The 54,373-nt window shown below is 62.8% G+C and carries 57 protein-coding genes, 1 tRNA gene and 1 other RNA gene (1 of these 59 cut by a window edge); 32 read left to right on the forward strand and 27 right to left on the reverse strand.

Features of this window, described 5'->3' with window-relative positions; genetic code table 11:
* Positions 1–153 precede the first annotated feature (153 nt).
* From recR to ffs, 3 genes are all read right to left on the reverse strand, one after another.
* Positions 154–753 carry a recombination mediator RecR gene (recR, locus tag ACP7B9_RS00005; protein WP_425859624.1) on the reverse strand — a complete coding sequence of 200 codons (600 nt, stop codon included), beginning with the start codon at positions 751–753 and terminating at the stop codon, positions 154–156.
* A 51-nt stretch (positions 754–804) separates the two neighbouring features.
* Positions 805–4,017: a DNA polymerase III subunit gamma and tau gene (locus tag ACP7B9_RS00010; RefSeq protein WP_425859626.1), complete on the reverse strand. Its 3,213-nt coding sequence runs from the start codon at positions 4,015–4,017 to the stop codon at positions 805–807.
* Between the two features lie 71 nt (positions 4,018–4,088).
* Positions 4,089–4,184, reverse strand: an RNA gene (gene ffs / locus ACP7B9_RS00015) — signal recognition particle sRNA small type.
* Positions 4,185–4,370: 186 nt separating this feature from the next.
* Between ffs and ACP7B9_RS00020 the strand changes: the two genes are divergently transcribed.
* From ACP7B9_RS00020 to ACP7B9_RS00030, 3 genes are all read left to right on the forward strand, one after another.
* Positions 4,371–4,583 carry a hypothetical protein gene (locus tag ACP7B9_RS00020; RefSeq protein WP_425859628.1) on the forward strand — a complete coding sequence of 71 codons (213 nt, stop codon included), beginning with the start codon at positions 4,371–4,373 and terminating at the stop codon, positions 4,581–4,583.
* Positions 4,584–4,676: 93 nt separating this feature from the next.
* Positions 4,677–4,764 (forward strand) — tRNA-Ser (locus tag ACP7B9_RS00025).
* A 97-nt stretch (positions 4,765–4,861) separates the two neighbouring features.
* Positions 4,862–5,341, forward strand: a complete 480-nt coding sequence (locus ACP7B9_RS00030; protein WP_425859630.1) for a glutathione peroxidase — start codon at positions 4,862–4,864, stop codon at positions 5,339–5,341.
* Positions 5,342–5,351: 10 nt separating this feature from the next.
* Here ACP7B9_RS00030 and ACP7B9_RS00035 read toward each other — a convergent pair whose 3' ends face one another.
* Complete coding sequence (locus ACP7B9_RS00035) at positions 5,352–6,239, reverse strand: hypothetical protein (protein WP_425859632.1); 888 nt, start codon at positions 6,237–6,239, stop codon at positions 5,352–5,354.
* Between the two features lie 120 nt (positions 6,240–6,359).
* Here ACP7B9_RS00035 and ACP7B9_RS00040 point away from each other — a divergent pair, with 120 nt between their 5' ends.
* Positions 6,360–6,659 carry a type II toxin-antitoxin system VapB family antitoxin gene (locus ACP7B9_RS00040; RefSeq protein WP_425859633.1) on the forward strand — a complete coding sequence of 100 codons (300 nt, stop codon included), beginning with the start codon at positions 6,360–6,362 and terminating at the stop codon, positions 6,657–6,659.
* Entirely contained in the window at positions 6,652–7,479 is an 828-nt protein-coding gene (locus ACP7B9_RS00045) for a LytR C-terminal domain-containing protein (protein WP_425859635.1), read from the forward strand. Before ACP7B9_RS00040 ends, ACP7B9_RS00045 begins: the two co-directional genes overlap by 8 nt.
* Positions 7,480–7,505: 26 nt before the next feature.
* On the opposite strand, the gene ACP7B9_RS00050 is transcribed toward ACP7B9_RS00045, so the two are convergent.
* The 3 genes from ACP7B9_RS00050 to ACP7B9_RS00060 are packed head-to-tail and all read right to left on the reverse strand — an operon-like array spanning position 7,506 to position 9,646.
* Positions 7,506–8,132, reverse strand: coding sequence for a TetR/AcrR family transcriptional regulator (locus ACP7B9_RS00050; RefSeq protein WP_425859636.1), 627 nt, complete (start codon positions 8,130–8,132; stop codon positions 7,506–7,508).
* 48 nt (positions 8,133–8,180) lie between these two features.
* Complete coding sequence (locus tag ACP7B9_RS00055) at positions 8,181–9,443, reverse strand: type II toxin-antitoxin system HipA family toxin (protein ID WP_425859638.1); 1,263 nt, start codon at positions 9,441–9,443, stop codon at positions 8,181–8,183.
* Entirely contained in the window at positions 9,440–9,646 is a 207-nt protein-coding gene (locus ACP7B9_RS00060; RefSeq protein WP_425859640.1) for a helix-turn-helix domain-containing protein, read from the reverse strand. The genes ACP7B9_RS00055 and ACP7B9_RS00060 overlap by 4 nt, the downstream gene beginning before the upstream one ends.
* A 148-nt stretch (positions 9,647–9,794) precedes the next feature.
* On the opposite strand from ACP7B9_RS00060, the gene ACP7B9_RS00065 reads away from it, so the two are divergent.
* Positions 9,795–11,033, forward strand: a complete 1,239-nt coding sequence (locus ACP7B9_RS00065; protein WP_425859642.1) for a CynX/NimT family MFS transporter — start codon at positions 9,795–9,797, stop codon at positions 11,031–11,033.
* A gap of 95 nt (positions 11,034–11,128) precedes the next feature.
* On the opposite strand, the gene ACP7B9_RS00070 is transcribed toward ACP7B9_RS00065, so the two are convergent.
* Entirely contained in the window at positions 11,129–12,571 is a 1,443-nt protein-coding gene (locus ACP7B9_RS00070) for a DUF5129 domain-containing protein (RefSeq protein ID WP_425859644.1), read from the reverse strand.
* A 123-nt stretch (positions 12,572–12,694) separates the two neighbouring features.
* Between ACP7B9_RS00070 and ACP7B9_RS00075 the strand changes: the two genes are divergently transcribed.
* Positions 12,695–13,354, forward strand: coding sequence for a hypothetical protein (locus tag ACP7B9_RS00075; protein WP_425859646.1), 660 nt, complete (start codon positions 12,695–12,697; stop codon positions 13,352–13,354).
* 53 nt (positions 13,355–13,407) lie between these two features.
* On the opposite strand, the gene ACP7B9_RS00080 is transcribed toward ACP7B9_RS00075, so the two are convergent.
* Positions 13,408–13,893: a cupin domain-containing protein gene (locus ACP7B9_RS00080; protein ID WP_425859648.1), complete on the reverse strand. Its 486-nt coding sequence runs from the start codon at positions 13,891–13,893 to the stop codon at positions 13,408–13,410.
* A 76-nt stretch (positions 13,894–13,969) separates the two neighbouring features.
* On the opposite strand from ACP7B9_RS00080, the gene ACP7B9_RS00085 reads away from it, so the two are divergent.
* A complete protein-coding gene (locus ACP7B9_RS00085) occupies positions 13,970–14,578 on the forward strand; it encodes a TetR/AcrR family transcriptional regulator (protein ID WP_425859650.1) in 609 nt (202 codons plus the stop codon).
* Between the two features lie 19 nt (positions 14,579–14,597).
* On the opposite strand, the gene ACP7B9_RS00090 is transcribed toward ACP7B9_RS00085, so the two are convergent.
* The gene (locus tag ACP7B9_RS00090) at positions 14,598–15,005 is read right to left on the reverse strand and encodes a PLD nuclease N-terminal domain-containing protein (RefSeq protein WP_425859651.1); all 408 of its coding nucleotides are present in this window, start codon (positions 15,003–15,005) and stop codon (positions 14,598–14,600) included.
* An 83-nt stretch (positions 15,006–15,088) separates the two neighbouring features.
* On the opposite strand from ACP7B9_RS00090, the gene ACP7B9_RS00095 reads away from it, so the two are divergent.
* On the forward strand, positions 15,089–15,454 hold the full coding sequence (locus ACP7B9_RS00095) for a DUF4229 domain-containing protein (RefSeq protein WP_425859653.1): 366 nt from the start codon (positions 15,089–15,091) through the stop codon (positions 15,452–15,454).
* Positions 15,455–15,457: 3 nt separating this feature from the next.
* Here the strand turns inward: ACP7B9_RS00095 and ACP7B9_RS00100 are convergent, their stop codons facing one another.
* The 5 genes from ACP7B9_RS00100 to ACP7B9_RS00120 form a co-directional block, all read right to left on the reverse strand.
* The gene (locus tag ACP7B9_RS00100; RefSeq protein ID WP_425859654.1) at positions 15,458–16,336 is read right to left on the reverse strand and encodes a 1,4-dihydroxy-2-naphthoate polyprenyltransferase; all 879 of its coding nucleotides are present in this window, start codon (positions 16,334–16,336) and stop codon (positions 15,458–15,460) included.
* Positions 16,337–16,433: 97 nt separating this feature from the next.
* Complete coding sequence (locus ACP7B9_RS00105) at positions 16,434–17,576, reverse strand: AMP-binding protein (RefSeq protein WP_425859656.1); 1,143 nt, start codon at positions 17,574–17,576, stop codon at positions 16,434–16,436.
* Positions 17,577–17,597: 21 nt separating this feature from the next.
* Entirely contained in the window at positions 17,598–18,551 is a 954-nt protein-coding gene (locus tag ACP7B9_RS00110) for a 1,4-dihydroxy-2-naphthoyl-CoA synthase (RefSeq protein ID WP_425859658.1), read from the reverse strand.
* A gap of 46 nt (positions 18,552–18,597) precedes the next feature.
* On the reverse strand, positions 18,598–19,032 hold the full coding sequence (locus ACP7B9_RS00115) for a VOC family protein (protein ID WP_425859660.1): 435 nt from the start codon (positions 19,030–19,032) through the stop codon (positions 18,598–18,600).
* Positions 19,033–19,171: 139 nt separating this feature from the next.
* Positions 19,172–19,606: a DoxX family protein gene (locus ACP7B9_RS00120; RefSeq protein WP_425859662.1), complete on the reverse strand. Its 435-nt coding sequence runs from the start codon at positions 19,604–19,606 to the stop codon at positions 19,172–19,174.
* A gap of 182 nt (positions 19,607–19,788) precedes the next feature.
* On the opposite strand from ACP7B9_RS00120, the gene ACP7B9_RS00125 reads away from it, so the two are divergent.
* From ACP7B9_RS00125 to ACP7B9_RS00135, 3 genes are read left to right on the forward strand one after another with little or no spacing between them, the layout of a single operon-like run.
* Positions 19,789–20,397, forward strand: a complete 609-nt coding sequence (locus tag ACP7B9_RS00125) for a GNAT family N-acetyltransferase (RefSeq protein ID WP_425859664.1) — start codon at positions 19,789–19,791, stop codon at positions 20,395–20,397.
* Positions 20,398–20,399: 2 nt separating this feature from the next.
* Entirely contained in the window at positions 20,400–21,152 is a 753-nt protein-coding gene (locus ACP7B9_RS00130) for a tyrosine-protein phosphatase (RefSeq protein ID WP_425859665.1), read from the forward strand.
* 18 nt (positions 21,153–21,170) lie between these two features.
* On the forward strand, positions 21,171–21,740 hold the full coding sequence (locus ACP7B9_RS00135) for a dihydrofolate reductase family protein (RefSeq protein ID WP_425859667.1): 570 nt from the start codon (positions 21,171–21,173) through the stop codon (positions 21,738–21,740).
* Between the two features lie 15 nt (positions 21,741–21,755).
* Here ACP7B9_RS00135 and ACP7B9_RS00140 read toward each other — a convergent pair whose 3' ends face one another.
* On the reverse strand, positions 21,756–22,514 hold the full coding sequence (locus tag ACP7B9_RS00140) for a M50 family metallopeptidase (RefSeq protein ID WP_425859669.1): 759 nt from the start codon (positions 22,512–22,514) through the stop codon (positions 21,756–21,758).
* Positions 22,515–22,608: 94 nt separating this feature from the next.
* Between ACP7B9_RS00140 and ACP7B9_RS00145 the strand changes: the two genes are divergently transcribed.
* The 4 genes from ACP7B9_RS00145 to ACP7B9_RS00160 all read left to right on the forward strand — a co-directional run bounded on the left by ACP7B9_RS00145 (position 22,609) and on the right by ACP7B9_RS00160 (position 26,411).
* Positions 22,609–23,607 carry an NAD-dependent epimerase/dehydratase family protein gene (locus tag ACP7B9_RS00145; RefSeq protein ID WP_425859671.1) on the forward strand — a complete coding sequence of 333 codons (999 nt, stop codon included), beginning with the start codon at positions 22,609–22,611 and terminating at the stop codon, positions 23,605–23,607.
* 133 nt (positions 23,608–23,740) lie between these two features.
* The gene (locus tag ACP7B9_RS00150; RefSeq protein WP_425859673.1) at positions 23,741–25,402 is read left to right on the forward strand and encodes an ABC-F family ATP-binding cassette domain-containing protein; all 1,662 of its coding nucleotides are present in this window, start codon (positions 23,741–23,743) and stop codon (positions 25,400–25,402) included.
* A 17-nt stretch (positions 25,403–25,419) separates the two neighbouring features.
* Positions 25,420–25,716 carry a hypothetical protein gene (locus ACP7B9_RS00155; RefSeq protein WP_425859675.1) on the forward strand — a complete coding sequence of 99 codons (297 nt, stop codon included), beginning with the start codon at positions 25,420–25,422 and terminating at the stop codon, positions 25,714–25,716.
* Positions 25,713–26,411 carry a GDSL-type esterase/lipase family protein gene (locus tag ACP7B9_RS00160; protein ID WP_425859677.1) on the forward strand — a complete coding sequence of 233 codons (699 nt, stop codon included), beginning with the start codon at positions 25,713–25,715 and terminating at the stop codon, positions 26,409–26,411. The genes ACP7B9_RS00155 and ACP7B9_RS00160 overlap by 4 nt, the downstream gene beginning before the upstream one ends.
* On the opposite strand, the gene ACP7B9_RS00165 is transcribed toward ACP7B9_RS00160, so the two are convergent.
* The gene (locus ACP7B9_RS00165; protein WP_425859678.1) at positions 26,307–27,161 is read right to left on the reverse strand and encodes a serine protein kinase RIO; all 855 of its coding nucleotides are present in this window, start codon (positions 27,159–27,161) and stop codon (positions 26,307–26,309) included. The two genes, ACP7B9_RS00160 and ACP7B9_RS00165, sit on opposite strands and share 105 nt — an antisense overlap.
* Positions 27,162–27,292: 131 nt before the next feature.
* Positions 27,293–28,039 (reverse strand): hypothetical protein, encoded by a 747-nt coding sequence (locus ACP7B9_RS00170; protein WP_425859680.1) that lies wholly within the window; start codon positions 28,037–28,039, stop codon positions 27,293–27,295.
* 60 nt (positions 28,040–28,099) lie between these two features.
* On the opposite strand from ACP7B9_RS00170, the gene ACP7B9_RS00175 reads away from it, so the two are divergent.
* Positions 28,100–28,663, forward strand: coding sequence for a GNAT family N-acetyltransferase (locus tag ACP7B9_RS00175; protein WP_425859682.1), 564 nt, complete (start codon positions 28,100–28,102; stop codon positions 28,661–28,663).
* A 71-nt stretch (positions 28,664–28,734) separates the two neighbouring features.
* Here the strand turns inward: ACP7B9_RS00175 and ACP7B9_RS00180 are convergent, their stop codons facing one another.
* Positions 28,735–30,936 carry a S9 family peptidase gene (locus tag ACP7B9_RS00180; protein WP_425859684.1) on the reverse strand — a complete coding sequence of 734 codons (2,202 nt, stop codon included), beginning with the start codon at positions 30,934–30,936 and terminating at the stop codon, positions 28,735–28,737.
* Positions 30,937–31,094: 158 nt separating this feature from the next.
* Between ACP7B9_RS00180 and ACP7B9_RS00185 the strand changes: the two genes are divergently transcribed.
* Genes ACP7B9_RS00185 through paaZ form a run of 3 tightly spaced genes read left to right on the forward strand, consistent with a single transcriptional unit; the run spans position 31,095 to position 34,989 of the window.
* Complete coding sequence (locus ACP7B9_RS00185; RefSeq protein WP_425859686.1) at positions 31,095–31,895, forward strand: enoyl-CoA hydratase/isomerase family protein; 801 nt, start codon at positions 31,095–31,097, stop codon at positions 31,893–31,895.
* Positions 31,892–32,773, forward strand: coding sequence for a 3-hydroxyacyl-CoA dehydrogenase family protein (locus tag ACP7B9_RS00190; protein ID WP_425859688.1), 882 nt, complete (start codon positions 31,892–31,894; stop codon positions 32,771–32,773). The genes ACP7B9_RS00185 and ACP7B9_RS00190 overlap by 4 nt, the downstream gene beginning before the upstream one ends.
* A gap of 56 nt (positions 32,774–32,829) precedes the next feature.
* Positions 32,830–34,989, forward strand: a complete 2,160-nt coding sequence (paaZ, locus tag ACP7B9_RS00195; protein ID WP_425859690.1) for a phenylacetic acid degradation bifunctional protein PaaZ — start codon at positions 32,830–32,832, stop codon at positions 34,987–34,989.
* 9 nt (positions 34,990–34,998) lie between these two features.
* Here paaZ and ACP7B9_RS00200 read toward each other — a convergent pair whose 3' ends face one another.
* Positions 34,999–37,020 (reverse strand): DUF222 domain-containing protein, encoded by a 2,022-nt coding sequence (locus ACP7B9_RS00200; RefSeq protein ID WP_425859691.1) that lies wholly within the window; start codon positions 37,018–37,020, stop codon positions 34,999–35,001.
* Positions 37,021–37,131: 111 nt separating this feature from the next.
* Positions 37,132–37,737, reverse strand: coding sequence for a TetR/AcrR family transcriptional regulator (locus tag ACP7B9_RS00205; protein WP_425859692.1), 606 nt, complete (start codon positions 37,735–37,737; stop codon positions 37,132–37,134).
* A 128-nt stretch (positions 37,738–37,865) separates the two neighbouring features.
* Between ACP7B9_RS00205 and paaA the strand changes: the two genes are divergently transcribed.
* From paaA to ACP7B9_RS00235, 6 genes are read left to right on the forward strand one after another with little or no spacing between them, the layout of a single operon-like run.
* Positions 37,866–38,846, forward strand: coding sequence for a 1,2-phenylacetyl-CoA epoxidase subunit PaaA (paaA, locus tag ACP7B9_RS00210; RefSeq protein WP_425860704.1), 981 nt, complete (start codon positions 37,866–37,868; stop codon positions 38,844–38,846).
* A gap of 2 nt (positions 38,847–38,848) precedes the next feature.
* Positions 38,849–39,202 (forward strand): 1,2-phenylacetyl-CoA epoxidase subunit PaaB, encoded by a 354-nt coding sequence (gene paaB / locus ACP7B9_RS00215; RefSeq protein ID WP_425859694.1) that lies wholly within the window; start codon positions 38,849–38,851, stop codon positions 39,200–39,202.
* Positions 39,199–40,062, forward strand: a complete 864-nt coding sequence (paaC, locus tag ACP7B9_RS00220; RefSeq protein WP_425859695.1) for a 1,2-phenylacetyl-CoA epoxidase subunit PaaC — start codon at positions 39,199–39,201, stop codon at positions 40,060–40,062. Before paaB ends, paaC begins: the two co-directional genes overlap by 4 nt.
* Positions 40,063–40,082: 20 nt before the next feature.
* Entirely contained in the window at positions 40,083–40,589 is a 507-nt protein-coding gene (gene paaD / locus ACP7B9_RS00225) for a 1,2-phenylacetyl-CoA epoxidase subunit PaaD (RefSeq protein WP_425859697.1), read from the forward strand.
* Entirely contained in the window at positions 40,589–41,779 is a 1,191-nt protein-coding gene (gene paaE, locus ACP7B9_RS00230; RefSeq protein ID WP_425859699.1) for a 1,2-phenylacetyl-CoA epoxidase subunit PaaE, read from the forward strand. The genes paaD and paaE overlap by 1 nt, the downstream gene beginning before the upstream one ends.
* A gap of 9 nt (positions 41,780–41,788) precedes the next feature.
* On the forward strand, positions 41,789–42,583 hold the full coding sequence (locus tag ACP7B9_RS00235; RefSeq protein ID WP_425859701.1) for an enoyl-CoA hydratase/isomerase family protein: 795 nt from the start codon (positions 41,789–41,791) through the stop codon (positions 42,581–42,583).
* Here the strand turns inward: ACP7B9_RS00235 and ACP7B9_RS00240 are convergent.
* Genes ACP7B9_RS00240 through ACP7B9_RS00250 form a run of 3 tightly spaced genes read right to left on the reverse strand, consistent with a single transcriptional unit; the run spans position 42,580 to position 45,797 of the window.
* Positions 42,580–43,227, reverse strand: coding sequence for a maleylpyruvate isomerase family mycothiol-dependent enzyme (locus ACP7B9_RS00240; protein WP_425859702.1), 648 nt, complete (start codon positions 43,225–43,227; stop codon positions 42,580–42,582). The two genes, ACP7B9_RS00235 and ACP7B9_RS00240, sit on opposite strands and share 4 nt — an antisense overlap.
* 30 nt (positions 43,228–43,257) lie before the next feature.
* Positions 43,258–44,094 (reverse strand): SDR family oxidoreductase, encoded by an 837-nt coding sequence (locus ACP7B9_RS00245; protein ID WP_425859703.1) that lies wholly within the window; start codon positions 44,092–44,094, stop codon positions 43,258–43,260.
* An 11-nt stretch (positions 44,095–44,105) separates the two neighbouring features.
* Positions 44,106–45,797, reverse strand: coding sequence for an FAD-binding oxidoreductase (locus ACP7B9_RS00250; protein WP_425859705.1), 1,692 nt, complete (start codon positions 45,795–45,797; stop codon positions 44,106–44,108).
* 17 nt (positions 45,798–45,814) lie between these two features.
* Here ACP7B9_RS00250 and ACP7B9_RS00255 point away from each other — a divergent pair, with 17 nt between their 5' ends.
* The 3 genes from ACP7B9_RS00255 to ACP7B9_RS00265 are packed head-to-tail and all read left to right on the forward strand — an operon-like array spanning position 45,815 to position 48,881.
* Entirely contained in the window at positions 45,815–46,411 is a 597-nt protein-coding gene (locus tag ACP7B9_RS00255) for a TetR/AcrR family transcriptional regulator (protein ID WP_425859707.1), read from the forward strand.
* The gene (locus ACP7B9_RS00260) at positions 46,408–47,970 is read left to right on the forward strand and encodes a glycerol-3-phosphate dehydrogenase/oxidase (protein WP_425859709.1); all 1,563 of its coding nucleotides are present in this window, start codon (positions 46,408–46,410) and stop codon (positions 47,968–47,970) included. Before ACP7B9_RS00255 ends, ACP7B9_RS00260 begins: the two co-directional genes overlap by 4 nt.
* Positions 47,967–48,881: a diacylglycerol/lipid kinase family protein gene (locus tag ACP7B9_RS00265; RefSeq protein WP_425859711.1), complete on the forward strand. Its 915-nt coding sequence runs from the start codon at positions 47,967–47,969 to the stop codon at positions 48,879–48,881. The genes ACP7B9_RS00260 and ACP7B9_RS00265 overlap by 4 nt, the downstream gene beginning before the upstream one ends.
* On the opposite strand, the gene ACP7B9_RS00270 is transcribed toward ACP7B9_RS00265, so the two are convergent.
* Genes ACP7B9_RS00270 through ACP7B9_RS00280 form a run of 3 tightly spaced genes read right to left on the reverse strand, consistent with a single transcriptional unit; the run spans position 48,878 to position 50,734 of the window.
* Positions 48,878–49,426, reverse strand: a complete 549-nt coding sequence (locus ACP7B9_RS00270) for a hypothetical protein (RefSeq protein WP_425859713.1) — start codon at positions 49,424–49,426, stop codon at positions 48,878–48,880. The genes ACP7B9_RS00265 and ACP7B9_RS00270 overlap by 4 nt on opposite strands.
* A gap of 35 nt (positions 49,427–49,461) precedes the next feature.
* Complete coding sequence (locus tag ACP7B9_RS00275; RefSeq protein WP_425859714.1) at positions 49,462–50,250, reverse strand: isocitrate lyase/PEP mutase family protein; 789 nt, start codon at positions 50,248–50,250, stop codon at positions 49,462–49,464.
* Positions 50,251–50,281: 31 nt separating this feature from the next.
* Positions 50,282–50,734, reverse strand: coding sequence for an Lrp/AsnC family transcriptional regulator (locus ACP7B9_RS00280; protein WP_425859716.1), 453 nt, complete (start codon positions 50,732–50,734; stop codon positions 50,282–50,284).
* 171 nt (positions 50,735–50,905) lie between these two features.
* On the opposite strand from ACP7B9_RS00280, the gene ACP7B9_RS00285 reads away from it, so the two are divergent.
* The 3 genes in view from ACP7B9_RS00285 to ACP7B9_RS00295 are tightly spaced (each overlapping or abutting the next) and all read left to right on the forward strand, a layout consistent with a single transcriptional unit that may run on beyond the window.
* Positions 50,906–52,057, forward strand: a complete 1,152-nt coding sequence (locus ACP7B9_RS00285; protein ID WP_425860706.1) for a thiamine pyrophosphate-dependent enzyme — start codon at positions 50,906–50,908, stop codon at positions 52,055–52,057.
* Positions 52,054–53,124, forward strand: a complete 1,071-nt coding sequence (locus tag ACP7B9_RS00290) for an alpha-ketoacid dehydrogenase subunit beta (RefSeq protein ID WP_425859718.1) — start codon at positions 52,054–52,056, stop codon at positions 53,122–53,124. The genes ACP7B9_RS00285 and ACP7B9_RS00290 overlap by 4 nt, the downstream gene beginning before the upstream one ends.
* Positions 53,121–54,373, forward strand: the 5' portion of a protein-coding gene (locus tag ACP7B9_RS00295) for a dihydrolipoamide acetyltransferase family protein (RefSeq protein ID WP_425859720.1). 4 nt of this gene lie beyond the right edge of the window; 1,253 of the gene's 1,257 nt are visible here — the first part of the coding sequence; its start codon is at positions 53,121–53,123; the stop codon falls past the right edge of the window. The genes ACP7B9_RS00290 and ACP7B9_RS00295 overlap by 4 nt, the downstream gene beginning before the upstream one ends.

The raw sequence follows: 54,373 nt of genomic DNA on the forward strand, positions 1-54,373 counted from the left end.
AACAATCGACACCCCACCACACACCAGATCAACAAACTCCGTGCGGGTGTTCGGGGCAAACAACTTGACCATGAAACGCTCCATCTATCAGAGCGTTGCAACCACCATATGAATTTGCCCGCGGCACATCCGCATCAACTGTACTTTCGGTGGTTAAGTCAGCGCGTTGCGGCGGCCCTCGAAGGCGCGGCCAAGGGTGACCTCGTCGGCGTACTCCAAGTCGCCACCCACAGGCAGGCCCGAGGCCAGTCGAGTCACGGCAATCCCGAGGGTTTTCAGCATGCGCGAGAGGTACGTGGCCGTGGCCTCGCCCTCGAGGTTGGGGTCGGTGGCGATGATGATTTCCTGGATCTGGGCATCGTTCAGGCGCGTGAGCAGCTCGCGAATGCGCAGCTGATCGGGGCCGATCCCGGCGATGGGATTGATGGAGCCACCCAGCACGTGGTACCTGCCGCGGAAGGCGCGCGTGCGCTCAACGGCCAGGACATCCTTGGATTCTTCAACCACGCAAATGACGGTGGGGTCCCGGCGCGTATCGCGGCAAATGTTGCACAGCTCGGCCTCCGTGACGTTGAAGCACACGGTGCAAAACTTCACGCGTTCCTTGACAGTGACGATCGCGCGGACCAGGCGTTGCATGTCCTCGGTGTCCGCCTCCAAGATGTGGAAGGCGAGCCGCTGGGCCGATTTCGGGCCAATCCCCGGCAGGCGTCCCAGCTCATCAATGAGCTCCTGAACTGCTCCCTCGTACACAATGCCTCTTGTCTGTTACTGGTTGATACAACTATTGGTGGTCAAGCTGGCTCAGCTCGCGTTGTTGAGTGGGCGTTCCTCGATGAGCACTCCGCCAAGAATACGCTCGACGGCGGCCTGGCCCACCACTCCGGATTCCTCGATGGTGACATCGTCAGGACTCGGCACATCCTCAACATAGGGCGTGTTGGCCATTGCTACCGGGGTGGCCGCGCGGGCGGCCTGAGCCGCGGGGCTGTTGGCCAGGCGTTGGTACATGCTCAGCTTTTCGCCGGCAGGGCCGCCCTGGTTGTCGGTCTGGACGTCCGACGCCGGAGCCTCCTGCTGCTGTTCCGGCGCCTGCACTGCCGCTTGCCCCAGGGGAACCGAAACAGTGCGAACCGTTGGATAGGTGCTGGAGGCGCCCAGAGGGGAACCGGCTACAGGCAAGGCAGCGTTGAACTTTGCCTCTGGCGCGGATTCAGCAGCTTCCGTTGCCGGGGCGGTCTCAGCCTCGGCCGCGGGATTAGTCTCAGCCACAGTTGCACCGGCGTCCTGCGCCCAGTCCGGAGCGTTGGAGGGGGCTCCCCACCCGGGATCGGCAACCTTCTCCCGGCTTACCTGACCGAGCGAAACGCCCCAATCCTGCACGGGGGCCTGCCCTGATTGCTGTGCAATCTGTTCAGCCAACATGGCGCTGCGCCGCGGTGCTTCCGATTCAACCGGGGCAGCGACGGGTGCTTCCACTACCGGGGCGTCCCAACCAGTGGTCCACGCGGAAATGGGAGAAACCTTCGGCGGCGAATACGCCGGAGTGGGTTCCGTTGCAGCTTGGGGTGCCGACTGGGTTTCCTGGGCTCGCTGCGTTCGCGGGGCAGCGGCGGAATCCGCCGCTGACGACTGGTAGGGGTCACCCTGATAGGGATCCGACGGGGCGTAATCGGCCGGCGGGTACGCCTCAGGTTCATCCCAAGGATCGCTCGGCTCGGTGGGGCCATCCCACGGCGCCTGTTCCAGGACGGGCGGTTGTGCCGTTGCGGTGGCCTCAGTTGCGGGAGCCGGGGTTGCGGGAGCCTGGGCAGCAGGTGCTGCGGCCGCGGGTTCCTGAACCGGTTCATTAACTGGAACGGCCGGTTTGACAGCTGGTTCTACAGTTTCTGCAGCTTTGGGAGCTGCTACGGGCGCAGCGGTTGGCAGCCCCCAAGAATCCGTCGGGGCCGGAACTGATTGCTGGGCAGAACTGCCGTTCCCTCCACGCTGTGGTGAAGGGTTACCGGTTTGGACTTTTGGGTTTGGCTCAGCGCTCGCCCTCGGGGATGGTGCTTCGCCGTCGACGGGCAAGATCTGCACCGACATGCCGAGGACCTCATTGATGGCCTGCTGCAAATTCGCAAGGTGCCCACCATTGCTGAAAGCGCTGATGAGTCCCGTTGAGGGAAGCCCCACACGGAGTTCTTTGCCGTCGAAGGTCTGCGGGACCACGTTTTGGTTGACGATCACCCACGAAGCCATGCGTATGTTCCGCAGCGATCCAAGGATTTCCGGCCAGGCCCGGCGAATGACCTCGATGCCGGTGGAACCGGTGCTCGAGGTTCCGGAGTTGCTCGGCGCAGCATTCGCGGCAGCGGGTGTGGGAGCAGGAACCTGCTGTGTCGGTTCCGGTTCCGGTTCCGGTACTGGTGCCGGTGCCTGGGCTTGAGGTGCCTGAGCTGCTGGCTGTTGACCCTGCTCGTGTGCGGCCGGGGAATCGAAACTAGGCATGCCCTCGGGTGTGGGCAGATCATCCCAGGTACGGACCGGGGCGGGAGCTGCGGGGGCAGCCGCAACGGGAGCGACCGGTGCCTGCGTTGCGGTCGCGGGGGATGGGGCATTTGAACCCCCGGTGGTGTGCCGAGCCGCAACTTCAGCGCCGGCTGCTTCCTTGGCGCGGGCCAGCTGGGCGCGAACTGCGGCCAAGCCGCCGCCGCTCGAGTCCGCCGGAGCCGAGGCTACGGGCGCGAAGGAGGTGGGTGCCGGCGTCGAACTTTGAGCGGTGAAGTCCTGGCTGGGAGCTGCCGGTGCGGCCTGCACGGATTGAGCTGCCGGGGCGTTGCCGGCCGGCGCTGCTGGGGCACCGCCGTAGTTCAAGCGCCGTTCAAGCTGATCGAGCCGGGTGGCCATGCCGCGCACCGAGGAGTCGGCGCCAGGAAGGAGCAGGCGTGCGCCCAGCAATTCCAGATGCAGACGGGGTGAGGATGCACCCGTCATTTCATTGAATGCGGCGTTCGTGACATCTGCTGCGCGGGAGAGTTCGGCGGCGCCAAGCTGGGCGGCCTGTGTCTGCATGCGGGCGATGAGTTCATCCGGTGTGCCGCGGAGGATCGCGTGGGCACTTTCCGGCATGGCCTGGACAATGATGAGATCGCGGAAACGCTCCAGCAGGTCCTCGACGAAGCGGCGGGGATCGTGTCCGGTCTGGATCACACGGTCTACGGACTTGAAGACGGTGGCGGAGTCACTGGCAGCCAGCGCCTCGACAACATCGTCCAAGAGGGAGGAGTGGGTGTAGCCGAGCAGGTCAACGGCAAGATCGTAATCCAGGCCAGATGTGCCGGCACCGGCCATGAGCTGGTCAAGGACGGACAGCGAATCACGGACGGATCCGCCACCGGCCCGCACCACGAGGGAGAGTACACCGGGTGCGACCGCAACGTTCTCGGCCTCGCACAGATGTGCCAAATAGGCCATGAGCGGCTCCGGCGGCACCAGCCTAAACGGGTAGTGGTGGGTACGTGAGCGGATGGTCCCAATGACTTTGTCCGGCTCGGTGGTGGCGAAGATGAACTTGATGTGCTCCGGCGGCTCTTCGACGATTTTCAGCAGGGCATTAAAGCCGGCGGACGTGACCATGTGGGCCTCGTCGATGATGAAGATCTTGTAGCGGTCACGGATGGGGGCAAAAGTGGCGCGTTCGCGGAGATCGCGGGCGTCATCAACGCCACCGTGGCTGGCAGCATCGATTTCAATGACATCGAGGGAGCCGGCGCCGCCGCGGGCCAGCTCAACGCAGCTGTCGCACTCGCCGCATGGGTGAGAGGTGGGGCCCTTGGCGCAGTTCAGGCAGCGGGCCAGAATTCGGGCCGAGGTGGTTTTTCCGCAACCGCGGGGGCCGGAGAAGAGGTAGGCGTGATTTACGCGGTTCTTGTCGAGGGCAGCCATGAGAGGCGCCGTGACATGTTCTTGGCCAATGACGGTGGCAAATGAGTCCGGGCGGTACCGGCGATACAGGGCTGTTGGTGCGCTCACAGTTGAAACCCTATCTAATCCGCCTGACAAAATGCCGCGTGGTGCTGCAAATCCGGCATATCTGGGGATAAATAAAAGACCCCTCATGCACCCGCCAGAGCCCGCTTACCCTTGCTACCTTCCGGTCCTGGGGGAGTTCACAGGGTGACGCCACATGAGGGGCCGGGAATCAGCTTACCCGACTGTGGCAGTGCGGGCGAATCCGATTGGCCAGAAGTTGGCCAGAAGGTGGGCATTTCAATATTCGCGCCCCGGTGGTACGTTCGCCAGAGGGGCTTGGACGAGAAGATTAAGCTGGCCCAGCACCATGGGTGCCCCGGTGCATTATTGGCCATCGCAAGGAGTGAATCGCCATGCTAGGTTACGGGTTCTTCGAATGGGTCTTCTGGGTATTGGCCTTCGGTGCAGGAGCGCTTGCCCTGACCCGTGGTGAAGTTTTTTCCAGCCACTCCTCGCAACGGGTTCGTGGACATGCGGGCCAGCAAATTTTCCTGTGGATGGCAACAGCGGCTTTCGCATTGGCCGGGTTCGTCACGGCCGTCCTAGCCTTGCGTGCCGGTCACTGATTTACGACGGCGGCGGACCACCCCTGCGCTCGATTCGTGAGTTTGGCACTTTGTCAGGTACTCTTGAACCTGCCGTGTTCTGCACGGCAAGCTGGAGGATTCGCCTAGCGGCCTATGGCGCACGCCTGGAACGCGTGTTGGGTTAACGCCCTCGGGGGTTCAAATCCCCCATCCTCCGCCAGCTAGAAGGTCCGGAATCATTGCGATTCCGGGCCTTCTGTCGTTAAAGCAGTCGTTAGTCAGCGGACTCTCACAACTACAGTGGCTAGACTCTGGCTGTGAGCACTCAAACTTTAGACACCATTGCCCTGATCCTCAACGATGGATCCGAAACGTCACTTCCGGAGTTGGCCGAGAGGGCCGTCCTGCTGGTCAACGTGGCCTCCAAATGCGGCTTCACCAAGCAATACGACGCCCTTGAAGCCCTCCACGAAAAGTACCGTGGACAGGGCCTGAGCGTTGTCGGCATCCCCTGCAACCAATTCGGCGCCCAGGAACCGGGTACTGAAGAGGAAATTGCGGAATTCTGCCGCAAGAACTTTGGCGTGACGTTCCCGCTCGCGGCCAAGACCGATGTCAACGGGCCCGAGGCCCATCCGCTCTACGCCGCGCTGACCAAGGACGGCACCGAGCCGGTGAAATGGAACTTTGAGAAATTCCTCATCACCAACGACGGCGACGTCCTAGGCCGCTTCGCCTCTGACGTCACGCCGGACGCACCCGAGCTCGTGGCGGCCGTCGAAGCAGCGCTCAGCTAGGCCGCCAGCCCTAGCGCGCCAGGCCGTCCAGCCAGAACTGCAGGAAGGCTGCGCCTGCGAAGTCGTTGACAACCTCGTCGCCCAGTTGCAGGTCAGCAGCCGTCTTCACGGGGTACGGCTTGGCGGGGACGCCCTCGGCAGGCCGCACATCCACGTGCTTGACCAGGTGGTCCTGGTGGTGCAGCCAATCGGCCATGGCGTAGTCCGTGCGGGAATCACCCACGGTGCGCCAGGCCTGGGGCACAATGCCCTGGGCGGCGAGCAGTTCCACGGCGCGGCTGGCACCTAGGTCCTTGCCAAGGCGCACCGACTCAATGTCTGTGGAGATGATGGACGGGTCAACGCGGTAGTCGATGCTGCCCGCCGAACCCGGCGCCCGGTGCTCGAGCCGGGTGGCACCCAAGTCATGCACGGCCAGCAAAGCCAGCGCGTCGGCGTCGAACTTTGCTTGTTGGGCGAGGTAAACGCTGCTCTCGACTTCCACATGCTGCTCCACCGACACCATGGCGCGCTTGGTCTCATCGAAGAACATGTAATCGGCGTAGGAGCGGGCTACGAGGTCGCGGATGTCGTCACCGTAGGCCTTGGGCATGGCCAGCTCCTTGTCCACGTGGATGGGACCGGGGCCATCGGGGGTGAAGCTGAACCAGACGGCGCCCTTCTCGCAGATAGCGTGGACGGTGGAACCCTCGGGCAGACCGGCCGCCAGCATCGGTGCCATGAGCTGTTCGGCGATGAAGTCATCCGAACGGCCGGTATTGAACACCACGGGAATGCCCTGGCGGACCAGTTCGATCAGGCTCGTGATGATGTCGGGGGACACGCGGCGGGTCACGGGGCTGGCGAGCGGGCCATCCACGTCAAGGAGCAAAGCAAGAGTGGGCTGCAAAAGAGTCATGGCCCCATGTTCCCAGCACGGCCGGTTGAAGTGCTACTTTATGTAACCTTTTGGCGACACACCCCGCGGCGCGACGGCGAGGCAGTTCCTTTAGGGCCGTGTTGTCCCTAGTCTGAAGGGGTGATCTTCAAAGCTGTTGGCGACAAACGCCCTTACCCTGACCATGGCCACGTGACGCCCAAAGACTGGGCCGGCGTTGCGCCGCGGCAGGTCAGGCTTGCCGAACTGGTCACGACCAAGTCGAAGCTGGACCTGGAAGCGCTGCTGGCCGAGGATTCAACGTTTTTTGGTGACTTGTTCCCCCACGTTGTGCAGTGGCGGGACACCCTCTACCTTGAGGACGGCCTGCACCGAGCCGTCCGCACAGCCCTGCACCAGCGCACCATCCTGCATGCCCGCGTTTTGGTCATAGATGACTAGCTCTCCTGCGGGGCCGCCCTCGGGCACTCCCGCGGAGAAGAACGACGGCGCCACTGACGACATAGTCCTGCTCACTGCAACGCAGAAGCGCCGGGCCGCTCGCGAGGAGCGCCGGCAGGCCAAGGATGCGCTCTATGAACTGCGGCAGGAACGCAAGAAAGCCAAGGATGGCACCTCTTTGCGTGGCCATCACATTGTCAATGCCAGAGGGCTGGCAGAAGCGTTCCCGCCGCCAGAGACAACTGAAATCGAGCCCGTCGCGGTGCGCCGGCGTATATTCCACGGTGCAATCTTGGTGATCCTGGTGGCGATGCTTGTGGCTGGCTTGGTCCTGGCCACCATGGTGCAGCGAGGCGAAATCGAGCTGAAAATTGGGGACTGGAAGCCCATCGCCGCACCTGTCACCTGCCCCGCCGAGACACTTGAGTATGCGCCCAATAAGACCGTGACCGTCAACGTGTACAACGGCGGAAGCACGGAGGGGCGGGCCGGGCAAGTGGCCGAGGATTTGAAGAAGCGTGGCTTCTTGGTCAAGGACATTGCAAATAAGGATTCGGACTATGCCGCACCGACGGTAGTGGTGTCCGGGGCTAATGGTCATTCGGCAGCCCTCACCCTGCAGAAGAACTTCCCCGACTCTGACTACGTGCAAGACGATCGCCAAGATGCCACGGTGGATGTCATCGTCACCGCCAACTACGTCGCCCTGGTCGCGGAACCAAAAGTGGACACGAAACCCGGCGTCCTCTCCTGCCCGCGCCTGAGCCCGGCACCCAGCGCACCGGCAAGCGTTCCGGCGGGTGCGGCGGCGAAACTCTAGTCCAGAACTTATTGGGCCAGAACTTATTAATCCAGCGTGACGGGATGGCCCTGGGCGTCAAAGGCCGCGCCAACGCCGGCCTGGATGAAGCGCACAGCGGCCGCAATGCGGTCCTCGTCGGGTGTGTCCGAATTGCGGCGGGATGCGCTCGCGGTCAAGGATCCGTGGATCAGTTGCACGAGGCCCTCGATGTCGGCCGGCGGCAGGAATTTTTGGTCCATGCCGTCCTGAAGAATATCGATGAGGATCGTATTCAGCTCGCCAACATGGACGCCAAGTTTCGAGAACGATTCACTGGAAAGTACCGATCGCATGGCCGGGCCCGGAGGCAGGTGGCGGCGGGTGAGGTCTTCCAGTTGCGCGCGGACATAGAGGGCAAGGCGGTCCACCGGATTCTCAAGCCCCTGCAGGCTCGACTTGAGATCGGCGACAAACTTGCCGGTTTCATCCAGTGCGTAGGCAACCAGGAGCTGTTCCAGATCGGCAAAGTAGTTGTAAACGGCGGTGCGTCCCACGCCAGCGGTCCTGGCAACATCGGTCATGGTCAGACCGGGCAAACCGTGGGTAAACAACAGTTCACCAAAAGCGTTGAGGATCTTGCGCTGCGTTTGCTCGCGCTGCGCCGCGTTCGTGGGGGCGGCTATTCGAGGCATAGTGACAGTTTAGCGGCAATTCGTCAGCAAAAGTATTTTCTGGATCTGCTACCGCTGGATGGCCGTCCGCCGAATCGCAAGAACACGCAGCACGGCGGCGCTCACATCCCGCTCAAAAGGCAGTTCGGCCATGGTCAAATGTGAGGCCACCAGTGCCTTGTCGATGCACTTGGCCACGAGCCGTTCGGGAATATGCAGGGTGCGGCCAAAACGCAGCCAGTCATTGCGGTTCAAACCAGTCCGGGCGCCAGCGCTGCCGCCAACTGGCAGCGCCATGCCCGGATCGCGTGACGGATCGCCGTCGAGGAGATCCGTGAGAATTCCGCCAGGCACGCCGGCCGCAAATCCCTGTTCAATCTCTGCAGCAAGGGTGCACTGCAGATCGTAAGCAGGAGCTACAAGCCATTCGCCGCTGGGTTGCTGCACCACGGAAATGTTCTTGGCGTGCAGGTTGCCGTTGCCCGTGAGCCAGGCAAAGAGGAACTGCAGAAAAATGTTCCGGGCGGCCAGCGCTTGGGACGCGCACATTTTCACGGCGGAGGCCGCAACCGCCTCACTCGGCACAGAGTACTTGCGTCCCGGCAGCAGGCCCATGAGCTGACCGCAGTCCTCAACCGCCAGCGACCCACTGGGGGACCGATCAAAACGGGAGACGAGCAGCGCGGCTTGGCCAACGCCGTCGTACACCAGGCGGGCATCCGCAACCGGGATGGACAGCGCCTTCGCCTTGTTCAGCAGCAGGAATTCCGTTTCAACTTGGCGTTCGTGGCTGCCATCGTTGAACTTGAGGATGTAGGCGCGCGTGGGGTCCTTGTCGTGACGGTAGGAGGCCGTTACCTTGTCCTGCATGCCGGGCAGCGAGGACAGATCCACGGGGCCGGGGACGGCAGCAAAATCGGCAAAGTTGATGTCATCCATGGTCTTGGTGACCATCAGGAGTGCTGGAATGGGTCGCGGTTTCTCGCCGGCAGCCACGATTTGCACGTCGCCCACAGGGTTCTCGCCCGCGGCAAGGAGGAGCGAGAATTCATCCGAGATGGTGGTCTTGACGGCCCACCGGAGCTTGGCAAGCCGTTCGCCTTCCGGCAGGAGCCCGGCAAAGAATGCCGGGACATTGCCGTGGCCAAGGGTGACGGGGACATCCAGTGCGGGCAGGGTGGAAGCGATCGCCGGACCGCCAGCGTGGAGGTAGCCGCTGAGGTAGGAAAACACCACGCCAAGGCCGGGGCTGCGGGTTAGCGTCGCTGCTGCCCGGCCCTTCTTGTAAATCACGGCCTGGGTGACGGTTTTGGCGTATTCCAGGTTTTTCACGTCCCGGTGACCTGCAGACTCAGGGTCATGCCCAACGCGGACGCCACGGCGGTCAGTATGTCCAGCCGAATGGTTTCGCGGCCATTCTCCAAATCGCTCAGCACTCTCGTTGAGATGTCGGCAAGGTCCGCCGTTTCGCTTTGGGTCAAGTGCAAGGTCCTGCGCCGTGCGCGCAACGCGGCGCCAAGCTCGGCAACGTCCATGGTGACTCGTCCTTTCCTTGACTGCTCTGTTGCCATCATCCTATGCTCTGAGGTGCCATTTTCTGCACGATCATGCCGAATATTAAGTGGCAGTGTGGCCGCATGAAGCTGGTCCTGGTGGCGTCCTGGCGTTGGCTAGGGTTGTGCGGTGACCAATTTTCTTGTGAAGCGACCCTGGACCGGCCGGATCGGCGCCCTTTTGGGCATCATGATCATGGCCCTGAGCCTGCGAACAGCCGTCTCCGTGGTGCCACCACTTCTCGGGGAGCTCACAGGTGAGCTGGGGTTCACGGCCGGAACCACGGGTCTGCTGGCCATGTTGCCACCCCTGCTGTTTGCCATCTTCGGTCTCCTGACTCCCGTCCTGATCCGCCGGTTTGGCCTGGAAAAGGCGCTGCTCGCCGCAGTCGTACTGGCCGTGCTGGGGCAGCTGGGGCGCGCTACGACGGAGGCGGTCTGGCCGTTCCTGGGCCTGACAGCTGTGGTCATGGCCGGATATGGCATTGGCAACGTGGTGCTGCCGCCGCTGGTCAAGAAGTACTTCCCGGACCGGGTGGGCCTCGTGACGGCCGGCTACGTAACGATGCTGGCGGTTGGAACAGCGATCAGCCCGCAGCTGGCCGTGCCGGTTGCCGGGGCCGCGAATTGGCGCGTCTCCATTGGCATGTGGGCCTCGGTCAGTTTCCTGGTGCTGCTGCCGTGGATCACCCAATTTGTGCGTGATCGCAAGGACAAGCACGACGACGCCAACCCCCTAGGCGCGCCCGCTCACCTGCGTGCCGGGGTGGCAAGCGCCGTGCCTCATCTGCGGCCGTGGCGCTCACCGGTGGCGTGGGGGCTGGCCATCTTCTTGGCCGGTAACTCGGCTCAAACGTATGTGTATTTCACCTGGCTGCCGCCGTATCTTTCCGGGCAGGGTGTGGACGCGGCTACGGCCGGCAGTGCGCTGGCCTACTTCGCCATTCTTGGGCTGCCGGTGAGTTTGCTGGTGCCCTTGTGGGTGCCGCGAATGAAGAATCCCATCATTGCCATCGGCCTCTTCGCGTTGTGCTGGGCCACCGGTCACCTGGGCCTGTATCTCTCGCCGCTGGATGGAACGTGGCTGTGGGTGACGTTTGCCGGCCTGGGTCAGGGCACCTTCGCTACGGCACTGCTCATGGTCAATCTGCGTTCGCGGACAACGCATGGTTCGTCGGTGCTGTCCGGATTCAGCCAAGGCTTGGGGTACGCGGGGGCCGGGCTTGTGCCCCTGATGTTCGGCACCATTCACGACGCCACTGGCACCTGGACGGCCTCCTTCGCCATGCTCGGCGGGTGCCTTGCAGTCATGATGACGGGCGCCGTGATGATCAATGCGAAGCGCTACATTGAGGACTCGGCCGAATAAGTACGCACCTTCTCCGCATAACCGTACTTTCCCCGCTTACCCGGGGGTTAAAACCCTCGGGTAAGCGGGGAAAGTACGGTTATGCGCCATGGTGTCTAGAAGCTGGAGGAGCTGCCGGAGCCGGAGAAGCTTCCACCGCTGGAACCGTAGCCGGAGCTGCTGCCGCTCGAGCTGGCTTGAGTGCGGGCGGTGTCCACCTTGTCCTGCCCCATCAGATAGCCCGCGCTGAAGGAATGCACCGGATAGAACATGTAGCCATCGAAAACCGAGCCGAGGATGGTGGTCCGGCGGCCGCGCACAGCATTCATGCGGCTGCTTTCCATGGCCTTCTCCATAGAGGCTTTCTCGGATTTCGTCTTGGTGTACTTGCCAATCATGGCCTCTGAATGTTGCTGCAGCAGGGCCGTCAATTCCTGGCTCATTCCTCGAAGTTCATCCAAGGCAGCGTCAGGGGTGATGCGTCCGGATTGAAAATCGGCGGCGAGTTGCTCAAGACCTTGGGACCTTTGCCCATGAAGGGATGCCAAGGCGGCGGTGCTCGCCAACCCCTGCGCTTCCGGTTGGCTGATCAGCGCCGGCAGCTGTGCAAGATCCTCGCGCAAGGGACGGACCTGCCGATCCCAGGCACCTTCCCAACCGGCATACCTGTTCAGCAGGGCGTTGGTATCCCCGATGACATCGTCCAAGGTGTCCAGATCCTCGGCCATATCGGCGTAGCGGGCAACGGTTGCGACGCTGCCGGCCTTGCCAAGATCCTTCTTTGTGAAAGCGTGGGACTGCTCGTTCAGGGTCCTGGTTTCAAGGTATTTGGTACTGAAATTGCGGTACTTTTCCAGCAACAACGTGCCGTAGCTGGACGCTTCGGGGATGGTTTTGGCGTTAAGTTCGGTGACGTCCAGGGCAAGGCTCACGCTGGAGTAGCCGGCATCGCCGCGCTGCAGATGTCCGGCGGCCTTGGTGCGGTTGTTGGCACGCACGCCTGCCCGGATGCCGAAGCCCAGCAAGGCCAATCCGCCGGTGATGCCGGCGGTAATGATGAAGCCTGCCGAAAGGTACCAGGGCTGGTTGATCAGTGCTGCACCCTTCTTGACGCCAGCGATCGCGCCGTCGGTCCACTGGGCCTCGCGGAAGAGATCCTTGGTGGATTCCTGGATGGCTTCCTGCTTTGAGAGCGACACCTTGCGGTCTTCACCCATGTACGTGCCGACCTTGCGACCGGCCGGGTCAAAGGCAAGGATGAAAAGTCCGTCGGCCCATTTCTGGCCATCGGCGCTGATCCATTCGGGGTGATTGGCGCGCGCGTAACGGAGAACTTCTTCGTTAAAGTTGTCGCTGGAGGAGCCGTTTCGCGTGTAAATAACGACCGTAGTGGGACTGTGGAAGTTGATCTTCTCCACAGCGGGGAGCAACTGGGGTTGATACAAGACACCCGCCGTGTCCTCGACAATGACGTCTGTTGGCGGTGCGGCAATGGCTGCCGGTGCGGCACCAAGAATTGCCATGAGCGTCAGTGCAAGAATCCCCAGAATCTTCTTCATGGGTACAGCCCACCATTTTCTTGGTGGTGGGTGCAAGCTTGGATGTCAGACCCTCCTGCCAGACTACGGCTACAGCGCTTGAATCATCACTCAAGCGATAGCCGTTAGCCTTCAGGAGTCGTCATGAAAATCCCTCCATCGGACGTAACATCCAGCTCTTCGACGTCGTCCGCTATCCCGCCGGTGCCCCCTGCTCCACGAGAGGCGCCGAAGCAACTCGTCAAGCCCAAGCGCCGTGGTTCAAAAGTAGTAGGAGTGGCTCTCGCCGCCGTCGTACTTTTTGGTGGTGGATTTCTTACTGCCGCCATGACCGCCGATCCCACGACCAGCGAGGAATACGCCGTGTTGGATGCCACCGGTCAGCGCGCTGCCTCGAATCGCGACGCCTACAAAGGCCAGCGGGATGCCCTGCAGGACAAGATGGCCGCACTGGAAACGGAAGCGCAGAAAAAGGACGACGCCGTCCTGCTCCGTGAGGCTGCGGTAAAAAAGTCCGAAGAAGAAGTCAAGAAGCGTGAGTCTGCCGTGACCACTGTGGAAAAGAAGCAGGCAGCGAACACCGTTGTCGATGGCACCTGGGTTGTTGGGGTGGACATTGAAGCCGGGACCTACAAGGCGAAAAGCAGTGTCGGCTCGTCCTGCTATTGGGCAATCCTTACGAGCGGCACCAACGGTGACGACATCATCAACAACGACATTCCCGGCGGCGGACTTCCGTCAGTGACCCTGTTGGCAGGACAAGATTTCAAGTCCTCACGCTGTGGATCCTGGAGTAAGCAGTAACCATCTAGCTCGAGGGCTGGCAAAAAACTCTTGCCAGCCCGGCTCTGAGATCGTCAGTCAAATGGCGGCGGGCCCACAATCACGATCCCGCCGTTGACCCTCCCGGACTCCATAATTCGATCGAAATCGACCACACCGCTGCCCTCGCCATCTAGGGGTACGCTGGCGCCCATGTAGAAACCCTGAGCGTTGCCGGGCGTCTGGAAACACAGCAGGCTGGTGTTCTCGGCCGTGACCTTGAATGCGTGGGGTTGGCCGCGCAGAGCCATGGCCAAACCCCCTGCGCCGACGCGGTGCTCAACGCCGTCGAGGTTCATGAGGATCTCCCCGGAGAGGATGTACAGGGCCTCGTCAGTGTCCGGATGGATGTGCATGGGCGTCACCTTGCCGGATTCCATCTCGTCACGGTAGATCAGCGAAGCGCCGTCGGTCTCTTCGGCCTTGGCCAGCCAAGTATGGACACCGCCCCCATGGAACCACCGCCGCTCACCGTCCCCGGCTTGGCGGATGAATGACTTGGCCTGCTTCTTCGTGTCCATGGGACTCGCCTCTTTGGTGGGCTTATGAGTTTATGGGACTTATGTCTCATAACAAGACTGAGGTATCATAAGCTTCATGTCAAGCCCTTATTTGGAACTCGGACGCAGCGGCCAGAAGCGGCGAACACTCAACGCCCTTGTCGAGGCTGCGCGGAAGATGGTCGCCGCCGGAAAGTCGCCAACGGTCGATGAGGCTGCCGCTGCTGCCGGCGTGGCAAGGAGTACGGCCTACCGCTATTTCCCGGGGCAGCGTGAGCTGTTGGCTGCAGCCCATCCGGAGACGGCGTTGGCGTCCATGCTGCCTGAAAACCCGGGTGAGGATCCTGCTGAGCGGCTCGACGCCGTCGTACACCGATTCACGGGCATGATCGTTGAAACCGAGGACCAGCAACGGACCATGCTCAAGTTATCGCTTGATCCGGTACAGCCCGGAGAGGGTCTTCCGCTGCGTCAGGGTCGGGCCATTCCTTGGATCGCGGAGGCGCTGGAGCCGCTGCGTGGCAGGCTGTCCGACGTCGAAATTCACCGCTTGGTCTTGGCCATCCGTAGCGCCACCGGCATCGAATCCCTCGTCTGGTTGGTGGACATCGGCGGGTTGTCCCGCGAAGAAGCCGTGGCGTCAATGCGCTGGAGTGCCCAAGGCTTGCTTCGCCAAGCGCTGGAAGCCGGCCCGCCACCCTACTGAGGCTGAGGCCTGGAGTGGGCTACTTCTTAGTTTCGTCGTTAGGGTGGTCTTCGCGAAGCTTGGCTTCACGGGCATCGAGCTCGGCCTTGAGCTTGCGGAGCCTTTCGGCTTCAAGTTTCTGGGCCCGGTTGACGGCAAGGTTGCGCAGGAACTCGGGATCGTCGTCGGGCGCGGAGGAACGGCTGCCGGACGATGGGACGTGCCGGGTGGGAGCCTGGCCGGAGCGCTGGACCGATGCTGACACGGCGTATTGCGGGCGGCCAAAGAGGAACCATAGGATCACGCCGATGACATTGAGCAGCACAATGATCAACACCCAGGCCGCCTTCGGGAAGGTCCGGACGTCGCTTGCGTTGCTACGGAGGCAATCGATGAGCCCATAGACAAACAGAACAACAACCAAGGTCACAGGAATGATATAACGCATACCTCAGTCTACCGTTGATGAACAAAACGGAGTCGGGTCCAGCTGCTGGGGAGACACCCAGCTTGAGCGGCTAAACTTAGCCCGTGGCTTTCTTCAAATACTCCCTGATCCGTGGCGTGCTGTTCCTGGCGTTCTTCCTCATCGCCTACTTGGCATTGGATTTCCAGCCGTTCACGGCGGCCGTCATTGCTGCCCTGTGCGCCTTTGTGATCAGCTTCCTTTTCCTGCGCAAGCAGCGCGACGGCGCAACCGCGGTGGTTGCCGACCGCTTCGCGCCGAACGCCACCACCACCCAGTCCGCAGCTGCCATGGATGACGCCGACGCCGAAGACGCTCTCATCGACGATAACCCGGACATCTGGATCGACGCAGACCGCAAGTCGGGCACGCCGCAGCTCGGCACTCCCCAGCCCTCTGCCGCACAGCCCAGCACCGAGAAGTCCGAATAACCCCTACAGCGCGGTCAGCACCATGGCCGCCGCAAAGATCACGCTGAACCCGAGGTTGAGCAGGCCGGTCTGTTTCAGTACGGGGATCAAGCTCTTGCGCTGCTTACCCTGGAGCATGAGCCAGCTGGGCATCAGCATGAACGGGATCAGCAGCAGCACCAGCAGAATCCACGGTTTCGCCGGAGCGATGAACAGCATGAGCGCCACGGACAACGCCAGCATCAGCACGTAGCTCAGGCGCGCATTCTTATCGCCCAGCCGCACGGCGAGGGTCCGCTTGCCCACCTCGGTATCGGTGGGAATGTCACGGACGTTGTTGGCCATGAGAAGTGCGACGGCGATGAGTCCCGTTGAGAACGAACCCAACACTGCCGCCGTGCTTAGCTCGCCAGCCTGGGTGAACGTGGTGCCCAGCGTCGCCACGGGGCCGAAGAATACAAAGACGAACACATCGCCTAGGCCCATGTATCCGTAGGGGTTCTTCCCGCCCGTGTAGCCCCACGCTGCAAGAACCGCGCCGGCACCAACCAGCAGGAACCACCAGACCTGCGAGGTGAGCACCAAGCCCAGGCCAGCCAGCATGGCCAGACCAAACATGGTGAACGCCGCCATCTTTACATGGGAGGGTTTGGCCACGCCGCTGCCCACTAAGCGCAACGGGCCAACCCTGACCTCGTCGGTGCCGCGAATGCCATCGGAATAGTCATTGGCGTAATTCACGCCAATCTGCAGCAGCAAGGCAACAAGTGCCGCCAAAATCGCCCGGTCCCAGTGCAGAGCACCAAGGTCGTAGGCTGCGGCGGTACCAATAATCACGGGAGCCACTGCCATGGGCAGGGTCCTCAGACGCGCCCCGGATATCCATTGCCCCACAGTGGCCACAGCGTTACTCCTTTTTATGCAAATAGTTATGCAAATAAAAAAACTGAATGCGGACCCGTAACCGGACCCACAGGGTTAATTGTGCCGCGTCGTGACGCTAGGCCGATTGAGCGGCGCCGGCCAAGGCGGCCAAAATGGCCGTCCTGTCGGGCTTTCCGTTCGCCAGCAGCGGCAGCTCGGAGACGAACACCACAGTCTTGGGCACCAGATGCGGCTCCAAAATGGCTCCGGCACCGGCCAGCAGCTCGGGCAGGCTGCAGGAAGCAACCACCATCGCGGCAACCTGCTGGCCCCATTCCTCGGACGGAACCGGAGCAACAAATGCCTCGCGGACGCCCTGAACCTTGTGCAGACCATCGATCACGGCGGCGGGAGAAACCTTCAGCCCGCCGGTGATGATGACATCGTCCGCCCGGCCCAGCACGCGCAGCCGTCCCTCACTGTCCAACTCACCCAAGTCTCCGGTGGCATAGAAACGTACGGTTTCGCCGTCGTGCTCCTCCTCGAAGAAGGACGTGGCCGTCAGCTCGGCGTTGCCCAGGTATCCGGCAGCAACAACCTCGCCGCCGAGGACGACCTGGCCGTCGCGGATGGCAAGCTGCACGCCGTCGAGCGGGACGCCGTCGTACACGCAACCGCCACAGGTTTCGCTCATGCCGTAAGTGGTGACCACGTTTAGCCCGGCACCGCGCGCGGCCTCAAGCAGCACGGGGTTGATGGGGCCGCCGCCGAGCAGGATCGCGTTGAAGCGGCGCAGGACGGTGAGCGTTTCCGCGCTGGGATTGGTGAGGAGTCGGCTGAGCTGCGTGGGTACCAGCGAGGTGAAGCGCATCTTGTCGGTGAGTTCCAGCGCGGCCTCGGTGAACGCCTCGGGGGTGAATCCGCCGCTCAGGTCCATGGCCCAGGGTCGGGTTCCGGCGAACAAACTGCGCACCAAAACCTGCAACCCTGCCACGTAATTCAGTGGCAGCGCCAAAAGCCATTGCCCCTCGCCACGCAGCGCCATGGCCGTGCCCACCGACGACGCCGCCAGCGCCTCAACGCTCAGCAGTGTGCGCTTGGGTGTGCCGGTGCTCCCGGAGGTAAGCACGACGGCGGCAATCTCGGTTTCGCTTCCGGCCGGCAGCCCCAGCTCGGTCTGCGGGATGAGTTCGAAGCTGCCATCGGGTGCGATTTGGACCGCGGGGCCCTCGCCATGGATCGCGTCGGAGAGTGCCTTGAGCAGGGGTTCAATAGTCATGGGTGCCTATATATAGGGGGATTAGAAGTAGTACGGGAAGGAAGACCAGTCGGGATCGCGCTTTTCCAAGAACGCTTCCTTGCCCTCCACAGCCTCGTCGGTCATGTAGGCCAGACGGGTGGCCTCGCCGGCAAAGACCTGCTGGCCGGCTAGTCCGTCGTCGGCCAGGTTGAAGGCGAACTTGAGCATGCGGATGGCCTGCGGGGACTGGCGGGCAATGTCGGCCGCGTATTCCAGCGCCGTGTTTTCCAGGTCCTCATGGGCCACGGCCTCGTTGACGGCGCCCATGCGGACCATGTCATCGGCCGAGTATTCGCGGGCCAGGAAGAAGATTGCGCGGGCCGATTTCTGGCCGATCTGGCGGGCCAGCAGGGCGGAACCATATCCGGCGTCGAAGCTTCCAACCGTGGCGTCTGTCTGCTTGAACTTGCCGTGCTCGCGCGAGGCGATGGTCAGATCCGATACGACGTGCAGCGAATGTCCACCACCGGCAGCCCAACCATTGACGACGGCGATGACCACCTTGGGCATCGTGCGCATGAGGCGCTGGACTTCAAGAATGTGGAGGCGGCCAGCGCGGGCCGGGTCAATGGTTTCCTTCGTCTCGCCCTCTGCGTAGCGGTAGCCGTCGCGGCCGCGGATGCGCTGATCGCCACCCGAACAGAAGGAGTGGCCACCGTCCTTGGGGGAGGGGCCGTTGCCAGTCAACAGAACGGTAGCGACATCCGGAGTCATCCGGGCGTGGTCCATGGCGCGGTACAGCTCATCGACGGTGCCGGGGCGGAACGCATTGCGAACCTCCGGGCGGTCGAAGGCGATACGGACCGTGGGGAGATCCCTGACGATTTCACCATTGGCATCGCGTTCCACCTGGCGGTGGTACGTCATGTCGGTGAAGTCGAAGCCCTCCACCACGCGCCAGCGGGTGGGGTCGAAGATGTCTGATACCTGCTCGGGAAGATTCGTTGCGCTCACGCTAACGATCTTAGCTGGCGGGCGTGCGGCCCGCGTGCTGTGGGTCTCAGCTGATACAGAATTCGTTGCCTTCGGGATCTGCCATAGTGAACCACGCGTGGGGTCCCTGGCTCGCTTCCCACAGGAAAGTGGCGCCACGTGCTTCCAACTTTTCCCGGACGGTAGCCTTGTCATCACCGCCGAGGCGTACATCCCAGTGGATCCGGTTCTTGCCCGCCTTATTGTCCTCGCTGCGCTGGAACAGGATTCTGGGCTGATCCTGTGTGGCATCTGCTCCGGCCGTGATGGCCTGGCCGTCTTTCCAAACCAAGACGCCGTTATGGACCAGGGTTTGGTCTTCCGTGGCGAAACCCTTGGTAACCATGGAACGGATAAAGTCTTCGTCCGATGGTTCCGGCGACCAACCCATGGTCTCCGCCCACCAATCGGCAAGAACGTGCGGGTTGTGGCAGTCAACAACAATTTGTAATGAATAGGCCATGGATAGAGTCTGCCGCTGATGGTTCGGGGCGTCCAGCACTTATTCATATGCGCCCAGCTCGAGACGAGTTCGGCGTAGAAACACGTATGCGCACAACTCGAGACGAGTCGTGCGCATACGTTCAGGCAGGGTTTATGAGTTACGCCAGGACGCGCAGCTTGGAGCTGCTGCGCCCGAACAATGCGTTGTCCAGGGAGAATTTTCCGGGGCCAGCAAGCGCCAGGGCGAGTGCGGCGGCACCCATGAGGAGAACGAGTTCGTAGCCGCCGGTCTCAACGAAGACACCAGCCGAGGCGTGGACGAGGACGATCGCACCGAGCATGTCCAGCACCAGAAGCGCGGCAACGGGACGGGTGGCAATGCCCAGGATCAGGGCGATGCCGCCGACCAGTTCCAGGGTTGCAACAAGGGGAGCGGTGATTTCCGCGGCCGGGACGCCCATCTGGGCAAAGGCGCCCTGCGTTCCTGCGATGGTCCATTCATTGAACTTCTGCCAGCCGTGGGAGGCGATCAGGAAGCCAAGGACTACGCGGAGAATGGTTCGGGCGGCGGTGTTCAGGGAAAGATTATTCATTGGAATCTCAACGTTTCGTGGGGGTCATGGAAAGGCCTTCAGGAAGAAGCGCCGAGCATCAATTGATTGAAGCTTCAATCAAAGTATCTCAGATATTAAGTTGATGCGTCAACTATTGAATGGTGCATGACGCTTTTGGACGCACTTACAAGCGCCGCGGGGCCGTCAGCTAGTGTTTTTCCATGACTGCAATTGCACCCGTGACCTTGCGTGGAAAGTACGTAACGCTTGAACCCCTGAGCCTTGACCATCATGACGGCTTAGTGGCGGCGGCCTCGGACGGTGAACTGTGGAACCTTTGGTACACGTCGGTTCCCAAGCCTGAAGCGATGCGAGAGGATATTGAGCGTCGGCTAGACGCGCAGGAGGCGGGGACCGAGCTGTCCTTCACGGCGCGACTCAACGATCCCGCGACGGGGGAGCCCGGCCGCGTGATTGGTTTGACCAGTTATTACGCCATCGACATGGAGGTTCCGCGGCTTGCCATCGGCGCCACCTGGAATGCCGCCAGCGCGCACGGCACAGGAACCAACCCGGACAGCAAGAAGCTTCTGCTGGAGTATGCCTTTGATGTGGTGGGTTGTGAAGTAGTGGAATTCCATACGCATTGGATGAACGCTCAGTCACGGGAAGCGATTGCCCGCCTCGGCGCCAAACAGGATGGTGTTCTTCGGGCCCACCGCCGCCTAGCCAATGGCACCCTGCGGGACACCGTGGTGATTTCGATCTTGGCCACCGAATGGCCGCAGGTTCGCAGCGGGCTTGAATACAGGCTGTCGAAGCAACGCTGACCATGCACGCTTCAAATGGAGAAGTTCCGCACTGGGAAGGTGCCGTCAACGCACGCCTGCTCGCGGGGGACATCTACCGGATGGGCCGCAGTGAATGGCTCACCGAGCGCGGCTGGGGCCAGGTCTATGACGACGGCGTTCGGACTGTCATCGATCTACGGAACCCTGCGGAGCGCAAGCGCAGGCCAAGCGACCCGGTGGTGGGCGACGGCGCGTTGGCGAGGTTCGCCGTCGTGCATTCACCGACGGAAGATCCGGGCGATCCCCGTTACCAGGAACTCTTCCAGCCGTACATGAACCATCCGCGGCTATATGCGGACATGGTTGAGCTGTTTCCGGGGCGGGTTGCCGGGGTATTCAAGGAGCTGGCGGCGGCTCGGGGCAAGGTGGTCGTCCACTGTTCGGCCGGGCGTGACCGGACCGGGTTGATCGCCACGTTGCTGCTGTCGCTGCTGGGGCAGGCCGAGCGGGCCGCGGCGGAGGACGCGTTGGCTGCGCGCGGCATCAATGACTGGCACCTGGTGGCGCCCGTGAAGCATCCCTATGAACGCCACCTGGACCGGGCCGAGTTGGCTGACATTCTTCAGGGCAGGGGCGACGCTGTGGAGGAATTTGTGGGCGGGATGGATGTCAGGGCATTCCTGCTGGCCAACGGTGTGAGTGATGTGGAGATTGATGCTGTTATTGCGAGAAGTCGAACTTTAGGAAGTCACCGCACAACTGATGGGGAGCATACTGGGAGAGGGGTCACTTAGGCGCAGGAGGCGGCGGTCATGGCCAAGCTCATCTACACAGCAATCACCTCATTGGACGGCTACATCGAGGACAGCCAGGGGAACTTCGATTGGAGCATGCCAGACGATGAGGTCCACAGTTGCATCAACAATCTTGAACGCGGCATCGGGACCTATCTTCTGGGCCGCAAGCTCTATGACGTCATGAAGGTCTGGGATGAGCTGTATGACCAGCCCGATCATGCCCACGTTGTGCGCGAGTACGCCACGATCTGGCACGCGGTGGACAAGGTGGTGTTTTCGCGTTCCCTGGAGCGGCCCAGCACCAGCAAGACCCGGATCGAGCGGACCTTTGACCCTGACGTCATCCGCAAACTGAAGGCCGAGTCCCGCGAAGATCTCTCGATTGGCGGCGCCAATCTGGCGGCTCAGGCGTTGAAAGCCGGTTTGGTTGAGGAGATCAACTTGTTTGTTTCACCCATCATTGTTGGCGGCGGGAAACGGGCCCTTCCCGACGACTTCTCCACCACGCTGGAACTGGCGGGGGAGCGGCACTTCGACAACGGCGTCGTGTATCTGCGATACGTCGTGAAAAACCCGGCACCATGAATGCCGCCTCAACGCCTAAAGCGCCAGGAGGCCCCACGCAAAATATGCGGAGCACGCGGCGGATCCGGCAATGACCACGGCGAATCCGCTCAGCCACAGCCACGACGGCGCACCCGTTGACCTGGCGAGAATGTACGCATCGGAGCTGGCCAACTGATTGCGGCGGCGTGTGTGGACGGCGGCAACCTTGAAGAAGTCGCGAATAGAGCCGACGCCCAAGGCGATGCCCAAGGCCAGCACCACGTAGCCGACGGTCTCGGCAGTTGCGAACATGACCAGGCATTGGGCGATGGCCGCGCTCACCAGGGCCACCATGATTCCGGTGAAATTGCGCAGGAAAATCAAGGCAAACAGCAGTACCAATGCGCCTACGGAGGCTGCGGCTCCGGCCCACCCCGCGGAGACCGACCATACGAGTGCCAGCCCAACCACGGCCGGTGCCGGGTAGCCCCAGAACCCGGACCAGGTTGCGCTGAAACCACGCCGGCCGCTGCTGACCAGCTGGCCTGAATGGTCCAGCCCGATCTTCAGACCGTGAATGAACCTTCCCGTCATAAGTGCGGCGAACGCATGGCCGAGTTCGTGCACAAACGTCACGTAGAGCCCGAACCAGCGCCACGAAGCGCGTGGAATGCTTAGGGCAACGGCTACCGCCATGATGGCGAGCAAAAAGAGTGGGGAAACGCTCGGTACCTCGGCACGCGTGAAGCCGTTGAGGACAGCCGTCCACCAGTTGGCTGCGGCATTTCCGAGTTCTTCAGCGGCATTGTTCATACCTTGCAGGGTAAACGATGAAACTGGACGGCCGCGTATCCGCTGAGCGTGAAACACGCTGTCCTCGGCCATCGAAACAGGGTTGGCTGGTGACATGGCTAACATCTTGATTCTTGGCGGCACCGCGTGGCTTGGCCGGACGTTGGCTCAGGCAGCGACCGCGGCGGGGCACACCGTGACCTGTCTGGCCCGCGGTGAATCCGGCGATTTCCCGGTGGCGGCATCCGACGTCGTGGTTGACCGTGACCTGCCAAATGCCTATGCCGCGGTGGCCGGGCAGGAATGGGATCTCGTGGTGGAGCTGACCCGAATTCCCGGGCACGCCCATGGTGCCGTCGCCGCTTTGTCGGCGCGGGCCAGGAGCTGGGTTCTGGTGTCTTCCTGCTCCGTTTATGCGGATCATTCAACCCCGGAGGCCGACGAGGATGCCCCGCTGCTTGATCCCATCGGGCTTGACGAGGGGTACACGCCGGAGGTGTACGGCGAGGCGAAATCTGCCTGTGAGTTGGTCGCTTTGGCAGCCCGCGATGGTGCGGCGCTGCTGGTTCGAGCAGGTTTGATTGGCGGGCCAGGGGATCCCACGGGTCGCACCACCTACTGGCCCCTACGTGCGGCCGACGCCCGCGGCCCGGTCTTGACCCCGAGCGATGATGGGCCCCACTATGCGCAGCATGTGCAGATTATCGACGTCCGGGATTTGGCCGCGTTCATCCTCGACGCCGGATTGGCGGGGCGGACCGGCGCCGTCAACGCCGTGGGAGCCGCGCTGCCGCTGCGTGAAGCACTGATCACGGCGCGGGAGGCGGCCAATACCAACCCGCAGCTGGCGGAGTATCCCCTGTCCCGTATCGCGGACGACGGCGTTTCCCCCTGGAGCGGGCCACGGTCCCTGCCGCTGGTGTTGCCCCTCGAAACGAACTACGCCGGTTTTGCGCGCCGTTCCGACGTCCGGGCACTGGCCTGGGGTTTGGCGCGCAGACCGCTGCTGGAGACGTTCCGCGACATTATTGCCGCCGAGGAACCGTGGGACGGAAACCAGCTGGGTGCCGGCTTGAGTGTCCGTGATGAGGCGGAGCTCCTCGCCGGTCCTTGACAACCCCGGCCCACCTCATGCCACACTTAAAACGTTCTGTCCCCTCCGTGAGGAAATCCATTGAAGATTTGGTTCGCTTTCGCCTAATTAGCGCCGCAGCAATTCTCGGCGCCTTCAAAAGCCGAGGAGAACCATGCAGAACACCCATCCCATCTCGCTGTCCCAGTTGGCCTTTTCCTGGCCCGACGGCACCCCAGTCTTCACCGATCTAACGACGGTCTTCGCCGCCGGCCGCACCGGACTAGTTGGCCCCAATGGCACAGGAAAGACGGCGTTGCTGCGTCTGATTGCCGGTGAACTGGCGCCAAACAGCGGCACCTTGGTGACGGCGTCGAACGTTGCCTATCTGCCCCAAAAGCTGACCCTGCGCACGGAACAGAGCGTCACCGAACTGCTAGGTGTCGCCGCCAAACGCAGGGCGCTCGCCGACGTTTTGGCAGGCCGCGAGAAAAATATGAGCGAAAACCTGGACCTCATTGGCAATGACTGGGATCTCGAGGAACGCGCCGTGGCGCTTTTGGCCGGGTACGGACTGCCTGCCGAGGGGCCGGAATTTCTTGACCGAACGCTCGGTACGCTATCCGGTGGCGAGGCCATGATCACCGCGCTGGCCGGGCTGGAACTTGCCGCACGGCCCATCACGCTGCTCGATGAGCCCACCAACAACCTCGGTAGGGCTGCCCGGGAGCGGCTCTACCAAGCGGTCGAGCGGTGGCGCGGCACCTTGGTGGTCGCCACGCATGATCATGCCCTGCTGGAGCGGGTTGACTCGATCACCGAGCTGCGTCCGGTTCGTAACCGGGCGTGGGTGGGGGAGCGCGTGCAGCTGATTCGGCATGGCGGCAATTGGGACAGCTATGCCGCGGAGCTCGATGCCGAACGCGCAACTGCTCAACGTTTGGTGCGTGACGCCGGTGCTCGATTGGTCGCAGAAAAACGCCAGCGCATCGAGGCCGAGACGAAGATTGCCCGCCGCGCGAAGCAGGGCCGAAAGGCTGCCGAATCCATGCCTAAGATTCTGGCCAATGAGCTGCGCAAGCGGGCCCAGGAATCGGCCGGGAAAATGCGTGGAACCATGGGGGACCGTGAATCGGAGGCCGCGGCGGCACTGACAGATGCCCGCGATGCGATCCCCGCGGAGACCCGCATCCGCATCGACCTGCCGGACACCGCGGTTCCCACGGGTAGGACTGTGCTCGACGTGCCAGCAACCGTAGTGGAGCTGGGGGAGATGTACGACGCCGGAACCCGGGTTGCGGACGACTCCCGCCTCACGCTGCGCGGACCCGAGCGGGTCATGCTGACCGGTCCCAACGGCGTGGGCAAAACGACGCTGCTCAATGCCATGGCGTCCGCTGCTGCGGTCCCGGTGGGGTATTTGAGGCAGCGGATTGATGCGGGTTCGGATTCGTGGGAGGGCCTTGACGACTCACTTCCCGTGATCGAGAACGTGCGGGCAGTGGCGCGCGATGCTCCGCTGTCAACGGTTCGTGAGCAACTGGCACGCTTCCACTTCCGCGGGGACCTGGTCAACCAGGCCGTGGGGGAGCTCTCGGGTGGTGAACGCTTCCGAGTTGCGCTGGCCCGGATTCTGTTGGCCAGACCGGCGCCCCAGTTGCTGCTTTTGGATGAGCCCACCAACAATCTGGACCTGGCTTCCACGGAACAGCTGGTCTCAGCCCTCACCGATTACAAGGGTGCGCTCATCGTTTCCAGCCACGATGACGCATTCCTTGAGGCCCTGGCCCCGGAGCGGGAATGGGAACTTCGCAGGAGCAGAGTGCGTAGCCAGTAACGGCTAAGGTGGAGCCTGTGATCGAGCCAACAAACACCACCCGCCGTTTTGAATTGACCCTGCACAAACCCTGGCTGGGCTGGTTTCCCAAGCCCACCGTCGTGGTGGACGGGGTGGCCCAGCCGGCCCAGTGGGGCACCCGCAACTGGAAGGTTCCCGGAGCAGATGCGGCCATTGTCAGCATCTTCCTGTTCAACCGGATGTGGAAGTTCGGAGAAGTGAACTTTACGGTTGAGCCGGGAGCATCCGTGCCGTTGGTCTACTCGGCGCCGTGGCTTCCGTTCCTGCCCGGAAGGCTCCGGACCGCAGTATGAGCACGGGTACACAGCAGCTTTGTTTTATTGGTGACTCCTTTGTTGCCGGCATCGGGGATGAAACCGCCTTGGGCTGGACCGGGCGGCTGATAGCCCGGCAAGCCGCCGCCGGGAACCCTGTCACCGCCTACAATCTGGGCATCCGAGGCAATACGTCGGCTCAGATCGCGGGCAGATTTGATGATGAAATCGGTCTGCGACGATCTCCTGCCAGGCCCACCCGCGTCGTCATTTCAATGGGAGTCAACGACACCACTTACGTCGATGGCGAACCGCGGGTTCCGTTGGTGGAATCGTGTGCAAACCTGGAACGCATGCTGGACGCCATGGCCGGCGATCCCCTTCTGGTGGTGGGCCCGCCGGCAGTATCCGAGGACGCCCAAAATGAGCGGATCCGTGAGCTCTCGGCCCGTTTCCGCGAACTGTGCCGCGAGAGGGGAGTTCCCTACGTTGAGGTCTTTCACGTATTGGAACTCCACCCCGTGTGGCGCAAACAAGTTCTCGAGGGCGACGGCGCACACCCGCGCTCCGAGGGCTACCAAGCGCTCTACGAGTTGGTGGCCCCTACCTGGGATCGGTGGATGGGCCTCTCACCACGCGGCGGCAAGGAGCTCACCCAGGAGGTCCCCGTCGTCGACCTCCAGACCACGCGACGTGAACCAGGCGCACATATTCTTGCAGTCTCGGGCCAGTAGTTCCGCACCCTGCAGATTGCCTGCGAGGTCCACCAGCTGCGGCAGATCGATGATCACCAATCGATCGCCCGCCGCCAGCACGTTATAGGGGGACAGATCGCCGTGCGCGAACCCCATGCGGGCAAAAGCTGCCATCGCGTCAACAAGCTGCTCCCAATAACTTTGCAGCACCTCGGGATTCGGATGAGTGGCCTGCAACCGTGGTGCGGCCGCGCCAGGGTTCAAGGGATCTTCGATGAACTCCATCATGATCTCGGTGCCGCAAATCTGGACGGGGTAAGGCACGGGTATGCCGTTCTCATGCGCCATGCGGAGGTACGTCCATTCGGCGTTGGCCCAGCGGGAGGTCTCCACCTCGCGGCCGTAGTTACTGCCGTTCTTGAGGGCCCGGGCATCACGCGATCGCCGAACGGTGCGCCCCTCCGTGTAGGCACTTGAGCGGTGGAAAAGCCGTTGTTCGGCGGAGCGGTACCGCTTGGCGGCCAACACGGCGCTGCGGGAATCGGTGGCGCGTTCGACGAGGAAGACATCAGCCTCCTTGCCGGTCTTCAGTACGCCGAGATCCGTGTCGATGGCGCCGGCGTCCTCAATGACGAACTCCGGGTAGGGGGTTGGCCCGCGCATGAGCTTTTCCAAGTCGGGCCACGTGGACCAGCGCTGGTTATCGGCCAGGGAATCGTCAAGGACATTCCAGTCTGGCGAATTGCGGGAAGATGTTTCGTAGTGCTGTCGGTCAGCAGAATACTTCATGGGTGAATCGACTCCTGTGGAGGGTGATGCGAATGTTTTGGGCGCGAAGAGCTGCGAAAACAATCATTGGGTCCTCCTTAGGGTCGCTTCGAACAATGCCTTTTCATCTGATCACGGCGAAACGGGCCGTGTCAACGATTATTTGTGCTCGGCTGCCGGGTTTCTGCCGGCAGGGAACCCCAACGGGACCAGCCGAGTACGGCCAGTGCGATGGTCGCAATCGAGAGGAAGATTTTTACCGAGCCTGCAGCCGAGATGACTGAAGAGTAGATGTCCAACAGCGGCGGGATCACCAACAGGAACCAGGCCCAGCGCCCGCGCTGGGCAAGCCCAACGAGTCCGCCAGGTAGCAGCCCACCCAGCGTGCCGGTGATGATGACCGTGGCCAGGGTTGCCAGCGGAACTTGATCCCAGAGGCCATATTGGGCAAAGACCGAAAGGACCGGGATCAAGGATGCCAGGCCGAACGCCAGGGCCACCGCAAGAGGCAGCAACAGCTCAGTGCCCTTAAACGTGCGGAGGGTAATGGCGCGCGTCATGGGGGCCGGCAGTGGGTACCGCCGGAAGCAAAGTAGCCCATAAACACCGACGCCGATGCCCAGAATCAGCGGGATCGCCACCCCAAGCAGAAACAACAGCATGCTCAGTACGGAATCGAGCATCCGCGGCGAAAGCCCCAAAAGTGCGGACACGCCCCACAGCAGGTAGGCCCCAGCCACGAGCAACCAAGCCGTTTCGTTGCGCCGCCCCAGAAGGAACAAGGCTGCGCACATGGCGAGTGAGCCAAGGAGGGAGAGTGCCAGGATCCCGGCGTCGAGCCCTCCGTTGATCCGGCCGAACAAAAGATCGAACATTGAATCATCGAACATTGAATCCATGCCCCAACTCTAGGCGGAAGCCAAGGGCAGGAGCGCCGCAGACTGCGGTAGTGTCCTAGCATGGTTGAAATTCCCTACCCGCTGACCACTCAACGGTTGATCCTGCGCCGTTTCAGCACCGACGATCTCGATGCCTACCACGCCTATCATTCCCTGCCGGAAACCGCGCAGTACTTGTCTGGCGAGGCGCGGTCATATGCCCAGTGCATGGCCCGGATTGCGAAGTATGTCCAGGACCCATTCGCGGGTCCAGGCGATTGGGCTACCTTCGCGATTTCCCTAAAAGGGGAACCGGAACTTGTGGGTGAGCTGGCCTTGAAATGGAACGACGGCGGCAAACTCGAGGACGGCGGTGCACCTGAACGGGTGGGGGAGATTGGCTGGACGCTGGCACCCGCGGCGCAGGGCTTCGGATATGCCACCGAGGCCGCTCAAGCTGTTCTTGAGCTAGCCCTGGAACACCTGGATTTCTACCGGGTTGAGGCGCGTTTGGACGCCCGCAACCATGCATCCGCCGCGATTTGCGAACGGCTCGGAATGCAGCGCGAAGGCGTCCTGCGCAACAACATGTACCTCAAAGGTGAGTGGACGTCCGAGGCCGTCTACGCCGTCGTGCGTGAATAACCGCCGAACGTACAGTAGATGCCGATCCCGACGCGGAACATGAGCATCAACTGTACGTTCGGTGGGTGCCGTTAGCGCAGCTCGGTTGCGCCGATCGCGTCGGCCAAGAAAGCGTAGTCCCAGGCGCGGGTCTTCCAGCCTTCATACCGGCCGGACGCTCCACCATGGCCACCATCCATCTCGATCTTCAAGACGATCGGCTCCGAACCCGTGGACACCGCACGCAGTTCCTGCACCCACTTGGCCGGCTCCACGTACAGCACACGGGTGTCGTTGAAGCTCGTGACGGCCGCGATCTTCGGGTACGCAACCTCGCGGACGTTCTCGTAGGGGGTGTAGTCCTTCATGTACTTGTACACCTCGGGATCCGTGATGGGATTGCCCCATTCCTCCCACTCCAGCGCCGACAGCGGCAGCTCCGGATCAAGAATGGTGGTCAGGGCGTCAACGAACGGCACCTGTGCCACTACTGCCGCATACTTTTCCGGGGCCAGGTTCGCCACTGCGCCCATCAAGAGTCCGCCTGCGGATCCACCCATCGCGGCGATCCGTGAAGGATCAACCCAACCTGATTGCGCCAACCAATCGGTGGCAGCAACAAAGTCGGTGAACGTGTTCTTCTTAGTCAGTTTCTTGCCGTCCTCGTACCAAGGACGGCCCATCTCGCCGCCGCCACGCACATGCGCGATGACAAACACTACGCCGCGGTCCAGCAGAGACAGTCGCGGCACACCAAATCCGGGGTCCATGCTGACCTCATACGAACCGTAGCCGTACACAACGCCAGCATTCTTGCCATCCTGGGCGAGGTCTGCCCGGCGTAATACGGACAGCGGAACCAGGGTGCCGTCACTGGCAGTGGCCCATTCCCGGGTGGCGATGTAATCCTCGGAGCGGTACCCGCCCAGCACCGGGGTCTCCTTGCGCAGGAGCAGCTCGCCGCCGGCCTCCCCGACCGGCAACACATAGTCGTACACGCGCGGGGGCGTGAAATCGGAGGTGTAAACCAGCCGGATCACGGGGGATTCAAACTCGCTCCCGCCCATCGATGCCGTGTACAACTCTTCATCAAAGACCGGTTCGACGGCGGCAGCCTGGTCGGCAGTGCCCAAACCTTCCAGCGTGGTCACCTGAATGCGCTCGATCGTGTCCTTGCGCAACGAAACCACCATGTGGGTGGACGTGACGCTGGCACCATTGATGCGCACCGAGGGATCATGCGCCACCACGGTGTCCCAATGCTGCTCCTCCACAGGCTTAGCGAATTCCGCCGCATCAACTAGGGAAATCATGGAGTTGACGGCATCCCGGTCATGAGTCAACAGGATCTTCTCGACGCCATCCACAAGGAACGGTTCGGCGTCGTACAAGATCTCGGCGCTGCGCGGGATCAGCGTCTGCAGACCCTTTTCGGGGGTGGCAAAGTTCAGGAGGCGGGTCTCGCTGAACTCGGAGCAGCCGATGCTGATCATGAGGTGGCGACGATCTGCCGAGAGGTCGAAGCCCGTCCACATGGCGACGTCGTCCTCCTGATAAATCACTTCATCCGTTTCCACGGGCGTACCCAGAACATGGGTTTTCACCTGGTACGGGCGCCATGAATCGTCGGCCACCATGTAAAAGAGTGTTGTGCCATCGGGGGAGAAAGTGATCCCGTAAAACACGTTTTTGATGGTGTCTTCAAGTAGTTCGCCCGTGCGCAGGTCCTTGATGCGGACCGTGAAGAGCTCATCCCCTGCGTTGTCCACGGCGTAGGCGTACAAGTTGCCGTCGCGGGTGACTGAGGCGCCACCGAGGGAGAAGAAGGGCTTGCCTTCGGCCTCAACGTTGCCGTCAAGCAGGATTTGCTCTCCCGGAACATCCACGCCGGGCTCCACCACCGGGGGAGTCCAATCGGCCAAGGTGCCCTCGCTGCTGGCGGCTACGCGGCACTGGATACCGTAGGCCTGACCTTCCACCATGCGGCCGTAGTACCACCAGTCGTCCTTGCGGCTGGGGACGGACAAGTCCGTTTCCTGCGTGCGGTTCTTTATCTCGTTGAAAATGTCTTGGCGCAGCTGCTCCTGGCCGGCCGTCACGGCATCGGTGTAGGCCTGCTCGGCGTTCAGGTGCGCCACGACCTCGGGGCTTTCCTTCTCGCGCAGCCACTCGTAGTTGTCCACGAAAGTGTCCCCGTGATGGGTCCGCTCCACGGGGACCTTCTTGGCGGTGGGGGGAATGAGCGCGGACTGTTCGGTGGTGGACGGTGTTGCTGCGGCATCGGAAATCGTCATGGAACCCACTGTATAGATCACCGCCTGCCGTGGCTCGGGTCTATGCCCACAGCGGAGCGACCGTTCCCAGATGGTTGACCGTCCGGCTACTGCATGGAATATTTATAGAACGAACGGTCGGTAATTTGCCGACCGTCTCCCATGCAAAGGGTGTGGACATGTCCGCAGAGTCACCGCAGGCGTTATTGGGAGCCGCTGCTTTCGCCACGCTGCTGGTTACCGAGGGGGCGGACCGGGTTGCCGTGCAGCTGAACCGCCCGGATGTGCGGAACGCGATTGATGCGCAGATGGTTGCCGAGTTGCATGCCGTCTGCGAAGCGCTCGAAGCTACGCCGAAAGTCTTGATTCTGTCCGGGGTTCCGGGGGATGAAGCATCCGGGAAGATCGGGTTCTTTGCATCGGGTGCGGACATTGCCGAACTCATTGACCGCCGTCGCGAGGATGCCTTGGTCGGCATCAATTCAGGACTCTTTGCCCGCATAGCCGGCTTGCCCATGCCCGTCATTGCCGCATTGGACGGGCATGCGCTGGGAGGCGGAGCGGAGCTGGCCTATGCGGCCGATTTTCGCATCGGCACCAGGGAGCTGCGCATGGGCCAGCCGGAAACTACCCTCGGAATCATGGCTGCGGCCGGGGCATCATGGCGCCTCAAAGAACTGGTGGGGGAGCCCGTCGCCAAGCAGATGCTGCTGGCCGGCCAAATCCTCACAGGAGAAGGCTGCCTTCACGTTGGCCTCATTACGGAGTTGGTGGAATCGACCGATCTGATGGTGTCCGCCCACGCGCTCGCGGACAGGATCTGTGCGCAGGATCCGCTCGCCGTGCAGGCCACCAAGCGTGTCTTTCATGAGCCTCGTGAGGCCCATCCCGCCGTCGACAACCAGGCTCAGGCCGAGCTGTTCGAATCGCCCGCCAAGTTTGAACGCATGCAGGCTTTTCTGGATCGGAGGAAGAAATGACACCTTCGGAACGTACCGCAGGGCTGCCCCGACATGTGGGTGTGCTGGGTGGCGGACGCATGGGTGCCGGGATTGCCCACGCATTTTTGATGGCAGAATGCACGGTTTTGGTCGTGGAACGCAATTCCGGTGCAGCCGATGCCGCCCGAGAGCGAATTGCAGAGTCAGTGGCCAAATCTGTTGAGCGCCAGCTTGCCAGGGGCGACGCCAATCGGAGTCCGTCGGCCATTCTGGAACGCCTCGCCGTGTCCACCAGCTATGCCGAATTCGTCCAATGCGAGCTTGTGGTGGAGGCTGTTCCGGAGATTCAGGAACTGAAGATGGCCGCCCTCCGCGACGTCGAAGATCATGTGGGGCCGGACGCGTTTCTGGCCTCCAACACCTCGTCGCTGTCCGTATCGGCACTGGCCGCCGCGTTGGTGCGCCCGGAGAGCTTTCTGGGCCTGCACTTCTTCAATCCCGTCCCGGCATCCGCGCTTGTTGAGGTGGTGGCGGGAGAGAAGACAGCGCCCTCCCTGGTAACGACGGCGCGGGATTGGGTGGCAGCGTTGGGGAAGACCGCCGTGGTGGTCAACGATTCTCCTGGCTTTGCCTCATCCCGGTTGGGCGTCATGTTGGCACTGGAAGCCATGCGCATGCTGGAGGCCGGCGTGGCCAGTGCCGAGGACATCGACGCCGCCATGGTGCTCGGCTACCGGCACCACACGGGTCCGCTGCGGACCACCGATCTGGTGGGGTTGGACGTGCGTCTGGAGATCGCCGACTACCTGGCGCGGACGCTGGGGGAGCGGTTTGCGCCGCCTCAGATTTTGCGGGACAAGGTTGCCCGCGGAGAGCTGGGCCGCAAGTCCGGCCGCGGATTCTTTGACTGGAACTAGTGCCTTTACTGGGCGCACCTGCCCACGAAGACCAATACTGAAAGGACGTGCCGGCGATGGCCACTGCAGCGTCAATTGAGATGGTACCGAGCTACATTCAGGATGCTTGGTGGACCCCGGCCGACGGCGTTTTGGGCACCGAGGCGCGCGATGCCAGTACCGGCGAGGTTCTGGCTCAGGTTTCGGCCGAGGGGCTGGATCTTGCGGCCGCAGTCGAGCATGCGCGAACTGTGGGGCAGGCAGGGCTTGGCATGCTCACGATTCACGAGCGGGCCCTGAAACTGCGCGAGTTGGCGGCATATCTCAACGACCGCCGCCAGGAACTTTATACAGTCTCGGCCCGGACTGGTGCCACCAGAATCGATTCCATGGTGGACATCGACGGCGGCATTGGCGTGCTGTTTACGTTTTCCTCCAAGGGGCGCCGCGAGCTGCCCAACGCCAACGTCATTGTGGACGGCCCCGTTGAGGTGCTGAGCAAGGACGGATCGTTCCTCGGTGAGCACATCTACACGCGAATCCCGGGGGTGGCCGTGCAGATCAACGCCTTCAACTTTCCTGTGTGGGGCATGCTGGAGAAATTCGCTCCGGCCTTCATTGCGGGCGTGCCAACCATCGTCAAACCCGCCACTCCCAGTGGTTATCTGGCCGCCGCAGCCGTGCGCGCGATGGTGGACTCCGGGATACTTCCCGCCGGTTCATTGCAGTTGGTCTCGGGTTCTGCACGGGAGTTGGTGGATCACCTGGACTACCGGGACATGGTCTCCTTTACTGGCTCGGCCAGCACTTCCAACCTCCTTCGAAACCACCCCCAGATTGCTTACGGCGGAGTCCGTTTCACCGCGGAGACCGATTCGCTTAACGCAGCTATTCTTGGTCCCGACGCCGTTTCCGGGACGCTCGAATTCGAGGCATTCGTGAAATCGGTGGTCACCGAAATGACCGTCAAGGCGGGCCAAAAGTGCACGTCCATTCGGCGCGCAATAGTCCCAAACCAGCTGCGCCAGGCCGTCATCGACGCCATTGGTGCGCGGATCACCGAGCGCGTGGTGGTGGGTGATCCCCGCGCCGAAGGTGTCACGATGGGAGCCCTCGCCTCCTTGGAGCAGCTTGCTGACGTCCGTTCCGCCGTCGAGACCATGTTGGCTGCCGGCGGCGAGCTGGCGTGGGGAACCTTGGACGCACCGCAGGTCATGCGGGCCAATGGGTCCGTGGCGGTCGCTGCCGACGGTGCGTTCATGTCCCCGGTGGTGCTGAGCTGGGCTAATGCGCAGGCACCTGCCGTGCACGCCCTCGAGGCATTTGGCCCCGTGACCAGCGTGCTGGGTTATGACACGCAGGGCAGCCGGACGGATGGGGGCCTCGACCGTGCATTCGCTGTCGCCGAGGCTGTCAAGCTTGCCGCGATGGGGGGTGGGTCGCTTGTGGCTACGGTGTGCACCAACGATCCCGACTTTGCGCGGGATGTGGTGACTAAAATTGCCGCCCACCACGGCCGCGTGCTGATCCTGAATCGGGAGGATGCCCGTACGTCAACAGGCCATGGATCACCCGTGCCGCATCTGGTGCACGGTGGGCCGGGGCGTGCCGGTGGTGGCGAGGAATTGGGTGGCATCCGCTCGGTCAAGCACCATATGCAGCGGACGGCCATCCAGGGCTCACCCAACATGCTCACGGCCATTACGGGTGTGTGGCACACGGGAGCGGACCGCGTGATTGCAGGGGATGCAAAATTTGGGGCAGTGGCGGGCGCCATGCATCCGTTCCGGAAATCTTTGGCTGAGCTGCGCATCGGCGATGCCTTTGCCTCCGGGCTGCGGCAGATCACGCTGGAAGACATTGCTGCTTTTGCCCTGACGACGGGCGACTCCTTTTATGCCCACACCGATGCAGCAGCGGCCGAGAAAAACCCGTTCTTCCCTGGCATTGTGGCTCACGGATACCTTCTGGTTTCTTGGGCTGCCGGGCTGTTCGTAGAGCCGGCTCCCGGGCCGGTGCTCGCCAACTATGGTTTGGAATCCCTGCGTTTCATCACACCCGTGGCCGCGGGAGATTCGCTCCGAGTCACCCTGACCGCCATGACGATCACCCCTCGTGTGACCGACGACTACGGCGAGGTCTGTTGGGACGCAATCCTGCATAACCAGAACGGTGCGATCGTGGCTACCTACCGCGTCCTGACCCTCGTTGAGAAGGTGGATACGCTGTACAAATAAGCGGTGGCGTCACATGCCGAGATGAAAGGTGTTCCGGCGTTCCCTGCGGTGGATGTCCTCGCAATAGGGTGGCGTGAACCAGGCGATATTGCCATCAAGGCGGACCGTCCACCCTCTTTCGTGGAGGTAATGGTGATGCAGGCTGCAACACAAGACGCCGTTATCCACGCTGGTGGCTCCGCCGTCCTGCCACGGGATGATGTGGTGGGCCTCCGTCCATGCTGGCGGTGACATACAGCCAGGGAACGCGCAGCCCATGTCCCTTGCCACTAGGATTTTGCGTTGGCCAAAGGTGAAGAGTCTTTGGGTGCGGCCAACATCAAGAATGCTCCCATTGCTCCCAAGCAAGAGTTGGGTGACGTCAGCGCCGCACAGATCTTCCTCGAACAAGGACAGCGGGACCTGACCGCTGTAGGGCACCGTGACTTTGCCGCCCGAACTGCCAGAGGCCTTCGCATCAAGGTCCGCTTGTGTCATGGAAAGGTAGAGCTGGGGCTTCAACCCACCATTCATGGGCAACTTGTCCGTACTGGCAGCCAACTTGAGGCATTTGATCATGCCGTCAAGGAGCTTTTGAGCGTCGGTGCGCCTGTCCTGAATGGCCGGGTCGGAATTTTCGGGATCAATAGGGCATAGTCCCGCGAGTTCTCCACCCGATCCGGGCTCAGGGACCCAAACCCCGTTGACTAGGTGGGGCCATGGCTCCGAGCCCTCGTCATTGGGCGAAACCGGGCTACTCCACCAGACTGGATCAGACGGCGGATCCGGATCACTTGGTGCAGCCCAGCCGTTGCCCAATTCAGAGATGTCCGGGATCCAAAACCATGTGTCCCCTTCGTAGACGGGTGGGATTGCGTTCGGCGGAGCATTGGGTGGCCGTGGCGGGATGTCCTCCGGTTTTAGCGGCTGCCGCCATCCCTGGGTCGAGTCTGGGTACCGACTTGGTGGCGGCGACTTGAGCCATGTAGATCCATCGTCACCGGTGGATGCCGTCCAAAGCGGTTGCCCAGAGTTTTTCACGGGTGGGCTGGCAGAATCCGCAGATCTTGCCGGGCTGGGAGAATCCGAAGACCCTGCTGGGCTGCCACTACAATCATCGCCATTGAGCAATTCCCGCAGAAGGTCAGCCTGCTCCGGGAGGTTTTGCTCGGAGTCCTCCTGCTGGTCGGCGTCGTCGCGCCGCTTGATGTTGGTGGCCCAGCCAAGGTACGCCAACGTGTGCTCGTACTGGTTAACGGTTAGATAGCCGTCCATGCGCACCCAGCCACGGTAGGCCTTGCGGAAGAAGAGCCCTTGCTTGGCCAGACGCTGGGCCTCGGACGGCTTTTGCCCGTCCGGATCCAGCAGCGCCATGGCTCGAATACCAAGATGCCGAAGGAAATAAGGAGGCTCCACCTCGGCATGCTGTGTCAGGGTCTCTTCAAGGGCGCGCGGCTCATGATCGTCGATGCGCCCCGAACTGGCCAGAACCGTTGCTTGGGCGACGAATTCAGACACGACGAGGGCCTGTTCGGCGGAGATCCTCCCAGAAAACAACGCCGACCCCAAGACTGGTTGGCGTGGCGGCGCTACAACGTGCGTGAACGGGGCGGTGAGTGGCAGGAAGTGTTCGGCCAACCGGATCCTGTGGTTGGCCTCAGCCCGGCTGACTTTCAAGGATGAGCTCAGGTATTCGGCGGGTGTGCGGGCGCCGACCTCGTGATACCGCCCGGCGGCAACGCGCTGGGCCAGTTCCCCGGCGGCATGGACCATCAGGCCCTGAAGGTGACGGTTCAAATGTTCCAGGTTTTGTGCCCACGCCGCGGCCTCATTATCCGTGAGCGAGCCAAGTTGGAGTCCGAGCGGGGTAGCGACCAAGGACTGAAGCGCCGCGGTGCCTGCTGCAGCACCTGCTGACGCGGAAGTTCGGACAAGCGACGCAGCAAGAGCCAGCAGCTGGTGGATGTGTTCACCAGCGGCCTTGCCTTCCTGAGGGAAACCGGGTTGCCCCGGCATCATTGCCGTCGCTTCCATGTCTCCAACATTACCCATGGGGTCTGACAATGTATGACTAAAAATTGAGAATGTGAATATTTCTCGAACTAATCTACTTGTGGAGGAATGAAACGCCGAAAAAGACCAGATTCCCCGCAGAAAAGCCGCTTACCCGCGCAGTCCCTGGAAGGACATGGCCAGGACGTCGTCAGCCAATTTCTTTGCCGACAATGACCCGCCGGGCTTGTACCATTCCACGATCGAGTTGATGGTGCCAAACAGCAGGCGGGTGATGGTTCCGGCGGCAATGTCACCACGGAGGGTGCCATCGGCCTGCGCCTGTGAAACGAGCCCGGTGATGGTGCGGTCAAACGCCCGGCGACGGGCCATTGCGTCCCGTTCCATCTCCGTATTTCCGCGCAGCCGCAGCAACAGCGTGACAAAGGGCAGCCGCGCCACGAGCACGCCGATCGTTTCTCTGAGCACAAACTCAAGGCGGGCATCGGGCGCTCCGGAGGTGGCGCCGTCGAGCGTTAAAACGCCTTCGAGGCCGCCCAGCGCCTCCTCCAGCGCGAGCCGCAGCAAGTCCTCCTTGGACGGGACGTGGTGGTAGATGGCGGACTTGGAGATCCCCAACGCCTCGGCAAGCGTGCCCATGGAGCTCGCCTCGTAGCCATGCTGGTTGAAGACCTCAACGGCCGTTCGCAGCACCGAAGCCTGGTCATGGCCGGGTCGCCCGCGCCGGGTGCCCGCAGTAACGGTGGGGGTGGGCATGGTGGCCTGCTTTCCAAGAACGCCGATTCATTGACGGGGTATTCAGCCCACTATATCCTGAACGAACGGTCGGTAATTAATTTCGGGCCGTGAAGGAATCAGTGCGGGCACTCGTCGAAGGAGACGTCATGGCAGTCGGGCAGGAAGATGAGGCCTCCGGGCAAGCCAATTTTGACCGGATCATCGCCAAGGACTCCCGGATTGAGCCGAAGGATTGGATGCCGGAGGACTACCGCCACGCGCTGATCCGGCAGATGTCACAGCACGCGCATTCGGAGATTATTGGCATGCAGCCGGAGGCCAATTGGATCACCCGCGCACCGAGCCTGAAGCGCAAGGCCATTCTCATGGCCAAGGTTCAGGACGAGGCCGGGCACGGGCTTTACCTCTATTCAGCCACGGAAACGCTGGGTATTGAGCGTGACACCATGATGGCGCAGCTGATTGCCGGCCAGGCCCGGTATTCGTCGATTTTCAACTATCCGGCCGTGACCTGGGCGGACATGGGCGCTATTGGCTGGATGGTGGACGGCGCCGCGATCACCAATCAGGTGCCGCTGTGCAGGGCGTCGTACGGGCCCTATGCCCGGGCCATGGTGCGTGTCTGCAAGGAGGAGTCCTTCCATCAGCGGCAGGGTTTTGAGATTCTGCTGGAGCTATCCCACGGCACTTCCGGGCAGAAGGCCATGGCGCAGGACGCCGTGAACCGCTGGTATGCGCCATCGTTGATGATGTTTGGTCCGCCCGACGGCGATTCGCCCAACACCAATAAGTCCATGGCCTGGAACATCAAGCGTTTCAGCAATGACGAGCTCCGTTCCCGGTTTGTGGGCATGCTGGCCGAGCAAGCCAAGGTACTGGAACTTTCGTTGCCGGATCCGGATATTCACCTCAATCCCGAGACCGGGAAGTGGGAGCATGGACCTCTGGATTGGGAGGAGTTCAAGGCGGTTCTGTCCGGACATGGCCCCTGCAATGCTCAGCGTATGGAGCGTCGCCGGGCCGCGCACGACGACGGCGCCTGGGTTCGCGAGGCGGCTGCCGCCTACGCGGCGAAGCAGACTGCCGGGCAAGTTTCCGGGTCAGCTGCCGGACAGGAGGCGGCGTAGCCATGTGCCCCGCTGAAGGTTCAAGCACTGAAATTTCAAGCGCTGAAAGTACGACGCCGGTCCCCGCCTCGGGTGCCCATGGCTGGCCCCTGTGGGAGGTTTTTGTTCGCTCGAACAGGGGCCTGAGTCACGTGCATGCCGGCTCGCTCCATGCTCCCGATGCCGCCATGGCGCTGCGCAACGCCCGTGATCTGTACACGCGACGCAATGAGGGGGTTTCCATCTGGGTGGTCCCGTCGGACGCCATCGCCGCCTCCGATCCAGATGCCAAAGGATCCTTCTTTGAATCCCCTCAAGGCAAGGATTACCGGCATGCTACGTATTACACAAAGAGCGAGGGGGTGAAGCACCTGTGACTCGCAACCCCACTTCCTACTCGCAAGGCGACAGCTCCGCCACTGCCACGCGCATCACGCCCGGAAACGCGCTGCGGCCGGAGGATATTGCCCTGGCAACCGCGGAGGGCGCTACCAAACCGAGCCCGGAAGTGGCCGAATATGCGCTCCGGCTGGGGGACGATGCACTTATTCTGGCCCAACGGCTGTCCCATTGGATCTCCCGTGGGCCGGAATTGGAGGAAGACGTGGCGCTGGGCAACATCGCACTAGACCAGCTGGGCCATGCCCGCTCCTTCCTGACATACGCAGGAGCGGCAACGGGGAAGACGGAGGATGAGCTCGCGTACTTTCGTCGAGAATCCGAGTTTCGTTCTGCGCACCTCTTTGAACAGCCCAACGGCGACTTCGCCGCAACCATTGCCCGCCAGTTCATTGCCGCGAACTATCAACTTCTGCTGTACCGCTCGCTGAGCGATTCCACCGACCCCATGCTGGCCGCCATCGCCGCGAAGGCAGTAAAGGAAGTGGACTATCATCTTGACCACAGCACACAGTGGTTGTTGCGCCTGGCCGGTGGAACGGATGAATCGCGCCGCCGCATGATTACGGGTTTGGAGACGATGTGGACGTTTGCCGGCGAGCTCTTTGAGGACGATCCGCTGACAGCGCAGGTGGGGGACTCCGGCGTCGTGCCTTCAGGGTTGAAGGCAGACTTTGACCGGATGACCGGCGCGGTTTTGGCGCAGGTGGGCCTCGATGTGCCAGCCCGGCCCATGGCCACCGGCGGCGGGCGGCACGGGCGGCATTCGGAACATTTGGGGTACCTGCTGGCCGAAATGCAGGTTTTGGCGCGCGAATTCCCAGGGGCAAGCTGGTGAGCACCGTGCAGGAAATCGAAATGACCGCCAGGCAGCACGCGGCATGGGCCATCGCCGCGGCAGTGTGTGATCCCGAGCTGCCGGTGGTGACCATCGCCGAGCTCGGCATACTCCGCGCGGTTGAAGTGGACGAATCTGACAACGTGGATGAGAAGAGGCCCATCCGCGTCACGATCACACCAACATATTCCGGCTGCCCGGCCATGGATGCCATCCGTGCTGACGTGCGCGCCGCATTCGCCACGGCGGGCTGGCCGGACGTTGAGGTGGTGACAGTACTTTCCCCGGCGTGGACCACTGATTGGATGAGTGCGGAGGGGCGAGCCAAGCTGGCGGCCTTCGGGATTGCGCCGCCCAGTGGACGGTCGACGGCGGGAGGTCCGGTTCGGCTGGCACTGCAGGTCATGTGCCCACAGTGCCACTCGTTGAACACAAGGGAACTAACGCGGTTTGGCTCCACGTCCTGCAAGGCGCTGTATGTGTGCGGCGACTGCCAGGAACCCTTCGACTATTTCAAGGTCCTTTGATGAGCATCCCGGATACCGCCGCAGCCCGGCGCCGAGTTTCGTTCCATTCCCTGACCGTCAAGGAAGTTCGGCGCCTCACCGAGGACGCCATCGAGGTCACCTTTGCCGTGCCCGCCCAGCTGGCCGGGCATTATGACTACCTACCCGGCCAGTATGTGGCCCTCCGTGTCCATATGCCGGACGCTAGCGGCCGGGATCGTGAACTGCGCCGCAGCTATTCCATTTGCGCCGTTCCCGTGCAGTTTGCGGATGGCAGCTCGGAGCTGACAATCGCCATCAAGCGGGATATCGGTGGCGAGTTTTCCACGTGGGCCAATGCGGAACTGGCCGCCGGTGCGGTCATGGACGTCATGAGCCCCATGGGTGCATTCATCTCGCGCAAGGGCGCGGCGTCCAATGTGCTCAACAGCATGAACCACCCAGGGGACCTGTCGAACAAGGCCGGAAACTACGTTGCCATTGCGGCCGGCTCCGGCATTACCCCCGTCATGGCGCTGGCCAGATCGCTTCTCGCCGCCAACTCCGGGACCCGTCTCGATCTGGTCTACGCCAACAAGGCCACCATGGACGTCATGTTCCTGGAGGAGTTGGCAGACCTCAAGGATAGGTACCCCCAGCGCTTTGCCCTCCATCATGTGCTGACCCGGGAACAGCGCATCGCGCCGATTCTTAGCGGACGCTTGGACGCGGAAAAATTGGAGTTCCTGCTGGGCACCGCCATCCATGCCGAGGGCATCGACGAATGGTTCCTCTGCGGGCCATTTGAGCTGGTCCAGCTGTGCCGCGATGTTCTTGCCGCCCGGGGCGTGCAGCGTGACAACATCCGCTTTGAGCTGTTCACCACGGGCCGGCCCGACAGCCCCGAGGGGCAGCGCGGCCGCCCGGTCATGATCGATTCATCGGAGGAAACATACAAGATCAGGTTCACGCTGGACGGCCTCACCACCGAGATCCTCAGCCCCGTCCATGCCCGCGAGTCCGTTCTTAACGCGGCTCTGCGTGTGCGTCCCGACGTGCCCTTCGCCTGCGCCGGCGGCGTGTGCGGCACCTGCCGGGCCAAGCTCGTGGCCGGAAACGTGACCATGGATGAAAACTACGCGCTGGAACCGGAAGAACTCGACGCCGGCTACGTGCTGACCTGCCAATCCCACCCCACAACGCCGGAGGTCACAGTTGACTACGACGGCTAAGGAGTCACCATGATTGAGCTGACCATCAACGACGGGGTTGCCGAGATCGTCTTGAAGGCCCCCTGGAAACTGAACTCACTTAATGAAGCGGAGCTGGGGGAACTGAGTGCTGCGTACGACGACGCTGCTGCCGCGACTCGTTCGGTCGGCTCGCCCGGCGCCGTCCGGGCCCTGCTCATCAGGGGTGAGGGACGGGCGTTTTGCGCAGGCCGCGATATTGCCGGGGTTGACGGCGCCAATGACAATGCCCGTGGCTATCTTGAGGGATTGCTGACCCCGCTGTTGCACAAAATGGCTGCGTTTCCGGCCCCGACCTTTGCCGCCGCCCAAGGCGCCTGCCTCGGTGTGGGGTTGGGGCTGTTGATCGCTACGGACGTGGTCTACGTGGCGGAGACCGCAAAATTTGGTTCACCGTTTGGCAACTTAGGCGCCACACTGGATTCCGGTGGGCACTGGCTGTTCGCGAATACGCTGGGCGCGCACCGCACCCTTGACCTGATCTACTCCTCGGATCTGATCAGTGGAACCGAAGCCGTGGCCTCGGGGCTGTTCAGCCGGGTCATGCCCGCCGAAGGGCTGCTGGAATTTACCCGCGCGGCGGCGGCCAAGGCCGCCGCCGGCCCAACCCAGGCGTTTCTGGCCAGCAAAACCCTCGTGGCGCAGATCCGCAGCGAAAGGCTGGGACTGTGGGACGCCGTCGGACGTGAAAACGAAGCTCAGGTGGCCCTGTCCGCAACAGCCGATTACGCGGAGGGTTTCGCAGCATTTACGGCAAAGCGGAAGCCGGGCTTTATGGGCCGTTAGAGGGATTCGCCGTCGGCAGAGAGGAGCGGCAGGCCGGCTCCGCGGAGGGCCCCGGTCTTGACTGAACGGCCCGAGACGGCCAGCAACAAATCGATGGCCGATCCGCGAACCTCCGGGCCACGACCCTTGGCGTAGTCCGCGTCGGTTGCCTTGAGGCGAACCCCCTGCCCGCGTTGTTTGCCGCCGCCCATGGAGACGCTGGTACCGAGCTGATAGTCCAAGGCTGCAACAACACCATCGATCGGGTAGCTTGCGGAGATCCCTAGCGGTTGGCGAATGTCTTCACCATGTACAAAGGCCTCCACGAGGCGGGTGGCGATCGTGGCCGGCGGCGTGCAGGTGAGCTCAATCGACGCGCGCATGGCGGCCAAGGTCCCGGCGGGATCGGCCCGCCTCTCGCAACGCAGCCCGGTTTCGTTGTCCTTGTCGAAGTCGAACCGTGCAGAGATCATGCGCCGCACGAAACTGCGCCGGTTCGTCTTTGCCGTGTCCACGAGGTGTGCCAGGACATCGTGGACAGCCCAGCCGGGGCAAAGGGAAGGAGTCTCCCATTCCGCGCCCTCGAGCTTTTCCAAATCGCGAACAAGGGCCCGTCGTTCATCGTGGACCATGGACCAAACCGTTGGGCCCGTCAGCTTCCTCATTGACCCATCCTCGCAGCTTTTGGTTCCGGGCTATTTCCTCCCTGTGAAGTGCTCCATGGACTTGTAGACGCCGAAAACGCGCCCGGCAACCACATCCCATGCCGCGATCGGCAGGATTCCACGCAGGGCGGTGCTCAGTTTCACCGTCCACGGCATCATGAGCATCGGCGTGCCTTCCTTCATGGCCCGCCACACGCGTTCGGTTACGGCGGAGGGTTCCATGAGCGGGGTCATGAGCGGGCCGCGGGCCCCTTCAAACATGCCCGTCTTGATGTAGGACGGGCAGAATGTTGTCACCTTGATGTGGTGGTGGCCGGCCTGCTTCAACTCCAGCCGCAGTGAATCACTCCACCCGATCGCTGCCCATTTCGAGGACGAATAAACACTCATGCGTGGATTGGCGAGCAGCCCGGCGGCCGAGGCCACGTTGACGATCCGGGACGTCCGGCCGCCGTCAATCATGGCCGGCAGGAATTCGCGGGTGATGTGCATCAGGGCCAGTGCATTGATGGCCATGGTGGTTGCGATGTCACTGCGCTGATCGTGTTCCCAGAAGTACTTGCCGCGCACAATACCGGCATTGTTGATGAGAATATCGGGGGTGCCGATGTCGTTGCGCACCTTCTCCGCGGCCGCCTCGATGTCTTCGAGCTTGCTGACATCCACCACATGGCTGTGGATCGTGGAACCCCTGCCGCTAAGCTCGGCGACGGCCGCCTCCAGCAGTTCGGCGTTGATATCCCAGAGCACCACATGTGCGGCGTGGTCTTGCACGGCGAGGTTGGCGTACATTTTGCCCATTCCCATGGCTGCCCCGGTAATCAAGACGGTGGCATTGGAAAGGGACTCGATGGTGGTGGTGGTCATTGGGATTCCTTTTAGTTGAGAAGAGAAGTGGTGGGAAGCGATGGGTTGGTCGGGATGAGCTTGCCCGGGTTCATAATGCCCTCGGGATCTAGCGTGTTTTTTATGGCGGTCAGAACCTTGACGCCGAGGTCTCCGATTTCTGCGCTCAGGTACGGCGCGTGATCCGTGCCCACGGAGTGGTGGTGGGTGATGGTTGCACCCGCGGCGACGATGGCCCGGGAGGCGGCCTCCTTGACCCGGGCATTTTGTGCGAGCCCGTCCGCCTCCAGCCCCGCGAGGAACGTGAAGTACAGCGAGGCGCCGTCGGGGTATACGTGGGAAATGTGCGTCTGGACGTAGGCCGCGGCTCCATGTTCCCCGAGGGCATCGAGGATGGCCTGGCGCACACTGTCATAGCTCTCCTCGAGGCGGCTCCACGTGGCGGCCGTTTCAAGCGTCTCAACGTAGACGCCCCGGGTCAGCAATTCGTCGCGCAGGTACGGGCCGCTGAACCGTCCGTGCTCCCAGGATTTCCCCGGCAGGGGCCCCAAAGGAACGCCGCCCGCGCGGCGCAGGATCCGTGCACTTCGTCTCCGCCGGGCTCGGATCTCACCACTGTCGCCCTCCCAAACAAAGAGTGCAAGGGCCGGCGTTTTCTGGCCGCGGGCCGAGAGGTAGCGGGACAGTGCGCCGGTCTTCCACCCACCCAGCTTGACGGTCGACGCCGTTTCATCCGTGTCGCTGAGGCGGCACACATGCGGCATATCCCCGCGGACGCCGTGGTGCCTGAGCAGGCGCATGGCCTCGGCCCCTGCCGCAAATGACGGGAATGACCACGCACCGTACACCTTGTCCGCCGGCGCGGTCGTGACTTTCAGCGTTGCGCTGGTGATGACACCCAGCGTGCCTTCGCTACCAACGACGACGTCCAGCAGCTTTGGTCCTGCGGCGGTGCCGGGCGCGGGGGAACCGGCGTCGAACGGCCCCATGGGAGTTTCGAGGTGGGCAGACTTAACGAGTTCGTCCGAGCGGCCGTAGCCGGTGGAGGCCTGGCCGGAAGAGCGGGTCGCGACGTAGCCGCCCAGCGTTGCCTCTTGGTGGCTTTGTGGAAAATGTCCCAGGGTCAGGCCGTGCGGGGCAAGCGCGGCTTCAATGGCCGGGCCCCGAATTCCGGCCTCAAAGCTGGCCGTGCGGGACAGTGGGTCGAGGTGCAGCAGCCGGTTCATGCGCCGCATGTCGAGGGTGATGACGCCATCAAAACGTCCGCGCAGCGGCTCAACGCCGCCCACGACCGAGGTGCCGCCGCCAAAAGTTACCACCGCGAGCTTTCGTGCCACACACAGGGCCAGGATTTTCCGCACCTCTTCGGCATTGCCAGGAAAAACAACCGCATCTGGTGCGTTCAGGGCGTCCCCGGCACGCCGCCGCAGGAGGTCAGGGGTGCTCTTCCCGCCAGAGTGCAAAATCCGTTCGGTTGCGTCGATCGCGACGTGTTCGGGCCCGGTAACGGCGCGGAGCTCGGCCAGCACGGCGTCGCTAAGGGCCGCGGGTCCGACGCGAACCTCGGACAAATCAACGGGAGGGTGGGTGGCTGCAACACTTGCCAATCCAAGGGTGCGGCGCAGAAATTCCAGCGCGCCCGGCGCCAGCGGCTTCGCGCGGGCCGGGTCTCCCCAGCCGTACCAAACCGACGGGGAAATTTCCTCTGTGAGATGGGTCACCATGAGATACAGTGTGACACATGCAGTCACAACGTACCAGCACTCCCGTTGATGAAAAGCTCGTCACGGCCATCCGGGACTCGGTGGTGCTCCACGGCGTTAGGCGCACCACGGCCAACGACATTGCCGAGCGGGCCGGCATTTCCCGCATGACGTTTTACCGTCGCATGGGTTCGGTGGAGAATGCCGTTCTGGCGGCCCTGACCCAGGAGTTCCGCTTCTACGCCGGCACCGTGCGGACAGGAACGCCCGCCGGCACAGGACGTGAGCAGCTGGTGCACTTCGCCGTAGAAAGCGTGCGCGTGTTTGCCACCTCTGAACTACTGGGCTCCATCGCCGAGCGCGACCCGGAGTTCCTGATCCCCTATGTCACCGACAGATTCGGGGCGAGCCAGCAGCTCATTCTCGAGCAGTTGCATGCACTGCTCGAGGCCGGTGCCGCCGATGGCAGTATCGAGGCCGCTACGGGTACGGCCACTACGCTGCTGCTCGCGTTACAGGGCGTCGCGCTGTCCTCGCGGGTGCTGCTGAAAATGGATGCCTTCGATGACTCCCTCGTGGAACTGAAGAAGATGCTGGAACGCTACCTCACGCCACACGGTGAGGAAAGGGCATGAATAACCCCACGTGGATCAATGACGCTACCCGTCAGCGATCGCTGGAACACCTTGCCGAGCACGCCGTGGATGTTGCTGTGGTGGGCGGCGGCATCACCGGGGTGGGGGTTGCCCTGGATGCAGTGAGCCGCGGCCTGAGCGTTGTGCTGATTGAAAGCGGCGATCTGGCCTCCGGAACAAGTGGCTACAGCTCCAAACTCATTCACGGGGGCCTGCGCTATCTGGCAAAAATGGACTTCCCGGTCGCCTGGGAATCTGCCGTTGAGCGGCGCTGGCTCATGGGCCGGATCGCCCCGCATCTGGTCCACCCACTTGCATTTGTCATCCCCGACGCCCGCACGGCTCCCGGTTGGGAAGGTCTGGCGGCCGGCGCCGGGGTGGTCATCTACGACGTGCTGCGCAGAATTTCAGGACTAGGTAGCGCGGTGCTGCCGCGACCCCAGCTACTCTCCCGCCAAGCAGTCGGCGCCCTAGCCCCGGGGCTGGACGAGAAAAAACTGCGCCGCGGTTACCTTTATTGGGACGGGCAGGTGGTGGACGACGCCCGGCTGGTGATCGGCATCGCCCGGACCGCCGCCGGGCTGGGCGCGCACATCCTGCGCGATGTGAAGGCCGTGGAGCTGACGGCCGAAACCGTTGACGCCGTCGACGTCAGGACTGGAGCGCCGGTGCATATCCGGGCCCGGGCAGTTGTGAATGCCACAGGTGTGTGGGCCGCGGACTTCGAGCCGCAGCTGAGCGTGACACCCAGTAGGGGTACGCATCTTGTGGTTCGAGCGGAACGGCTGGGTAATCCGCACGCCGCGCACACGGTCGCCGTGCCGGGGCATTTTGGCCGGTATGTTTTCGTCTTGCCCCAGCCGGATGGGGTGGTCTACATCGGCCTCACCGATGAGGAGGACCACACGGCGGACGGGCACCATCCCCTGGTTCCTGAGCACGACGTCGATTTCCTCCTTGGCATTGTCAACACCACCCTTGCGGTGCCGCTGACGCGCGATGACGTGGTTGGCTCTTTTGCGGGGCTTCGGCCGCTCGTCCGGATTGCGCACGCCGGGGACGAAACCGCCGATATTTCCCGGCGACACCTGGTCCGGGACATTCAGGGTCAGCCCATCACCGTGGTGGGCGGGAAGCTGACCACATACCGGCGTATGGCCCAAGACGCGGTCGACGCCGTGACCTCCCGTCTTGGGATTGAGGCACCTTGCCGAACCAAGACCCTTCCGCTGGTGGGGGCCGGGTCCGCGGGGGAGCTCGGCCAGGTTGATGCCCCGGCCCGGCTGGTGGCGAAATACGGCACCGAGGCCACTACCGTGCAGGCGCTGGGACAGGCGGATCCGCGTCTTGCAGAGCCCCTGTTTGAGGGGACGGACATCACCGGTGCGGAGCTGCTGTTCGCGATACAGGCGGAAGGCGCATCGGACATGGAAGATCTTTTGGAGCGACGCACCCGGCTGGCATTCGTGACGGCCGACGCACAGCAGGCTCGCGGCCCTGCAGCGGAAATCTTGGCACTGGCAGCGTCGATGACCTCTATCTCAGGGACAGGGAAATGACTGCCGGAGTGAGCGCCTTCGCCGGTGGCAGCGCCCTGCTTCTGGTCAACCCGACGTCGGGCCGCGGGCGGGGTTTGCGGCTGCTGCCACGGACAGCCCGGGCCTTGCGGGATGCAGGTTTCTCCCTTGAAATTTCCGTCACAGCCAGCCTGGCGGATGCGACGGAACAGGCTCGTGCCGCGGCTCCGGGCAGTCTCGTGGCTGTCTTGGGAGGGGACGGTTTCCTTGGGGCCGCAGCCGCCGGGGCACGGGAGTCAGGCGCCGTCGTTCTTCCCCTGGCCGGAGGGCGAGGTAACGACACAGTGCGGCGGCTGGGGCTGGCCCTTGACCCGGTCAAAGCGGTTCAGAGCTTGGGCCGGCTGACCGTGCGTGAGCTCGATCTTGGCCTCGCCAACGGACGACCCTATCTAGGCGTCGCCAATGCAGGCTTTGATGGTCTCGCCAACGAATATGGCAACAACGCGCGCTTGAATCTTGGGCCGTTTGTGTACGTGTACGGCGGGATCCGGGCATTCCTGGACTGGAAAAACGTGAGCTTCACGGTGTCGGTGGACGGTGCGGAGACCAGCTTCCCTGGCTGGCTTGTCGCCGTCGGGAATGTTGGCCAATATGGGGGAGGCCTGCGCATCACGCCGTTAGCCAAGGCCGACGATGGCCGGCTTGACGTGGTCTCGCTGGGCCGCGCCACGATTCTCGGGGTGGCGGCCACCTACCTGCGTTCCTACCGGGGCAGTCATCTCGGGCAGCGCAACGTCACGTTTAGCCGTGGCAGCGTTGTGAAGATCAGTGCCAGCAAACCGTTGAATCTCTACGCCGACGGTGAGAAGGTGGCAACACTGCCGGCGGTGATAGAAGTCCTGCCCGGGGCCGTGAAGTTCCTTGTCCCGGCCGATTCACCGGCGCTCGCCTAAGCGGGATTCTGCCCAGCCAGGCGTCGCGCGGCGAAGGGCCAGGCCGCCGTCAGAACGCCGAGGGCAACGAGGATAAACGCTTCGCCGGGGAAATTGAACACCCGGAGGGCAATTGCCGCGGCCAGGTAGGGCAGCGCCGCCCACTTCAGGGGTGTGTGCTTGAGCCGGCTGCCCCAAGCAAAGAGCATGACGGCAAAGAACAGGCTCAGTTCAAAGCGTGCCGACCATTCCACGAAGAAGAACATGGCACCAAGGATGACAAGGACCCCGGCTGCCGAGATGGTTTGGCGGCGGGCCTCGGTTCCCTTCGTGAAGGACAGCGGGGCCCAGAGCAGCGCCGCACAGATGGCCGGGAGCAAAGGCGTCAGGAAGAAAACAGGGGCGCTGATCGTGGCGGGGTCGCCCGCACCGAGGAACAACATCAGGGCCGAAAGCAGAGCACCGAGGCCAGCCGTCAGGAACACCAGCCCGTTCACGGCCGGGGCTTCTTGGACTGCGATGGCGGTTTCGGCAGCTTCGGCCCGGAGTGTGTGGTGATTCTTCATGCCTCCATCCTCCCAGCTTTGGGCGCGGCCGGAATTCAGTTCAGGGTGCGGGTGCCTTCCGGCAGGGACCCATTGTTCATGAGTGCCGTGGCGGTATCGGCCAACGCCGTAAGGGCCACGCGCTGCGTCCACGGACCATAGGAGATTCGGGCCACACCCAACTCCTGAAGCCTGGCCGGGGACAGCGATCCCGGGACATTGAGGACGCTCACCTTGCCGTGCCCGATTCCGGCCACGAGTGCCTTGACGGTGGGTTCGTCCAGTTTGCCGGGAACGAAGATGCAGGCTGCGCCGACCTCCAAGTAAGCGCGGCCGCGTTCGACGGCGGCCTCGAGGACTTCGCGGGGGTCATGGTCCGCACCGAGCACGAACGCGTCCGTGCGGGCGTTGAGGACAAAGTCGATTCCCTCCGCTGCTCCGGCGTCCGCGGCCGCCTTCATCTGCGCCACGGCTTGTGCGAGTGGCCGCATCTGGTCCTCGATGTTGGCCCCCACAATGCCAACGCCAATAGCCTTCCGGACGGTCTCGCCCGGGTTTCCATAGCCACGGTCCAAATCGGCAGTGACGGGAAGATCGGTTGCAGCGGCGATGCGGCCCACGGCCTCAATCATGGTGGCTAGCGGGATGTGCTCTCCGTCTTCGTAGCCAAAGGACACGGCAATGGCGTGGCCGGACGTGGCTAGGGCCTGGGTTCCGGGGAGATCGGAGATCACCTTCGCCGTGATGGCGTCCCAGACATTGACCAGTTGCAGGACTTCTGGGGCTTGATGGAGGCGGAGCAACTCGGTGGCCTTGGACGCAGTCTTTTCTGGTGTGGGGTTCATGGCTTCAGCGTAGCCCCGGCCCGGCCACAAGTCACCGGGTATCTAGATCCTCGAAGATCAGGAACGTCTGTGTGTCCAGGACGCCGGGCATGGACTGCAGCTGGTCGAAGATGACCCGTCGTAGACCTTGGTTGTCCTCGGCCCGCACGAGGAGGATCACGTCAAAGTCGCCACCCACCAAGGCAATGTGGGCCACCTCGGGAATGGCGCGCAGTTCCTCACGCAGTTCCCGCCAAACATGCTGGCTGACCTTCAACGTCACGTAAGCGCTAGATTTCAGCCCTGCCTTGATCGGGTCAACCAACGCCGTGAACTTTGTCAGCACACCCGTGGAGGTGAGGCGTGAAATTCGTGCGTAGGCATGCGCCCGGGAGATGTGCACGTTCTCGGCCACGACGCTGACGGACATCCGGCCATCGCGGGTGAGCTCGGCAAGGATCCTCCGGTCAACGTCGTCCAGTTGGACAGGGGTGTTCGGTGACATGGTCCTCCTTGACCTTATGTCTTCCAGACTAAGGACAATGAGCGCAAAGTTCCATAGTTTCCTCCATCTAGGGCGACAATCCTCCAGCAATCGCATACTTAAGGCAGCGGAACATCTTTGCTTGTTGCGCTAGTAAGGAACGAGCGTTCAATGACGAACCATCCGGAATTTATGGACTACCCCGGCAACGCCCTATTGAAGGCAGGGCAACAGGGCCAGTACCTGCTGCCCTCCAGCACCCCGGTCCAGCTCATGGCACCGGATGGCACAAGCTCCCCGGGTGGGAAGTACAAGGAAAACTACGCCCTGCCCGATCTGCCGACCCTATTAAAGGGTTACGGGGAAATGCTGCAGGGCCGGCGGATCAACGAACAGTCCGGTGCGTTGGTGCGACAGGGGCGGATGGCGGTGTATCCGTCGTCGTTCGGTCAGGAGGCCTGCCAAGTCGCGGCCTACATGAGCTTGCGGCCCAGCGATTGGCTGTTCGCCACCTACCGGGACACCGTGGCCATCATGGGCCGCGGCGTGGCCCCGATGGAAGCGTTTGAGTCACTGCGCGGGGATTGGCACAGTGGCTTCGACCCGCACCAGTACAACACCGCGCTCCCCACCACGCCGCTATCCACGCAGTTGCTGCACGCCGTGGGGGTGGCACATGCTGCCAAGTTGCGGGGCGAGGACACCGTGGTGCTGGCCCTGTGTGGTGACGGCGCCACCAGCGAGGGGGACTTCCACGAGGCTTTGAACTTTGCCGCGGTGTTCCACGTTCCGGTGGTCTTCCTGATCCAAAATAATCAGTACGCCATCTCCGTCCCGCTCATCCACCAGTCGGTGGCGCCCTCGCTGGCCCACAAGGCCATCGGCTACGGCATGCCCGGCGAGCGCGTCGATGGTAACGATCTCGCCGCGTTGTTGGCGGTGCTTGGGAGTTCCGTGGACCGGGCGCGTAACGGTGGCGGGCCCGCCCTGGTGGAGGCGCACACATACCGGATGGAGTCCCACACCAACGCCGATGATTCAACCCGCTACCGAAATGCCGCCGAGGTGGCCCAGTGGGTGCCCAAGGATCCGCTGCTGCGGTTGGAGAAATACCTGCACGACGCCGGACACCTCACCGCCGCCGACACCGAGGCTTTCACCGTGGCTGCGGACACCGTTGCCAAGGCCCTTCGGGATGGGTTGAACTCCCAGACGACGCCCGATCCGCTGGACATGTTCCGTTATGTCTACAGCGAACCCACACCGCAACTGCACGAGCAAAGCCGGATGCTGGCGGCTGAACTTGCCGCAGCCCAGGGCGCACCGGAAGGGAAACGGTCATGACCGCCACACCCGTGATGGCCGCACCCGCATTGTCCGGGGTGCAAAACCTGACGTTCGCCAAGGCCCTGACCCTTGCCATGGCCGATGCCATGGCGGCCGACTCCGCCGTCGTGGTGTTCGGGGAGGACGTGGGCACGCTCGGCGGGGTGTTCCGGGTGACGGATGGGCTGACGGCGCGCTTCGGGGAGGAGCGATGCTTTGACACACCCTTGGCCGAATCCGGCATTGTCGGCATGGCCACAGGCATGGCGATCAACGGCATGCGCCCGGTGGTGGAGATGCAGTTCGACGCCTTTGCCTACCCGGCCTTCGAACAGATCGCCAGCCACGTGGCCAAGATGGGCAACCGCACCCGCGGGCGCATCCGCCTGCCGCTGGTCATTCGCATCCCGTACGCCGGCGGCATCGGCGGGGTTGAGCACCACTGTGATTCCTCGGAAGGCTACTACGTCCACACCCCGGGCCTGACAGTCCTCACGCCGTCGAACGTTCAGGACGCCTACGTCATGCTGCGCGACGCCATCGCCTCACCGGACCCTGTGGTGTTCATGGAGCCGAAGAAGCTGTACTTTTCCAAGAGCATGGTTGACCTTGATGCCCTGCGCGCTCGGTACACGCCGGCCGCCGAACGCGGCGGGGCCAACGCGGTTCCGTCCAGCATCGGCCGTGCCGCGATCATTCGCGAGGGCACCGACGCGACGCTCATCGCCTACGGTCCGTCCGTTGCGCCGGCGCTCGCGGCCGCTGAAACCGCCGCCGCCGAGGGCCGCTCCCTGCAGGTGGTTGATGTGCGCTCCCTCGTCCCGTTCGACGACGAGACCATCTGTGCCGCCGTCCGCTCCACCGGGCGGGCCGTGGTGATTGCCGAAGCGCCTGGCTTCGCATCCATGGCGTCGGAGATTGCCGCACGCGTCCAAGAACGTTGCTTCCATTCGCTCGCGGCACCCGTGCTTCGGGTGACCGGCTTCGACATCCCGTACCCTGCACCAAAACTTGAGAAACACTATCTACCGGGCGTGGACCGGATCCTGGACGCCGTGGACCGGCTCCAATGGGAGGAATCATGAGCGTGCAAACAACCGGGCAGGTCTTCCTGCTTCCGGATCTGGGCGAAGGACTGGTCGAGGCCGAGCTCGTCACGTGGCTCGTGGCCGTGGGAGACACGGTGCACATCGACCAGCCCATCGCCGAAGTTGAAACGGCTAAATCCGTCGTCGAGGTGCCCTCGCCGTTCGAAGGTATCGTCGCCACCTTGCACGGTGCCGAGGGCGACACACTGGAAGTGGGGAAGCCGCTGATCACGGTTGACGCTCCAGCGACGGTACCGACGGCGTCCTCGGGTTCCGGGAATGTGCTCATTGGCTATGGGACCAGCGATGCTGGCGGTCCCGGACGGAGTCGGCCCGCCGTGCGCGTGGCTGCGACAACGGCGCCGCTGGTCGTTTCGCCGCTGGTGCGGAAACTGGCTCAGGATCATGGGATTGCGCTCGCGGACATCAGTGGCTCGGGCAGCGACGGATTGATCCTGCGATCGGATGTTGAGGCGGCCATAGTTGAACCGGCCAAGAACGCCAGCCCGAGCCAAGAGGCGGTGTCCGGCGTCGTCGATCAACGAACAGGGCTTGCGGTGGTGTCACGAACACCCCTGACCGGCGTCAAAAAGGCGGCGGCCGCGGCACTGGTGCGCAGCCGGCGCGAAATTCCGGACGCCACAGTGTGGGTGGATGTGGACGCCACAGCCTTGTTGGAGTTGCGGCACGGGTTGAAGGCGAAAGGTGCCGCACCAGGTGTACTGGCCTTCCTTGCGCGATTTGTGGCAGCCGGGTTAGTCAGGTTCCCGGAGCTGAACATGCAGCTCGCAGCTGGAGACGGGCAGGACGAGCTCGTTGAGTTTGGCGGCATCAACCTGGGTTTTGCCACCCAGACCGAGCGTGGGTTGGTGGTGCCCGTGCTCCGAAACGCGCAGGGTCGCAGTGCCAGGGAGCTGGATGAGGCCATCCGCGAGCTGACGGAACGGGCACTCGGCGGCAAGGCGGCTCCGGCGCAGCTGGGCGGTGGTACATTCACCATCAACAACTATGGGGTGTTGGGTGTGGACGGATCGGCCGCCATCATCAACTATCCCGAGGCGGCCATGCTGGGATTGGGACGAATCATGGACAAGCCATGGGTGGTGGACGGGGAACTGTGTGTGCGGAAAATGACGGAGCTGACGCTCGCCTTCGATCACCGCGTGTGCGACGGCGCCGTGGCGGCAGGCTTCCTGCGCTTCGTCGCGGACGCCATGGAAAACCCGGCCAGCATCCTCGCTGATCT

The organism is Arthrobacter sp. TWP1-1, from assembly GCF_049897845.1.
In the GTDB taxonomy this organism is placed as follows: domain Bacteria; phylum Actinomycetota; class Actinomycetes; order Actinomycetales; family Micrococcaceae; genus Specibacter.

Bases quoted from the DNA above. Each gene is read 5' to 3' on its own strand.
- ACP7B9_RS00020 (WP_425859628.1), top strand. From the start codon at position 4,371: ATGCTAGGTTACGGGTTCTTCGAATGGGTCTTCTGGGTATTGGCCTTC.
- ACP7B9_RS00035 (WP_425859632.1), bottom strand. From the start codon at position 6,239: ATGACTCTTTTGCAGCCCACTCTTGCTTTGCTCCTTGACGTGGATGGC.
- ACP7B9_RS00045 (WP_425859635.1), top strand. From the start codon at position 6,652: ATGACTAGCTCTCCTGCGGGGCCGCCCTCGGGCACTCCCGCGGAGAAG.
- ACP7B9_RS00050 (WP_425859636.1), bottom strand. From the start codon at position 8,132: ATGCCTCGAATAGCCGCCCCCACGAACGCGGCGCAGCGCGAGCAAACG.
- ACP7B9_RS00060 (WP_425859640.1), bottom strand. From the start codon at position 9,646: ATGGACGTTGCCGAGCTTGGCGCCGCGTTGCGCGCACGGCGCAGGACC.
- ACP7B9_RS00070 (WP_425859644.1), bottom strand. From the start codon at position 12,571: ATGAAGAAGATTCTGGGGATTCTTGCACTGACGCTCATGGCAATTCTT.
- ACP7B9_RS00075 (WP_425859646.1), top strand. From the start codon at position 12,695: ATGAAAATCCCTCCATCGGACGTAACATCCAGCTCTTCGACGTCGTCC.
- ACP7B9_RS00080 (WP_425859648.1), bottom strand. From the start codon at position 13,893: ATGGACACGAAGAAGCAGGCCAAGTCATTCATCCGCCAAGCCGGGGAC.
- ACP7B9_RS00085 (WP_425859650.1), top strand. From the start codon at position 13,970: ATGTCAAGCCCTTATTTGGAACTCGGACGCAGCGGCCAGAAGCGGCGA.
- ACP7B9_RS00090 (WP_425859651.1), bottom strand. From the start codon at position 15,005: ATGCGTTATATCATTCCTGTGACCTTGGTTGTTGTTCTGTTTGTCTAT.
- ACP7B9_RS00105 (WP_425859656.1), bottom strand. From the start codon at position 17,576: ATGACTATTGAACCCCTGCTCAAGGCACTCTCCGACGCGATCCATGGC.
- ACP7B9_RS00115 (WP_425859660.1), bottom strand. From the start codon at position 19,032: ATGGCCTATTCATTACAAATTGTTGTTGACTGCCACAACCCGCACGTT.
- ACP7B9_RS00120 (WP_425859662.1), bottom strand. From the start codon at position 19,606: ATGAATAATCTTTCCCTGAACACCGCCGCCCGAACCATTCTCCGCGTA.
- ACP7B9_RS00125 (WP_425859664.1), top strand. From the start codon at position 19,789: ATGACTGCAATTGCACCCGTGACCTTGCGTGGAAAGTACGTAACGCTT.
- ACP7B9_RS00130 (WP_425859665.1), top strand. From the start codon at position 20,400: ATGCACGCTTCAAATGGAGAAGTTCCGCACTGGGAAGGTGCCGTCAAC.
- ACP7B9_RS00135 (WP_425859667.1), top strand. From the start codon at position 21,171: ATGGCCAAGCTCATCTACACAGCAATCACCTCATTGGACGGCTACATC.
- ACP7B9_RS00140 (WP_425859669.1), bottom strand. From the start codon at position 22,514: ATGAACAATGCCGCTGAAGAACTCGGAAATGCCGCAGCCAACTGGTGG.
- ACP7B9_RS00145 (WP_425859671.1), top strand. From the start codon at position 22,609: ATGGCTAACATCTTGATTCTTGGCGGCACCGCGTGGCTTGGCCGGACG.
- ACP7B9_RS00150 (WP_425859673.1), top strand. From the start codon at position 23,741: ATGCAGAACACCCATCCCATCTCGCTGTCCCAGTTGGCCTTTTCCTGG.
- ACP7B9_RS00160 (WP_425859677.1), top strand. From the start codon at position 25,713: ATGAGCACGGGTACACAGCAGCTTTGTTTTATTGGTGACTCCTTTGTT.
- ACP7B9_RS00165 (WP_425859678.1), bottom strand. From the start codon at position 27,161: ATGAAGTATTCTGCTGACCGACAGCACTACGAAACATCTTCCCGCAAT.
- ACP7B9_RS00170 (WP_425859680.1), bottom strand. From the start codon at position 28,039: ATGGATTCAATGTTCGATGATTCAATGTTCGATCTTTTGTTCGGCCGG.
- ACP7B9_RS00175 (WP_425859682.1), top strand. From the start codon at position 28,100: ATGGTTGAAATTCCCTACCCGCTGACCACTCAACGGTTGATCCTGCGC.
- ACP7B9_RS00180 (WP_425859684.1), bottom strand. From the start codon at position 30,936: ATGACGATTTCCGATGCCGCAGCAACACCGTCCACCACCGAACAGTCC.
- ACP7B9_RS00185 (WP_425859686.1), top strand. From the start codon at position 31,095: ATGTCCGCAGAGTCACCGCAGGCGTTATTGGGAGCCGCTGCTTTCGCC.
- ACP7B9_RS00190 (WP_425859688.1), top strand. From the start codon at position 31,892: ATGACACCTTCGGAACGTACCGCAGGGCTGCCCCGACATGTGGGTGTG.
- paaZ (WP_425859690.1), top strand. From the start codon at position 32,830: ATGGCCACTGCAGCGTCAATTGAGATGGTACCGAGCTACATTCAGGAT.
- ACP7B9_RS00200 (WP_425859691.1), bottom strand. From the start codon at position 37,020: ATGGGTAATGTTGGAGACATGGAAGCGACGGCAATGATGCCGGGGCAA.
- ACP7B9_RS00205 (WP_425859692.1), bottom strand. From the start codon at position 37,737: ATGCCCACCCCCACCGTTACTGCGGGCACCCGGCGCGGGCGACCCGGC.
- paaA (WP_425860704.1), top strand. From the start codon at position 37,866: ATGGCAGTCGGGCAGGAAGATGAGGCCTCCGGGCAAGCCAATTTTGAC.
- paaB (WP_425859694.1), top strand. From the start codon at position 38,849: ATGTGCCCCGCTGAAGGTTCAAGCACTGAAATTTCAAGCGCTGAAAGT.
- paaD (WP_425859697.1), top strand. From the start codon at position 40,083: ATGACCGCCAGGCAGCACGCGGCATGGGCCATCGCCGCGGCAGTGTGT.
- paaE (WP_425859699.1), top strand. From the start codon at position 40,589: ATGAGCATCCCGGATACCGCCGCAGCCCGGCGCCGAGTTTCGTTCCAT.
- ACP7B9_RS00235 (WP_425859701.1), top strand. From the start codon at position 41,789: ATGATTGAGCTGACCATCAACGACGGGGTTGCCGAGATCGTCTTGAAG.
- ACP7B9_RS00240 (WP_425859702.1), bottom strand. From the start codon at position 43,227: ATGAGGAAGCTGACGGGCCCAACGGTTTGGTCCATGGTCCACGATGAA.
- ACP7B9_RS00245 (WP_425859703.1), bottom strand. From the start codon at position 44,094: ATGACCACCACCACCATCGAGTCCCTTTCCAATGCCACCGTCTTGATT.
- ACP7B9_RS00250 (WP_425859705.1), bottom strand. From the start codon at position 45,797: ATGGTGACCCATCTCACAGAGGAAATTTCCCCGTCGGTTTGGTACGGC.
- ACP7B9_RS00255 (WP_425859707.1), top strand. From the start codon at position 45,815: ATGCAGTCACAACGTACCAGCACTCCCGTTGATGAAAAGCTCGTCACG.
- ACP7B9_RS00260 (WP_425859709.1), top strand. From the start codon at position 46,408: ATGAATAACCCCACGTGGATCAATGACGCTACCCGTCAGCGATCGCTG.
- ACP7B9_RS00265 (WP_425859711.1), top strand. From the start codon at position 47,967: ATGACTGCCGGAGTGAGCGCCTTCGCCGGTGGCAGCGCCCTGCTTCTG.
- ACP7B9_RS00270 (WP_425859713.1), bottom strand. From the start codon at position 49,426: ATGAAGAATCACCACACACTCCGGGCCGAAGCTGCCGAAACCGCCATC.
- ACP7B9_RS00275 (WP_425859714.1), bottom strand. From the start codon at position 50,250: ATGAACCCCACACCAGAAAAGACTGCGTCCAAGGCCACCGAGTTGCTC.
- ACP7B9_RS00280 (WP_425859716.1), bottom strand. From the start codon at position 50,734: ATGTCACCGAACACCCCTGTCCAACTGGACGACGTTGACCGGAGGATC.
- ACP7B9_RS00285 (WP_425860706.1), top strand. From the start codon at position 50,906: ATGGACTACCCCGGCAACGCCCTATTGAAGGCAGGGCAACAGGGCCAG.
- ACP7B9_RS00290 (WP_425859718.1), top strand. From the start codon at position 52,054: ATGACCGCCACACCCGTGATGGCCGCACCCGCATTGTCCGGGGTGCAA.